Annotated in this window: 36 protein-coding genes; 23 read left to right on the top strand and 13 right to left on the bottom strand. The window is 51.2% G+C overall.

Going from position 1 to position 43,043, the window contains the following annotated elements; genetic code table 11:
* The 5 genes from C7A19_RS13090 to C7A19_RS13110 form a co-directional block, all read left to right on the top strand.
* Window positions 1-1,753 (top strand): type I secretion system permease/ATPase (locus C7A19_RS13090; protein WP_155522566.1); only part of this gene is annotated, 1,753 nt, incomplete at its 5' end.
* Window positions 1,753-3,147, top strand: a complete 1,395-nt coding sequence (locus C7A19_RS13095) for an HlyD family type I secretion periplasmic adaptor subunit (RefSeq protein ID WP_116645085.1) — start codon at window positions 1,753-1,755, stop codon at window positions 3,145-3,147. The genes C7A19_RS13090 and C7A19_RS13095, both read left to right, overlap by 1 nt.
* 25 nt (window positions 3,148-3,172) lie before the next feature.
* The gene (locus tag C7A19_RS13100) at window positions 3,173-4,564 is read left to right on the top strand and encodes a TolC family outer membrane protein (RefSeq protein ID WP_235614310.1); all 1,392 of its coding nucleotides are present in this window, start codon (window positions 3,173-3,175) and stop codon (window positions 4,562-4,564) included.
* Window positions 4,561-5,163, top strand: coding sequence for an OmpA family protein (locus tag C7A19_RS13105; protein WP_116645086.1), 603 nt, complete (start codon window positions 4,561-4,563; stop codon window positions 5,161-5,163). Before C7A19_RS13100 ends, C7A19_RS13105 begins: the two co-directional genes overlap by 4 nt.
* A gap of 37 nt (window positions 5,164-5,200) precedes the next feature.
* Window positions 5,201-7,150: an EAL domain-containing protein gene (locus tag C7A19_RS13110; RefSeq protein ID WP_077600165.1), complete on the top strand. Its 1,950-nt coding sequence runs from the start codon at window positions 5,201-5,203 to the stop codon at window positions 7,148-7,150.
* On the opposite strand, the gene rimI is transcribed toward C7A19_RS13110, so the two are convergent.
* From rimI to C7A19_RS13125, 3 genes are read right to left on the bottom strand one after another with little or no spacing between them, the layout of a single operon-like run.
* Window positions 7,147-7,608 carry a ribosomal protein S18-alanine N-acetyltransferase gene (gene rimI / locus C7A19_RS13115; protein WP_077486515.1) on the bottom strand — a complete coding sequence of 154 codons (462 nt, stop codon included), beginning with the start codon at window positions 7,606-7,608 and terminating at the stop codon, window positions 7,147-7,149. The two genes, C7A19_RS13110 and rimI, sit on opposite strands and share 4 nt — an antisense overlap.
* Complete coding sequence (locus C7A19_RS13120; protein ID WP_077486516.1) at window positions 7,601-7,993, bottom strand: DNA polymerase III subunit psi; 393 nt, start codon at window positions 7,991-7,993, stop codon at window positions 7,601-7,603. The genes rimI and C7A19_RS13120 overlap by 8 nt, the downstream gene beginning before the upstream one ends.
* A 13-nt stretch (window positions 7,994-8,006) precedes the next feature.
* Window positions 8,007-8,411 carry a hypothetical protein gene (locus C7A19_RS13125; protein ID WP_069362763.1) on the bottom strand — a complete coding sequence of 135 codons (405 nt, stop codon included), beginning with the start codon at window positions 8,409-8,411 and terminating at the stop codon, window positions 8,007-8,009.
* A 334-nt stretch (window positions 8,412-8,745) separates the two neighbouring features.
* On the opposite strand from C7A19_RS13125, the gene C7A19_RS13130 reads away from it, so the two are divergent.
* A complete protein-coding gene (locus C7A19_RS13130; protein WP_116645087.1) occupies window positions 8,746-10,854 on the top strand; it encodes a bifunctional diguanylate cyclase/phosphodiesterase in 2,109 nt (702 codons plus the stop codon).
* 87 nt (window positions 10,855-10,941) lie between these two features.
* Here the strand turns inward: C7A19_RS13130 and nlpI are convergent, their stop codons facing one another.
* Both nlpI and pnp read right to left on the bottom strand, forming a co-directional pair.
* Complete coding sequence (gene nlpI, locus C7A19_RS13135; RefSeq protein WP_116645088.1) at window positions 10,942-11,820, bottom strand: lipoprotein NlpI; 879 nt, start codon at window positions 11,818-11,820, stop codon at window positions 10,942-10,944.
* Window positions 11,821-11,888: 68 nt separating this feature from the next.
* Window positions 11,889-14,027, bottom strand: a complete 2,139-nt coding sequence (gene pnp, locus C7A19_RS13140; RefSeq protein WP_116645089.1) for a polyribonucleotide nucleotidyltransferase — start codon at window positions 14,025-14,027, stop codon at window positions 11,889-11,891.
* A 415-nt stretch (window positions 14,028-14,442) separates the two neighbouring features.
* On the opposite strand from pnp, the gene prfC reads away from it, so the two are divergent.
* The 8 genes from prfC (at window position 14,443) to C7A19_RS13175 (ending at window position 22,706) form a co-directional block, all read left to right on the top strand.
* Window positions 14,443-16,032 carry a peptide chain release factor 3 gene (gene prfC / locus C7A19_RS13145; protein ID WP_077486520.1) on the top strand — a complete coding sequence of 530 codons (1,590 nt, stop codon included), beginning with the start codon at window positions 14,443-14,445 and terminating at the stop codon, window positions 16,030-16,032.
* Window positions 16,033-16,176: 144 nt separating this feature from the next.
* On the top strand, window positions 16,177-16,323 hold the full coding sequence (locus C7A19_RS15545) for a hypothetical protein (RefSeq protein WP_155522567.1): 147 nt from the start codon (window positions 16,177-16,179) through the stop codon (window positions 16,321-16,323).
* Entirely contained in the window at window positions 16,316-17,086 is a 771-nt protein-coding gene (locus C7A19_RS13150; protein WP_077486521.1) for a TatD family hydrolase, read from the top strand. The genes C7A19_RS15545 and C7A19_RS13150 overlap by 8 nt, the downstream gene beginning before the upstream one ends.
* A gap of 210 nt (window positions 17,087-17,296) precedes the next feature.
* Window positions 17,297-18,583 (top strand): NupC/NupG family nucleoside CNT transporter, encoded by a 1,287-nt coding sequence (locus C7A19_RS13155; RefSeq protein ID WP_077486522.1) that lies wholly within the window; start codon window positions 17,297-17,299, stop codon window positions 18,581-18,583.
* A 162-nt stretch (window positions 18,584-18,745) separates the two neighbouring features.
* The gene (locus C7A19_RS13160) at window positions 18,746-18,916 is read left to right on the top strand and encodes a XapX domain-containing protein (RefSeq protein ID WP_069362770.1); all 171 of its coding nucleotides are present in this window, start codon (window positions 18,746-18,748) and stop codon (window positions 18,914-18,916) included.
* 366 nt (window positions 18,917-19,282) lie between these two features.
* The gene (deoC, locus tag C7A19_RS13165) at window positions 19,283-20,059 is read left to right on the top strand and encodes a deoxyribose-phosphate aldolase (protein ID WP_077486523.1); all 777 of its coding nucleotides are present in this window, start codon (window positions 19,283-19,285) and stop codon (window positions 20,057-20,059) included.
* A gap of 83 nt (window positions 20,060-20,142) precedes the next feature.
* The gene (deoA, locus tag C7A19_RS13170; RefSeq protein WP_077486524.1) at window positions 20,143-21,474 is read left to right on the top strand and encodes a thymidine phosphorylase; all 1,332 of its coding nucleotides are present in this window, start codon (window positions 20,143-20,145) and stop codon (window positions 21,472-21,474) included.
* A gap of 11 nt (window positions 21,475-21,485) precedes the next feature.
* Window positions 21,486-22,706: a phosphopentomutase gene (locus C7A19_RS13175; RefSeq protein WP_077486525.1), complete on the top strand. Its 1,221-nt coding sequence runs from the start codon at window positions 21,486-21,488 to the stop codon at window positions 22,704-22,706.
* 90 nt (window positions 22,707-22,796) lie between these two features.
* On the opposite strand, the gene C7A19_RS13180 is transcribed toward C7A19_RS13175, so the two are convergent.
* Window positions 22,797-23,381 carry an AhpA/YtjB family protein gene (locus C7A19_RS13180; RefSeq protein WP_077486526.1) on the bottom strand — a complete coding sequence of 195 codons (585 nt, stop codon included), beginning with the start codon at window positions 23,379-23,381 and terminating at the stop codon, window positions 22,797-22,799.
* A gap of 129 nt (window positions 23,382-23,510) precedes the next feature.
* Here C7A19_RS13180 and serB point away from each other — a divergent pair, with 129 nt between their 5' ends.
* The gene (serB, locus tag C7A19_RS13185) at window positions 23,511-24,482 is read left to right on the top strand and encodes a phosphoserine phosphatase (RefSeq protein WP_077486527.1); all 972 of its coding nucleotides are present in this window, start codon (window positions 23,511-23,513) and stop codon (window positions 24,480-24,482) included.
* A gap of 120 nt (window positions 24,483-24,602) precedes the next feature.
* On the opposite strand, the gene C7A19_RS13190 is transcribed toward serB, so the two are convergent.
* A complete protein-coding gene (locus C7A19_RS13190; protein WP_162300277.1) occupies window positions 24,603-26,960 on the bottom strand; it encodes a PilZ domain-containing protein in 2,358 nt (785 codons plus the stop codon).
* Between the two features lie 124 nt (window positions 26,961-27,084).
* On the opposite strand from C7A19_RS13190, the gene radA reads away from it, so the two are divergent.
* Entirely contained in the window at window positions 27,085-28,461 is a 1,377-nt protein-coding gene (radA, locus tag C7A19_RS13195) for a DNA repair protein RadA (RefSeq protein WP_046075145.1), read from the top strand.
* Window positions 28,462-28,599: 138 nt separating this feature from the next.
* Here radA and C7A19_RS13200 read toward each other — a convergent pair whose 3' ends face one another.
* The 3 genes from C7A19_RS13200 to ettA all read right to left on the bottom strand — a co-directional run bounded on the left by C7A19_RS13200 (window position 28,600) and on the right by ettA (window position 31,922).
* The gene (locus C7A19_RS13200; protein WP_077458797.1) at window positions 28,600-29,604 is read right to left on the bottom strand and encodes a peptidoglycan DD-metalloendopeptidase family protein; all 1,005 of its coding nucleotides are present in this window, start codon (window positions 29,602-29,604) and stop codon (window positions 28,600-28,602) included.
* 49 nt (window positions 29,605-29,653) lie between these two features.
* Window positions 29,654-30,034, bottom strand: a complete 381-nt coding sequence (locus C7A19_RS13205) for a PilZ domain-containing protein (RefSeq protein WP_069362779.1) — start codon at window positions 30,032-30,034, stop codon at window positions 29,654-29,656.
* 220 nt (window positions 30,035-30,254) lie between these two features.
* Complete coding sequence (ettA, locus tag C7A19_RS13210; RefSeq protein ID WP_077458796.1) at window positions 30,255-31,922, bottom strand: energy-dependent translational throttle protein EttA; 1,668 nt, start codon at window positions 31,920-31,922, stop codon at window positions 30,255-30,257.
* A 225-nt stretch (window positions 31,923-32,147) separates the two neighbouring features.
* Here ettA and sltY point away from each other — a divergent pair, with 225 nt between their 5' ends.
* Complete coding sequence (sltY, locus tag C7A19_RS13215; protein ID WP_116645091.1) at window positions 32,148-34,163, top strand: murein transglycosylase; 2,016 nt, start codon at window positions 32,148-32,150, stop codon at window positions 34,161-34,163.
* A gap of 41 nt (window positions 34,164-34,204) precedes the next feature.
* Entirely contained in the window at window positions 34,205-34,525 is a 321-nt protein-coding gene (gene trpR, locus C7A19_RS13220; RefSeq protein WP_046075150.1) for a trp operon repressor, read from the top strand.
* 57 nt (window positions 34,526-34,582) lie between these two features.
* On the opposite strand, the gene yjjX is transcribed toward trpR, so the two are convergent.
* Together yjjX and C7A19_RS13230 are read right to left on the bottom strand one after the other, a co-directional pair.
* Complete coding sequence (gene yjjX / locus C7A19_RS13225) at window positions 34,583-35,098, bottom strand: inosine/xanthosine triphosphatase (RefSeq protein ID WP_077458793.1); 516 nt, start codon at window positions 35,096-35,098, stop codon at window positions 34,583-34,585.
* Window positions 35,061-35,942, bottom strand: a complete 882-nt coding sequence (locus tag C7A19_RS13230) for a sterol desaturase family protein (protein ID WP_116645092.1) — start codon at window positions 35,940-35,942, stop codon at window positions 35,061-35,063. Before C7A19_RS13230 ends, yjjX begins: the two co-directional genes overlap by 38 nt.
* A 166-nt stretch (window positions 35,943-36,108) precedes the next feature.
* Between C7A19_RS13230 and eutB the strand changes: the two genes are divergently transcribed.
* The 5 genes from eutB (at window position 36,109) to C7A19_RS13255 (ending at window position 42,164) form a co-directional block, all read left to right on the top strand.
* Window positions 36,109-37,089, top strand: a complete 981-nt coding sequence (gene eutB / locus C7A19_RS13235) for a hydroxyectoine utilization dehydratase EutB (RefSeq protein ID WP_116645093.1) — start codon at window positions 36,109-36,111, stop codon at window positions 37,087-37,089.
* A gap of 37 nt (window positions 37,090-37,126) precedes the next feature.
* Window positions 37,127-38,095, top strand: a complete 969-nt coding sequence (locus tag C7A19_RS13240; protein WP_116645094.1) for a cyclodeaminase — start codon at window positions 37,127-37,129, stop codon at window positions 38,093-38,095.
* A gap of 246 nt (window positions 38,096-38,341) precedes the next feature.
* Complete coding sequence (locus C7A19_RS13245; RefSeq protein ID WP_201264093.1) at window positions 38,342-40,249, top strand: S8 family serine peptidase; 1,908 nt, start codon at window positions 38,342-38,344, stop codon at window positions 40,247-40,249.
* Window positions 40,250-40,262: 13 nt separating this feature from the next.
* Entirely contained in the window at window positions 40,263-40,667 is a 405-nt protein-coding gene (locus C7A19_RS13250) for a hypothetical protein (protein WP_116645095.1), read from the top strand.
* A gap of 252 nt (window positions 40,668-40,919) precedes the next feature.
* Window positions 40,920-42,164, top strand: coding sequence for a dicarboxylate/amino acid:cation symporter (locus tag C7A19_RS13255; protein WP_116645096.1), 1,245 nt, complete (start codon window positions 40,920-40,922; stop codon window positions 42,162-42,164).
* A 61-nt stretch (window positions 42,165-42,225) separates the two neighbouring features.
* Here the strand turns inward: C7A19_RS13255 and C7A19_RS13260 are convergent.
* The coding region (locus C7A19_RS13260) for a hypothetical protein (protein ID WP_235614311.1) at window positions 42,226-43,043 on the bottom strand (818 nt) is incomplete at its 5' end.

A 43,043-nucleotide genomic window follows, 5' to 3' on the forward strand; every position in this document is an offset into this window, starting at 1 on the left:
TTGCTTTTTTATTAAGCGCCAGTACCGCGGTGATCAGTCGGTCGATCTACACCTGCACGACAATAAAATCCACTGGTTTTGGCAAACGGTCAAAGACGCTGCGCCTATTTATCGCGATGCGTTGCTCGCCTCGGTGTTGGTGAACCTCTTTGCTTTAGTGTCGCCGCTGTTCGTAATGAACGTCTATGACAAGATCGTTCCTAATTTGGCGTTTGAATCCTTGTGGGTGTTAGCTAGCGGCGCCACCTTGGCCTACTGCTTTGACTTTATCATGCGCAAGTTGCGCTCCTACATGATTGATATGGCCGGGAAGAAAGTCGATATTATTGTTTCGTCTCGACTGTTTGCACGGCTGATGGGTACGCCGCTGGCCAATCGTGGCGGCAGTGTGGGGGCCACGGCCAAACAGTTGGGGGAGTTCGACTCTGTGCGAGACATGCTCACCTCGGCGACTATCACCACCTTGGTTGATTTGCCGTTTGCGGTTTTCTTTATCACGATTATTTATCTAGTCGCGGGCGATCTGGCCATGGTGCCGGTCGTGGCTGGGTTACTGATCTTGGGCTACACCATCTCGGTCCAGCCTAAATTGCGCGCAGCGATTGAAGAGAGTAATAAATACGCGTCTGAGCGCCATGGCCATCTCATTGAGAGTTTATCGGCGTTAGAGGGCATCAAAGCTAATGGCGCCGAAGGCATCGTGCAGCGCAGTTGGCAGCAAATGACCGCGCACACGGCGAATTGGAACTTTAAAGTCAAACAAATCACCAATAACGTTTCTTACATTGCCACTTTCATCACCCAGATGATGGCGATCGCCGTGGTGATCTTGGGGGTGTATCGGGTGGCGGATGGCGATATATCAATGGGGGGGATCATCGCGGCAGTGATGCTTTCCAGCCGAGCGGTATCACCCATGGCGCAAATGGCGAGTTTGCTCAACCGTTGGAATCAAACTAGCACCTCGCTCCGGCAGCTGAATGCGATGATGGAGCAAGAGGATGAGTTTGCTGATAAAGGGCACCTTGTCAGTCGTAAACGCCTTAAAGGTGAACTCAGTGCCGACAACTTGGCCTTTAATTATCCAGAGACGGAAAAACCGGCGCTTTATCCATTAAATTTTCGCGTTCAGCCGGGTGAAGTGATCGCCATCTTAGGTAAAAATGGCTCGGGTAAAACCACGTTACTCAAACTGTTAGCCGGCCTTTTTCAGCCCAACCAAGGCAGTTTACGGTTTGATGGCGTCGATAGCCGTCAAATCCATCCTTCAGATTTGCGTCGCAACGTGGGCTATTTGGCACAAGATGTGACGCTGTTTCATGGCACTATTCGCGAAAACATCATGTTTGGGACGCGCCAAGTCACTGAGCACCAGCTGATGCGCGCCGTGCAGCTGTCAGGCGTGAGTTTGTTTACCGCGCAAGACCATGAAGGCCTAGATAAACAGGTGGGAGAGCGTGGCGAACGCCTTTCTCGCGGTCAGAGGCAAGCGGTGTCTTTAGCACGGGCGTTGCTTAATGAGCCACCTGTGCTGGTGATGGATGAACCGACGGCGAGTTTAGACGCACACGCTGAAAACCAATTTATTAAAGCGATGGAAGTCGCAGCCAAATCACGAACACTGGTGATGGTGACCCATAACATGTCACTGCTCAACCTCGCGCAGCGGGTGATTGTGATGGACAAAGGACGCATTGTGATGGATGGCCCGCGCGATAAGGTGTTGAGCAAGCTCAACAAGGGAAGTGTGTAATGGGCAAGTCGGTTAAGAAAACGAGTCAATCCACTGATCTCGACATGGTCGATGATGTTTATGGCGCAATGATGACAGACACGCCACTTAAATACCGAGCGGTCGTTTGGGTGGCCTTGCTCCTTATCGTCAGTTTTATTGTTTGGGCCGCCTTTGCTGAGCTTGATCGTGTCACCCGTGGTAATGGCAAAGTTATTCCTCCCTCTCATGTTCAACTTATCCAGAGCCTGGATGGCGGTATTTTACAGGCGATGTATGTCGATGAGGGTCAGCTGGTTGAAAAAGGCATGCCCTTGGCGCGTATTGATGATACGCGGTTTCGCTCCGATCTGGCTCAGCAAGAGCAAGAGATCGATAGCCTGCGCTCGTCGGTGACGCGGATGTACCATGAGCTTGACAGTGTCACACTGCAATCGGCGAGCAAACCTTGGCAGCAGCAAATCGATATTAGCATTCGTCCGATGACGTTCCCGGATACGTTGACAAGCAGAAAACCGAATTTGGTCGCGCGACAAAAATCGGAATACCGCAGCCGGCTAGAGAATCTCAGTAACCAATTAGAAATCCAAGCGCGTCAAATAGTACAAAAAAAACAAGCGCTGGAAGAGGTCGGTTCTAAGATAAAAACCTTGACCAACTCGATGTCAATTATGCAGCGTGAGATCAATATCACACGTCCTTTAGTGAAAAAGAAGATTGTCTCAGAAGTGGAACTTCTCAAACTGGAAAGACAGATCAATGATATGGACGGTGAGCTAACCAACTTGAAGCTTTCACGGCCAAAGATAAAAGCCTCATTGGATGAAGCGATATTGAAACGCCGCGAAGCTGCTCTGCAGTTTATTAGTGAGACACGCGCCAAACTCAGTGAAACGGAAGCGCGGCTATCTCGATTAAAAGAAGCGAAAGTGGGTGCTCAAGACAAGGTGAATAAAGCAGTCATCACCTCTCCGGTTAATGGCACAGTGAAAACAATACATATCAATACCCTCGGTGGCGTTGTTGACCCGGGCGAAGATGTGATTGAAATTGTGCCAACAGAAGATCAGCTGCTCGTCGAAGTGAAAATTTTGCCAAAGGATATTGCGTTCCTGCATCCGGGGTTACCCGCCGTTGTGAAGGTGACAGCCTATGACTTTACCCGTTATGGCGGCCTGGACGGCACCGTCGAGCATATCAGTGCCGATACCACACAGGATGAAGAAGGCAATAGCTTTTATTTAGTAAGGATTAGAACGGAATCATCACACTTAACCAGGGAGGATGGCACACCGATGCCGATTATCCCTGGCATGTTGACGTCGGTGGATATTATAACCGGCAAGCGGACAGTGCTGGAATACATACTTAATCCTATCTTACGAGCAAAAGAAAACGCATTACGTGAGCGCTGAGAAATAGACTAATAGGAGCAATAACGTGCTGAATTTCTCGCATGTGGTCAAAAAAAAGCGTGTTGCGACGCTTATCCTGGCAATGAGCTTAAGCTCGCCGGCAGCCATGTCGCAAACCTTAGAGCAAGCGGTGGCGCGCTCTTTGGAATCTCATCCGCAGATCCGTCAAGCGTTTGCAAGGTATAAAGCCAGAGAACAGGCTATCGAGCAAGCCGAAGCCGGCTATTATCCCACACTGGATGCAACGGCAGGCGTGGGCTGGGAGCGCACCGACACCCCTTCGACACGTCGTGACACGACCACCGACGATGAGGTTGACTTGACGCGCCGTGAGCTGGGCGTGTCGTTGCGTCAGGTACTTTTCGATGGTTTCCGTACGCAAAACGAGGTCTCTCGCACCGAGAATGAGGCGACGGCTGAACAGTGGGCACTGATCGCGACGGCTGAAGACAAGGCGTTAGAGGTGGCAAAAGTATACCTAGATGTGCTTGTCGCCGATGAGGTGGTCACACTGGCGGAGAAAAACTTGGAGAACCACCAAGAGATTTATGATGCCATCAAAGAAAGTAACGAAGGTGGGTTTGCCAAAGCCAGTGACTTATCACAGGTCACAGGGCGCTTAGCGCGTGCGAACGCTAATTTAATGTCTGCACGTAATAATTTAGCGGACGCGCGTAGTACGTTTACCAAAATGGTGGGGGCGACGCCGGAGAATCTTCACCTACCAAGGCCTGATGAGGCGATGCTACCATCATCATTGGATACATTGATGGCGCGAGCCCTAGAAAAACATCCAAGGTTGCGCTCTGCACAAGCGGATATTGCGGCGGCGAATGCGGCCCGTGATGGCTCGCGTGCGGCTTACTTACCTGAGTTCAACTTAGAAGTAGACGCCAACTGGAACGACAATGTCGGGGGGGAAGACGGTGCCGGCCCGCCAGATGTTGGCGGTGAGAATAACAATATCCAAGCGATGGTGCGCATGCGCTATAACTTATTTAATGGTGGCGCTGACCGAGCACGTGAACGACAAACGGCTTACCAGACTATCGAAGCGCGTGAAATTAATGAAATGGCGCATCGTGATGTGATTGAAGGCGCGAAACTGGCTTGGAATGCCCGCACCTATCTTGAGCAGCAACGCGATTTTATGCGTCAACATGTCGAGGCGGCGACCGATACGCGTGATGCCTATCGCGAAGAATTTCGCTTGAATGCCCGTACTTTGTTGGATGTGCTTGACTCGCAAAATGAGCTGTTTGAAACACGCCGCGAGTACCTGAGTAAAGAAGCGGACGAACGTTATGCGCAGTATCGTATTTTGAACGCAACAGGGGAGCTTTTAGCCTCCTTACGGGTCGATATGCCTGCAAGTTGGGATACAGAGTCTTTGACGGGCCAGGAGCGTGAACAATGAAACAGCTAGTCATCGTTTTAATCACTGGGCTATTGCTTGGTGGCTGTGCCCCACAAGCTGTTCAACCCATGGAAGACACTGTGACGCAAGGTCGTGATTTAACGGATAGCGATAAAGACGGTGTGATTGCCGCGCGAGATCAATGTGGTGATAGTGTTGAACAAGCCAAGGTGAACAATGAGGGGTGCCCAAGTGAGCGTATCGAACAAGAGGCGTTTGAACTCAACGTTCAGTTTGCCACTGCGTCTGCCCAGGTTCGTGAAGAGCAGTATGCGGATATTCGCCGCCTTGCGGACTTTATGCGCCGTTACCCCAAAGCCAGGGTGACGATAGAGGGTCATGCGAGTAAAGTGGGCAATGCAGAATACAACATGGCGCTGTCTCAGCGACGGGCGGAAGCCATTGCCAATGTGCTAGTGACACAGTTTTATATTGACAAAAATCGTGTGGATGCCCAAGGGTTTGGGGAAACCCAACCGCTGATTGATGACGAGAGTGACCGAGCGAAGGAACAGAATCGCCGTGTGATAGCGTCTGTGTCAGGCGAACATGGGGTAACGGAGAAACGATGGACGATATACTCGTCAGAAGAGCAATAGTTCAGCGCGATAACCTAGACATGAAAAGAGGCGTGGAATGACGCTCCATCAACGTGTGCTCTCGTTTGTCATAACCGCTGCCGTGGTCATCCTTTTGGTGACCACGGCAGTGGTCTTTCATTTTGGCGTACAACAGATAGACCGAGAGCAGCAGCAACACTCACGCTTATTAAGCCAGTCACTCGCAGAGGCGTTACCTGTGGTACTTGAACAGGGCGACACGCAAAGGCTCAATAAACTGGTTTCTCACTTTATCACCATGCCTCAGGTGGAGAGGATTGTTGTCAAGCCGATGCTCTCGGGAGATCGTCAAGTGTGGGAGTCCGACTCTCCGGTTCTGGATGCACCGGGGTGGTTTATACAACTGACGGGGCTCACAACCCGTACCCGATCTGTCTCGGTAACCAATGGCTGGACTCAGTTAGCACAATTGACCATCGCCATCGCGCCGCAGCGTCACATTGAAGCCCTATGGAGTCGACTTTTACAGCTCGTATTGGGGTTAATGGCAGTGAGTGTACTGATAAGCTTGGGGGCCTCGGTCATGTTCCTTCGCGTGACGGCTCCACTGGGTGAGCTACGAAAACGGTTGAAAGCATTAGGTCATGGTGATTTCCACCCTGCGCGAGCCAAGACGCGTGTCAATGATTTGGTGGCTTTACAAAGTGCGTTTAACCTTGCCGGTCAGCAAGTTGCCAAAGTGCAGCAATCACAACAAGACGAGTTGGCACGCTTGCGCGATAAATTGATGGTTGATCCTGTCTCAAGATTACCTAACCGAGGCTACTTCCAGCATCAGTTGCAAAGTTACATAAAAGACGGCGTGGGTTGTACGCTCGTGCTCATCGAAGTCTCTTGGTTATCGCGACTGCGCGCACGTTATGGTTACCAATATCGTGATCAGTGTTGGCGCTTGCTAGGAGAAGCGTTAACACAAGGGGAGCTGGCGCAAAGCCATCAATTAGTGGCGCGTCTAAGTCATAACGAGATCGCGATACTGCTGACAATTGATGAAGAGCACTTAGTGCGTCGCTACTTGAGGCAACTGTTGCGCGCGATAAACCAAGAGCTGGAGCATATTGCCTTGCCCGTCAACCAAGGGTTTCATCTTGGTTTAGCGAAAACATGTACAGATGATACGGCCAGCCTCATGGCCAAAGCGGATAATGCCTTACAACAGGCTAAGCGCCAAGGTGACGTCTATTTCTGGCCTTCTGACGAGCAAGCTGACAGTCGTACTCGAGAGCAATGGCGGCAGATATTACTGGATGCGCTGAATAAAAATCCGCTCGCGCTTTATGCCCAGCCGGTTCGCCATCGCGATAATCAACATAATTGGCACCAAGAAGTGTATGCCCACCTTTGGGTGGATGAGAGTTGGCTGGCTGCGGGTCAATTGTTGAACCGTATTTCAATGTACGCATTGGGTGAAGAGTTTGATAAGTATGTGCTGACCAGGATTGATGAATACGCAAAAGCTAACCCTATTACGGATAAGTTAGCGGTCAACCTGACGTTAGAAAGTGTTAAAAGCCAAGCCTTCCATGATTGGTTACAAAACTTTTTGTTAAAAACCTACTTGGCCAATAAGTTGACGTTTGAAGTGAGCGAAATGGCAGTGCACCAAGAGCCTCAGGCATGCCGAGCGTTGTTTGAGATTATTCGAGAGCAAGACTTTGAGGTCGGCGTCGATCACTTTGGGCGTGATATGGATAATGTCGATTATATTAAAAATATAGACCCAGACTACGTGAAGCTCGATATTGGCTTTGGCCAGCCCTCGAGCGATGTTGACGATGTGTTCATTCGCATGTTGGTGAATATTGCCGCGTCTCGAGAGATTAAGGTGATTGCTACGGGCATTGAGCAATCAGAGCAGCATCAGTATTTTCATCAGTTGGGCTGCCACGGGTACCAGGGATATATTCTCCCTCCCATTCGGCTTGATAGTGACCACGCGCACGGTGGTCACGAGCGTCGCGACTAAGGTAGTCGTTTTTCCATTATCCACGCATCTTCACGACAGCCGTCGGCACAGCGGTAATACTGTTGCCGGCGGTGAACTACTTGGAAACCATGCTTTTGATAAAGTGCTTTGGCAGGCATGTTACTCTCTCTTACCTCTAGCCAAATACTGTCCGCCCCAGCATGACGTAGTGTCGTTATCATCCCGTTTAAAAGTATCCATCCCCACCCTTGTCCCTGATAATCCGGATCGATAGCAATATTCAACAGCTCGGCTTCACCCGCGATACAGCGTGCATAAAAATAACCGATGATACATGAGGGAGCGGTGGTCAAGCGCAGTACGTAGTGATGGTCAAACTGATGAGACGAAACCGCCAGTTGTGAGGCTGACCATGGAAAGAGGTGGGCGCGCTGCTCAATGGCGGCGATCGCCGCAACATCGTCGTGATCAAGTGGGGTAATCTGATAATCACTCATACTGACAAATTTGACGCCAAAGATCGCGCTTAGCCGCAGGGTTATCGTGCATCTGCGCTAAAGGCTGTGAATACAAGCTTTTCACACCATCGACAATCACCTCAACAGAGCCAATATACCAACACCAGCTAAGGTGATGTTCGCCAAGGGCTGGCAACGCAGTATGGGGAAGTTGGCGAGCCTGTTCGGCATTTAATTTCATGCTTTTTAGGATGTTGCCAAATAGCCAAGCATCTTGCTCACTGAGAGTGTGATCACAAACCAGCAAGAGTTGGCAGTGGTCAGGCAATTGGATCACTTCTTGCTCACGGCCGTAGATTTCTGGGTGTCGCAATTGCCACACATCGAGATCCATGGCTTGCAAACGCTGGATATCCGTTAACATAGTTGGCTGACTCTCACGTTGACGTCGCGGCGGTGAGCTGTTTATACCACCAAATATCGTCCGGGTATAAGGGGGCAAACTCGGCCTGTTCGGCGGCGTCACTGGGGGCAATTTTTAACAGACTATAGCCCAGTTCAAACAAGGTAGACTCAGCCTCGTCTAACAGAGGCATCACCAAGTTTGCATCTGGGCTATGCCATAACGTAATTTCTTGGGTGTTATTGGCGGTTTGAGCGTCGGTGACGGCAATGTGCCCTAATATCTCTCCCATATCATCGGTCGCCAGGAGAGAAAGCGAGATCTGCCCCGTTTCGCGCAGCTGTTGGAGCTGATCGGCTTGCACGGGACGCATGAGCGTCTCTCGCCACCAACCGTCTAACCGAACCAGGTCGGCGGGCGCTTCTGTACGAATCATCATCACAGAGGTCGTGGTTATTAAATGGTGTAGCCAGAATAACGGATTCCCGATCCCGTGCAAGAGGTGACTGTCGTATGTGTTTGATGCTTACGCAGCTAAATGCATAAATAGTCAGCAAATTGTGTAATATGGCGACACAGTCTCTCCTGTTTACTGATTTTGAGTCCTTTATCTATTTTTACAGTAAAATATGCGGTATATAGTGAGAAAAGCTTGAACCCATGACGCGTGCCTCATAAAGTGCTACTGACAACAAAGTTAAAAGTGTCTAATATATGAGACGTTTGTCTTGCCAATGAGATGGTCGAGAGTGATTTCCAGATGTGAGCTTTTCATGCCAATATCGTCGTTAAATGATTGGTTCTACTGCTTAACCGATAATAGTCCGTTCCTTTTTGCCATTCTCGACAGCAATGATTGCTACCTTTACGCCAACCAACGCTATAGCGAGCTGTCTGGCTTGGCCTTGCCGTCGTTAAAGGGGTTATCCGATATCGATACCCTAGGCGAGGCGTTTTATCAGTCGGTCAAACCACATTATGACAAAGCCCGACGGGGTGAATGCGCCGAGGGAGAGGTGCTTCTTACTGATAACTACCATAGCACTAGCTTTCACTTCAGTGTTGCCCCCTTGCCGAATGTCGCTGATGAAAGTGGCAAGCCCTGCGTGATTTTTCATGCCGCAGATACCTCCGAACGCCAAGTATTAGCCAGTGCGCTCGAAGAGGCGGAGGAAAAATACCACCGTCTTAGTCAACTTATCGATGATGGCTGCTGCGTGGTTGAAGATGGCTGTATATTATCAGCGAACCCTGCAGCCGCTGGGTTATTGGGCGTCGGAAGTATCGATGCCTTGATGGGTGAGCCTTTATCAGACTATCTCGTGTCGACAGAGAAAGCATCTAGCACCATTGACAGCCTATCGCGTACGCCGCTTGGGCAAGGTGTGTCGGTAGTGAGTGCAAAAAACAGCGCGCCGCTGACGGTGAGCCAATCACCTATCCATCTTTTGGGCAAAAAAGCGCATATGCTGCGTCTACAACCTACAATGACTGACTCGTCGGTTAAGCGCTTAAAACCCACCGAAAAAGAGGATGCCAGCAAAATCGGTGAGCAACAATCCGCTTATACGGATGCCTTAACCGGTCTGTATAATCGCTATGGCTTCAGCCGAGAGTTGGATAGATTGATCAAAGCACAAACGCCGTTGGCCATGTTGTACCTTGATGTCGATAATTTTAAAAATATCAATGACTCTCTCGGACACCATGTTGGCGATCGTGTGCTTCAGGATATTGCTCAGCGTTTACGCGCCTTGCTCTCGGCGGATACCATTGTTGGCCACTTAGGCGGTGACGAATTTGCGGTGCTGCTGCCTAAGCCCGCAACGGACGACGCGCCTGATCAACTGGCCGACAAAGTCGTCGGTGCGATCAGCCAGCCTTTTGAGCTGCATTATTTTAGCAAGTATCTGGCGTGTTCAGTGGGAATGGTGCGTTATCCCGATGATGGTAAAGACGCGCGGCAGCTGCTGCAAAATGCCGATACCGCGATGTATGAGGCCAAAGAGCAAGGCCGAAACCGAGTGGTCGCCTATCATGACAGCATGAGTAAAGAAGCACGGATGCGGCTTTGGTTGGAAATCGAGCTACAAAAGGCCTTACAAAACAACGGCCTGGAAGTCTGGTATCAACCTAAGGTCAGTGCCAGTGATTATCGTATCAACGGTGCTGAAGCTTTGGTGCGTTGGAAACATCCGGTAGAGGGTTATATCAGTCCTGGGCGTTTTATTCCGGTCGCAGAGCGCTGTGGACTTATTGAAGCGCTTGGACGCCATGTGATGCGCGAGGTCTTTCAAAACGTGCGGCGCTGGCGTCAACAAGGCATGCTGCCGGGACGAGTGGCGATTAACTTATCGCCAGAGCAATTTAGCAGCCCCAAGCTGACCGAGCATATGGAAAAGCTGATTAAAGCCACGGGCGCGAACCCAGAAGATATTACTTTTGAGTTAACGGAAAGCGCGGTGATGAAAAACGATGAGCATGCCCTGAATATGCTCAATGCGATTAAGTCACTGGGCTTTGCCCTCTCGATTGATGACTTTGGCACCGGCTACTCATCCTTGTCTTACCTTGCTCGTTTTCCGCTTGATGAGCTTAAAATTGACCGCGCGTTTATTCACGATATGGATGCTTTGAGTAAACAGGTGACGCTGGTGGAAAGCATTATTCATCTCGGCCGAGCCATGGAAATGACCGTGGTGGCAGAGGGGGTCGAAACCCGTCAGCAGGCTTCAGTGCTCACTAACCTGCACTGTGACACCATTCAAGGTTATTATTTTCACTCGCCCATGCCCAAGCATGAGTTTGAAAAGCTATTGCTGAAAAGTAAGCCCAACAAGCAACCACCACAGGCACTGGCACCCAGTGCGCAGACAAGCTAACCGGATACCTGTTGGTATTACTCAGGATCAAAAATAGAGCAGTGGGCCTGCTCTATTTTTATTTTTGAGGTGCTCAGGAATGAAATACTAGGGCCGACGATAGGCGAGCCGATTGAGCTCAAGTAACGCATAGCGGTGTTCGACAAACTCATACACGTTGCCCGACATGGCAAGCTTATACAATGCCACGGCGCGATCCTTGTCGCCTTGGAATTGATAGCGTTTAGCAAGGTAAAAGTAGGCTTCACATAAGCGTTCTGCGAGCCGTTCATTGTCTTCACCTTGCGAGGCAAGTTGCTCTAGCAGCTCACGTTCGCTGAGCTCACCGAGGTACATATCGACAAGCTGCCAGCCCCAACCCGCGGTCTCCGCATTCGCTTTTCGCGTTGCTAGCGCTTGTTGCGCCTTGGTTTCCCCTTTCCAATCGCGCTCCACTAAATAAAGCCAAATGAGGCGATAAGGATCGTCGCTATCTTCTTGGTAGTGATGGAGTAAGTCTTGATGGGCCAGGCGATAGCGCCCCCCGTAATAAAGGGCAATGCCTCTGTTGCGCGCGGCATAGCTGTGGCTATTATCCAGCTCTAACGTCGAGTCAAAGGCCTCGTAGGCAGCATCATAGTGGCCATTTTGGGTAAAATAGACGCCGAGAATATTAAACACATCAGGTTGATCAGGCTTGAGTGACAGCGATTGATTAAAATCCAATCGCGCCAAGTCGCGCATCCCTAAGCTATCATGCATGAGTCCACGCTCATAATGCAGCTGGGCGCGTGCATCGTCACTCAAATCATCGCGGGCAAGCAGCTGGTCTATACGTGCCAGATGCACTTCCTGTTGCAGCGTGGGCTGTAAGGGGACGGCCATAGGAGGAAAGGTCCACTGGCTGGTACAGCCGGTCAATAATAACAGCGCCAGAATAGCCAGAGACTTATAAAATCCCGCCCGTGGCTGAGTAAAAATGGTCATGAAGGCGCATCTCCGTGTAAAAAAAAGGGGGCCTCAGCCCCCTTTATACCATGAATGACGATATGACTTTAAGCGTCAGTGCTTGGTGCTTCTTCTGCTGGCGCAGCATCAGCAGCGGGGGCTTTTTCTGCCGCCGCTTCTTTCATGCTCAAGCGGATACGACCTTGACGGTCAACTTCCAGCACTTTCACGTCCACTTCTTGGCCGATCTCGAGATAATCAGACACCTTCTCAACGCGTTGATCAGCGATTTGAGAAATGTGAACCAGACCATCTTTGCCGCCAATCACTGAGACGAAGGCACCGAAGTCAACGATACGCTGAACCTTACCGGTATAGATACGGCCCACTTCGACTTCTGCCGTGAGCGCTTCGATGCGTGAAATGGCATCTTTAGCAGCTTCACCGTCGGTGGCCGCAATTTTCACGGTACCATTGTCGTCGATTTCAATTGTGGTGCCCGTTTCTTCGGTCAGCTGACGGATCACCGCGCCACCTTTACCAATCACATCACGGATCTTATCTGGGTTGATGCTCATGGTATGGATACGCGGGGCGAACTCAGAGATGTCGTCGCGTGCTGAGCCGATGGCTTGGTCCATCACATCGAGGATGTGTAAACGTGCGCCTTTGGCTTGGTTCAATGCGATTTGCATGATCTCTTTAGTGATCCCTTCGATTTTGATGTCCATCTGCAAAGCAGTGACACCGTCATCCGTACCGGCCACTTTAAAGTCCATATCACCGAGATGATCTTCATCACCTAAGATGTCGGAAAGCACAACGAAATCGTCGCCTTCTTTCACCAGACCCATGGCGATACCGGCCACGGATTTTTTCACCGGTACACCAGCATCCATCAGCGCAAGCGATGTGCCGCAGACAGATGCCATTGAGGAAGAGCCGTTGGATTCGGTGATCTCAGAGACTACACGCAGTGTGTACGGGAAGTCGTCCTGGCTTGGCATCACAGCAGCAATACCGCGTTTGGCTAGGCGACCATGGCCGATTTCGCGGCGCTTTGGTGAGCCAACAAAACCGGTTTCACCCACACAATAAGGAGGGAAGTTGTAGTGCAGCATGAAGCCTTCTTGGCGCTCACCCATGATTGAGTCAATGGTTTGCGCGTCACGCTGAGTGCCCAATGTCGCCGTTACTAGCGCTTGCGTTTCACCACGGGTAAACAAGGCGCTGCCGTGTGTACGTGGTAATACGCCTGTACGCACGTCGAGGGCGCGAACCATGTCTTTCTCACGGCCATCAATACGTGGTTCACCGGCAATGATGCGGCTGCGTACGACTTTCTTTTCCAAGTCGCCGAGCATGCCTAGGATTTCACGCTCATCCAAGGTCTCGTCTTCGCCGAGTAGTGCAGCCACTACTTCCTGTTTCACCTGACCAATCTGCTCGTAACGGGCCATTTTTTCAGTGATTTGGTATGCCTGAGCCAATGGGCCTTGTGCCATTTCAGTCACACGGGTTTGTAGCGCCGCGTTCACTTCTGGCGCTTGCCAATCCCAAGTAGGCGTTCCCACTTCGGCGGCAAATTCTTTGATTGCGTTGATCGCGGTTTGCTGTTGCTCATGACCAAACATCACCGCTTGTAGCATTTGCTCTTCGCTTAGGCGATCCGCTTCAGACTCTACCATCAGCACCGCACCTTCAGTACCGGCGACCACAAGGTCAAGCTTGCTGTCGTCTAGCTCTGCTGGGCTTGGGTTAAGCACGAGTTCATCGTTGATGTAACCGACGCGCGCCGAGCCGATAGGGCCGTTGAATGGGATGCCTGAGATAGCGAGTGCTGCCGAGGTACCCAGCATGGCAACAATGTCAGGGCTCACCGCTGGGTTAACAGATACGACAGTTGCAATCACTTGGACTTCGTTTTTGAACGAGTCCGGGAATAGCGGACGGATAGGGCGGTCAATCAGACGTGCGGTCAGGGTTTCTGACTCAGAAGGGCGACCTTCGCGCTTGAAAAAACCACCTGGGATTTTACCTGCCGCGTAGGTACGCTCTTGGTAGTTAACCGTCAATGGGAAGAAGCTTTGGCCTTCAGCCGCTTCTTTTTTACCGACCACAGAAACGAATACCGAGGTATCGTCCATGCTAACCATGACAGCACCATTGGCTTGACGTGCCATCACGCCCGTTTCCAATGTCACTGTATGATTGCCGTACTGGAATGTTTTTACGATTGGATTCACAGATTATTTCCTTGTTGCTGAGGGATAAACCCGTTGGTTTATCTCACTAATTGTCGGCTTTCAGCTGCTCACCATCGCGACTAATGACAGCAGGCTGCGCGGGTGTTTGGCCTGCTTGGGCAGTGTGCTGTCAATAGTCGCGACCTTATGGTCGACGTTGTTGACTGTGTGACAGCTGAAAGTGGCGATAATTATACACGTGCTTGGCCGATAACGACACCACGAGGCGGTCAAATGGCAACATTTGTGATGGGTTTGGCAAGCAATATTGACCCTAACGGATGCAGATAACACGGCGAAGTCAGATTTGTGAATTGAAGCTGACTACAAGATCAGCGAAAATACGCCACCTTTGTGAATGACCCTCTCAGCTGGCGCCTGATTGCCGCCTGAAGCCAACAAGAAGATAACCTCTATGTCAAATACACTGCTGCAACAGGAAGTTGATAAACGCCGCACGTTTGCGATTATCTCGCACCCAGATGCGGGTAAAACCACCATCACCGAGAAGGTGCTGTTATTCGGACGTGCCATTCAAACGGCGGGAACCGTGAAAGGGCGTGGCTCTAACCAACATGCCAAGTCTGATTGGATGGACATGGAAAAAGAGCGTGGTATCTCGGTGACCACCTCGGTGATGCAATTTCCTTACAACGACTGCTTAGTGAACCTGCTCGACACACCAGGGCACGAGGATTTCTCGGAAGATACGTACCGGACACTGACCGCGGTCGATTCGTGCTTAATGGTGATTGATGCGGCGAAAGGTGTCGAGGATCGTACCCGTAAGCTGATGGAAGTCACCCGTTTACGTGATACTCCGATCATTACCTTTATGAACAAACTGGACCGTGATATTCGCGACCCAATGGAGCTGCTTGATGAAGTAGAAAGTGAGCTCAATATTGCCTGTGCGCCGGTATCGTGGCCGATTGGTTGCGGGAAAGGCTTCCAAGGTGTGTACCATATTCATCGTGACGAAAGCATTCTGTATCAATCAGGCCAAGGCCATACTATTCAGGATGCGCGTATCATTAAAGGCTTGAATAATCCTGAGTTGGATGAGGCGATTGGTGCAGACATTGCGCAAGATTTGCGTGACGAGTTGGAACTGGTGATGGGCGCGTCTCATGCGTTTGACCATGAACTGTTTTTAAGCGGTGAACTCACGCCTGTTTTCTTCGGTACCGCACTGGGTAACTTTGGTGTGGACCATATGTTGGATGGTCTGACCGAGTGGGCACCCAAGCCCATGGCTCGCCCAACCCATGATCGTGACGTCAAGGCTGACGAAGAGAAGTTCTCCGGCTTTGTATTTAAAATTCAAGCCAACATGGATCCACGCCACCGTGACCGGATTGCCTTTATGCGTATTGTCTCTGGGAAATACCAGCAAGGGATGAAACTGCGTCATGTGCGCCTCGGTAAACAAATCAATATTTCCGATGCGGTGACCTTTATGGCAGGAGATCGGTCACGGGCTGAAGATGCGTTTGCGGGTGATATTATTGGCTTGCACAACCATGGCACCATTCAAATTGGCGATACCTTTACTCAAGGAGAAGATCTGAAATTTGCGGGGATCCCGAATTTTGCCCCAGAGCTTTTCCGTCGGATCCGTCTCAAAGATCCATTGCGCCAAAAGCAGCTGCTTAAAGGTTTGATTCAGCTGTCTGAGGAAGGAGCCGTACAGGTGTTCCGTCCTTTGCAATCAAACGATTTAATTGTCGGTGCGGTCGGTGTCCTCCAGTTTGATATGGTAGTGGCACGCTTGAAAGCCGAATACAACGTGGATGCCTTGTATGAGCCGATTAATGTGGCCACCGCGCGTTGGGTAGAGTGTGGTGACGAGAAGAAGCTGGATGAATTTCAGCGTAAAAACCAAGCGAACTTGGCTTTGGATGGTGGCGACAACTTGACGTACATTGCGCCGACCATGGTGAATCTAAACCTCACGCAAGAGCGCTTCCCGGATATTGATCTCAGAGCGACCCGCGAACACTAAGCGGGGGAGAGGGTGGGATCGCCCGGTGTGATTACAAACGTGCACCGGATAGCGATGACGCTCTCCTCTTTCACGCCATGCTATACTGCCGTCTGTAACTAGACGGCTTTTTAATGGCATAAAGTTGACAAAGCAAGGATGCCGATGATGATAGCGAGGATTAAACGTTGGGTGGCACATTACGATGCCTGGTGTCAGCGAATGGGGCTTGGCGAGGATAACCGTCGCAGCTGTGTGCCTATCAAGCGTTCAGAAAAAACATCATCGACACCAACGTCTCAGCATGATTGATACGCATTGCCATTTTGATTTTTCTCCGTTTCGTGAGTCACCAGAGTCGTACTGGCAGGCGGCGCGCGAAAAGGGCGTGACGCGGATGGTGGTCCCTAGTGTTAGCGAGGATAACTGGTCGGCGGTGCTGTCACTGACTGAACGCCTGCATGGTGTATATGCAGGATTGGGACTACACCCATGTTTTCTCGATGCTCACACGGACACCAGCCTGGATAAACTGGAACGGGCATTGAGCGCGCGTCCTGGGCGCTGTGTTGCCGTCGGGGAAGCCGGGCTCGACTTTGTTGTCGCGAACCAAAATACCGCTCAGCAGCGCCAGCACGCGCTATTGGAGGGGCAGCTTTGGCTCGCACGTCACTATGATCTCCCCATCATTCTACACAGCCGCAAAGCGCATAACCCATTATTACGCGCGGTTAAAGCCTATCCAGGGATACGCGGGGTGTTACATGCGTTCAGTGGCAGTGAACAGCAGGGTAAACAGTTTATTGATGCGGGCCTGATGCTCGGGGTAGGCGGCACCGTCACCTATTCTCGCGCGCAAAAGACCCGCCGCGCCATTGCTCAGCTACCTTTGGATCACCTCGTCCTTGAAACCGATGCCCCCGACATGCCTTTGGCCGGATTTCAAGGAAAACCGAACACCCCCTCTCAGGTATTAAGGGTTGCTGATGTGGTTGCAGAGTTAAAAGGCTGTGATAAAGATCATCTCATGACCGAAACATCAGACAACGCTGAAAGATTGTTTGGCTTTGATTGAGCGGGAATGGGCAAAAGACAAACGTTTGCGGTTGCATAAGCTCACAAAACTAGATCAAAGTCATACTTATTGATGCATTACAAAATAGTTTTACAGCGAACTGTGATTGGAATATTACTTTAATGTGACTGCGATGCGTATAATCCCTCCCCGGAAGCCAAATTCCACTTTGTCGAGACGCCAACTTTTTACTTTGAGGATGCCAATATTATGAGCCTGCTGATGAGCGTGATTGGGATGGTTGTGCTGCTAGGGATAGCAGTTCTTCTTTCCGATAACCGCAAAGCCATTAACCTCCGTACCGTGGGTGGCGCATTTGCTATCCAACTCTTTTTCGGTGCTTTCGTACTCTATGTCGATGTCGGACGCGACATTCTGTACGGCGCATCACAATACGTTGCTAACGTCATCGCATACGGTGACGAAGGGATCAGCTTCATCTTCGGTGGGCTGGTTTCTGACAAAATGTTTGAACTGTTCGGCGGTGGCGGTTTCGTCTTCGCACTGAAAGTTCTTCCTGTCATTGTCTTCTTCTCCTCACTGATCAGCGTGCTTTACTACCTGGGTATTATGCAGGTTGTGATCAACGTGCTCGGTGGTGGTCTGCAAAAAGCACTGGGTACCTCACGTGCCGAGTCTATGTCAGCAACGGCTAACATCTTTGTTGGACAAACTGAAGCGCCCTTGGTGATCCGTCCATTCGTACCTCGTATGACGCAGTCAGAGCTGTTCGCGGTCATGTGTGGTGGTTTGGCCTCGGTTGCCGGTGGCGTACTGGCCGGTTATGCCTCTATGGGGGTTCCGCTTGAGTACTTGATTGCGGCATCATTCATGGCCGCACCAGGTGGTCTACTGTTTGCGAAAATTATCAAACCTGAAACCGACGAGCCGGTTGAGCAGATGGCTGACGCGACCGCTGAAGGTGCAGAGAAGCCAGCGAACGTGATTGATGCAGCCGCAGGCGGCGCTTCATCAGGTATGCAACTGGCGCTTAACGTTGGTGCGATGCTACTTGCGTTCATTGGTTTGATTGCCCTGATTAACGGCATGCTAGGCGGTATCGGCGGCTGGTTCGGTTACCCAGATATCACGCTGGAGCTGATCTTGGGTTACCTGTTCGCCCCGTTTGCATTCCTTATCGGTGTACCATGGGAAGAAGCAGTGGTCGCAGGCTCTTTCATCGGTCAGAAGATCGTGGTTAACGAATTCGTGGCTTACCTGAACTTCACGCAATACCTTGGTGACGGTGCGCAAGTTGTTGCAGCAACAGGCATGGAAATGACAGAGAAAACCAAAGCGATTATCTCGTTTGCTCTGTGTGGTTTTGCGAACTTGTCATCGGTGGCCATTTTGCTTGGCGGCCTCGGTGGTCTGGCGCCTAGCCGTCGTCCAGAGATTGCACGCTTTGGTGTCAAAGCGGTGATCGCTGGTACCTTGTCTAACTTGATGGCGGCGACCATTGCGGGCCTATTTGTCACCTTGACGCTGGCGGGCTAATCGTCTCATCGCGATAGCACACCGTGTTAAGCAAAACGCCACACAGACTGCCTGTGTGGCGTTTTTTTATTGGGCTTACGTTATGAGTATGCTTCAACCACCCGTCCTTGCTGAGGGGTGTATACTCATCAATAGAGGCTTGTGACAACATAAGGTAAAACCATGCAGGAAATTCTTCTCGCCCTCGTGGCCGGCTTTTTAGTGGGCGTATTGTTTAGTGCGATCAAACTCCCCATCCCCGCACCGCCTGTCTTATCCGGGGTGATGGGCATTGTCGGGGTGTATTTGGGCGGCGTCGGCTATCAGTGGATTGTGGCGCGTTTTTTCAGTTAGAAAGATTGGTTCCACCGCGCAACAGTGTATTTTTCAACATAAACGGTAAAATCTAGTTTTGCTGAAACGGCGTTGGTAAAATAAGTGAACGCCGTCAAAGTTTGCTGGCGCCACAATCCTTATTTTCCTCTCATGGTTAGCAACAAGGTGTGGCTAGCCCTATCAGAAACGTCCAACGGCGAAACCGCAAATACCCAGGTATTTGCACGCGGCAACAAGGATGGTTGGTTGAAGGCGGCGCGATGTCCAGCCTCAAACTTCATGGAGCCAAGTCCGCTGAGCAATGACCGGAAAACAAAACCGGTTGTTAATACAGTGGCCAACCCGATACCTGTTTGGCAAAAGAATGAGGACTGGAGATAACTAATGAACGAATTACAAACCGCGGCCCTACGCGCACTAAAACTGATGGATCTGACCACACTGAACGATGATGATACCGATGAAAAGGTGATCAGCCTGTGTCAGAACGCGAAAACCGCCGTTGGCAACACAGCAGCAGTTTGTATCTATCCGCGCTTTATCCCTATCGCCAAGAAAACACTGCGCGAACAAGGCACGCCAGAGGTGCGTATCGCTACCGTGACCAATTTCCCACACGGCAATGATGATATTGATATTGCGGTGGCAGAAACCAAAGCCGCGGTGGCATATGGCGCCGATGAAGTCGATGTGGTGTTCCCGTATCGCGCGCTGATTGCGGGTGACGAACAAGTGGGTGCTGAGCTGGTCAAACAGTGTAAAGCCGCATGTGGCAGCGACGTATTACTTAAAGTGATCATTGAAACCGGTGAGCTGAAAAGCGAGGCACTGATCAAGCGCGCGTCTGAGATTGCTATTGATGCAGGTGCTGACTTTATTAAAACCTCTACGGGGAAAGTGGCGGTGAATGCCACCCCTGAAGCGGCGGAGATCATGCTCAACGTGATCAACGATAAAGGCGTTGCAGAACGTGTTGGCTTTAAGCCAGCCGGTGGCGTGCGCACCGCAGAAGACGCGCAACAATACCTGGCGATGGCCGATCGCATTCTCGGCGACCAATGGGCCGATAACCGCCACTATCGTTTTGGCGCATCTAGCTTGTTGGCGAACTTACTCCACACCTTGGGTGAAGGCGAAAAAGCGGCTGAAGGTGGCTATTAATCAAGTTGCCACTCACCCAAACAGTGGGGCGATCGAGGGTCGTGTACTCGGTCGCTCACGTATTGAGCTAGTAAGGAGGATGCATGATCTTACCTCAGGAAATTATTCGTAAGAAGCGCGACAACATCGCGTTAAGCAAAGAAGAAATTTATTCTTTCATCCAGGGTGTGGCGAACGATTCGGTGTCGGAAAGTCAAATTGCTGCGTTTGCGATGGCGATTTACTTCAATGATATGACCATGGATGAGCGTGTGGCATTGACCTGTGCGATGCGCGATTCCGGTATGACCATCGATTGGTCACACATGCATTTTGATGGCCCCGTCGTGGATAAGCACTCGACAGGGGGCGTTGGTGATGTAACCTCGTTAATGCTGGGCCCTATGGTGGCGGCATGCGGCGGTTATGTGCCGATGATTTCAGGTCGTGGCTTGGGCCACACTGGGGGCACGCTGGATAAGCTGGAGTCGATTCCTGGCTATAACATCATGCCAAGCAACCAAGTGTTTGGGGAGGTGACCCGTGACGCCGGTGTCGCCATCATAGGGCAAACCGGCTCGTTAGCGCCTGCGGATAAACGCGTGTATGCCACCCGTGACGTCACGGCCACGGTAGATAATATTTCTTTGATCACCGCGTCGATTTTGTCGAAAAAACTGGCCGCAGGCCTGGATGCCTTGGTCATGGACGTCAAGGTGGGATCGGGCGCGTTCATGCCAACGTATAAAGATTCAGAGGCGTTGGCCAAATCGATTGTGGGAGTGGCCAACGGTGCTGGTACTAAAACCAGTGCCTTGCTGACGGACATGAACCAAGTGTTAGCCTCGTCGGCAGGCAACGCTTTAGAAGTGAAAGAAGCCGTTGATTTTCTCACCGGGCGCTACCGTAATCCACGTTTGTACAATGTGACCATGGCGCTATGCGCCGACATGTTGGTGGTCAGTGGGCTGGCAACCGATGTGAATCAAGCAAAACAAAAATTGGATCAGGCACTGGACAGCGGTCGCGCTGCCGAGTGTTTTGCCAAAATGATTGCAGGGCTAGGTGGGCCGGCTGACTTTGTTGAGTCGCCGGATCAATATCTGGCGACTGCATCCGTGATCAAACCTGTCTATGCCGAGCAATCAGGCATTGCCAATGCCATGGATACACGGGCATTGGGCATGGCTATTATAGAAATAGGTGGTGGCCGTCGGGTTGCCAGCGATAAAATTGATTATGCCGTTGGGTTGAACGAAATGATTCGTCTGGGGCAACAAGTGGATGAGCACACCCCGCTCGCCATGCTCCACGCTCAGACTGAAGAGCAATGGCAACAAGCGGCGAATGCGGTGCGAGCCGCAGTGAAAGTCGCTGATGAGGCGCCGAGTGCAACACCAGACGTTTATCGTCGCATCAGCTTACAAGACGTCTAATGGAGGCGATCATGAAACGCGCAATTGTATTAGTTTTAGACTCATTTGGTATTGGCGCCACTGAAGACGCCGTCAAATTCGGTGACCAAGGTGCAAACACCTTGGGCCACATTGCTCAAGCGTGTGCGAAGGGCGAAGCGGATAATGCGGATCGTCAAGGCCCCTTGTCTTTGCCTAACATGACCAAGTTGGGCTTGGGTAAAGCGTGTGAAGAGTCGTCAGGTTACTTCCCAGAAGGCTTAGACTCACATGCAGAGATTATCGGTGCCTATGCGCACGCCAAAGAGCTATCTTCTGGTAAAGACACCCCATCTGGCCACTGGGAAATTGCTGGTGTGCCTGTGTTGTTTGACTGGGGCTACTTCTCAGACTTAACCAACAGCTTCCCGCAAGATCTGCTTGATCGCATTGTTGAGCGAGCGGGTGTACCTGGCTATCTTGGTAACTGCCATGCGTCGGGCACTCAAGTGCTGGACGATCTGGGCGAAGAGCATATGAAAACTGGGAAGCCGATTTTCTACACCTCAGCGGACTCGGTGTTCCAAATTGCGTGCCATGAGGAAACCTACGGGCTCGATAACCTGTATGAGTTGTGCCAGATCGTGCGCGAAGAGCTGGAAGACTATAACATTGGTCGCGTGATCGCCCGGCCTTTCATCGGGCCAGCGAAAGGCCAGTTTGAGCGCACCGGTAACCGCCGTGACTTGTCTGTCGAGCCACCTTCTCCTACCGTGCTCCAAAAGCTGGTGGACGAAAAAGGAGGTGATGTGATCTCGATTGGTAAGATTGCGGACATTTACGCGCACTGCGGTATCACCAAGAAAATCAAAGCCACAGGCTTAGAAGCGCTGTTTGATGCAACCAAAGACGCCATCAAAGAAGCAGGCAATAACAGCTTGGTATTCACCAACTTTGTCGACTTTGACTCGGCGTACGGCCACCGCCGCAACGTAGCTGGCTATGCCGCGGCGTTGGAATACTTTGACCGTCGCCTACCGGAAATCATGGACATGCTTGAAGAAGACGATGTGTTATTGCTAACGGCTGACCATGGTTGCGATCCAACCTGGCCTGGCACCGATCACACCCGTGAGCATATCCCTGCATTGGTTTACGGCAAAAAAGTGCCTGCGGGTTCACTCGGTCGCCGCGAAACGTTCGCCGATATTGGCCAGTCCTTGGCGGAATACTTTGATGTGTCGCCAATGGATTACGGCAAGTCGTTCCTATAACGCGTTGACCCCCTAGATAAAAAGAGATGGCGAACAGCCATCTCTTTTTTTATCTCGGTTTCTCGTACTGGTCGCCGTATTGTTGTCGCTTTACCAAGATACACGCGCAGAACGACGAGTGAGCATGAGCGTTAATAGCACCCCCAACAAGAGAGCAAGGCCAATGAGGAGCCGGAATTCGGTCATATTCGATTGCAGCTGTTTTTTGGCTTCATTGATAACCGAGTGATGCTCAACGGTGAGACGGAGAAACCCGACAATATCGCCACCACGGCTTATCGGCGTCATCAGCTGCTGTCGTCCTTGGCTTTCTAGCCCCAGTGGGGTGGTTAATCCGACGGCGGTTTCCAGTGGTAAAGCATTCGTTGAGCGCACCACAGGACTGCCGTTGAGCTGATAGAAGCTGGCATCACGGATCAGCGGCTCGGTTGCCAGTTCATTGGCCATGGTTTGCAGAGGCTGATAGTTCTTATCAACCAAGGCATCATAGGCTTGTACCCCCACCTGGCGGGTCATCAGCTGGGCTAATTGATCGGTTTGCTGATACAGCGCTTGATACTGGCGCTGGCTGAGTGTGGTGCTGTAAAGCATTAAGGCGGCAATAGCACCGATCGTGGTGAGCAACATTCCCCACCAGGTCACCCGCCGTAGCGTTTTGCGCGAAATTGAAAACATACCTTCCTCAAGCCAGATAAACAGAGTCAATTAGCACTGGAGCTTACTACGGTTTTTATGGTATCACAGCCTCATTGTGATTGATTCATTGACCAAGCTTGCTTGGAAATCGAAAGGAAAATATTGACCATGGATAAGGCCAACCCCTTGGCAATTCACCGTTCACCGCAACTTTACCGCCGTTTCCCAACGATGACGACGTCTGCTTTCTCGCGCCGCCGGCAAGGGGGATGGATTGTGTTTGGTGAGGTCATCGACCCCCGTCAGCTCGACGATATCCGTTTTTTTACCGGTGATGACGTTGAGGTCGTCGACGGCTGGCGTGTTGGGCCGTATGAGGTGTTATTGATCCGTGGTGAACTGACGGATGAGCATCGCACCGTGATTGAGGCGCTCGAGCTCGACTGCGCGGACTTACAGGCCCTGCCGGATTTAAGCAGACCTGGTTTGGCGGTGTTTGACATGGACTCCACCGCGATAGAAATAGAATGTATTGATGAGATTGCGGCACTCGCTGAAGTTGGAGAGGCGGTGTCTGCGGTTACCGAGCGTGCCATGTTGGGCGAACTTGATTTTGAGGCGAGCTTACGTCAACGCGTGGCGGCCTTGAAAGGCTCTGACGCGGCGATACTTGAGACAGTGAAAGCGCAGTTGCCGTTGATGCCAGAAATGGCGGATCTCGTGGCCAGTCTAAAAGCCTGCGGCTGGTATGTGGCGATTGCCTCTGGCGGTTTCACCCATTTTTCTGATCACCTACAGCGGCAATTAGGCTTGGACTATGCGGCGTCAAACCAGCTTGGGGTCAGAAATGGTCAATTGACCGGCGAAGTAGAAGGGAACGTCGTGGATGCACAACGAAAAGCGGATGTGTTGACCATGTTGGCGCAAAAGTACGATATTGCGCCGGAGAACACCTTAGCCGTTGGCGATGGCGCCAATGATCTGGCGATGATGGAGGCCGCTGGCCTTGGTATTGCCTATCATGCGAAGCCCAAAGTCAATGCGAAAGCGCAAGCGGCGGTCAAACATGCGTGGTTGGGCGGTGTGTTGTGTGTGCTCTCTGCCAGTATTCGTGATCGGATTAGCTGGCAGCCACGCTAATAAGCGCAACCTTGTGGCACCCACTTGGTGTGGCACCCTCTCGGTGCGGCACCTACTGGATGCCGCTCTCTCTTGCTATTGCCGCGGTCGATATCGTGCTGACGAGTGCGTCGCCTGCGGCTATCGCCCCAGGCGCATTAGCACTTCATCGGTCACATCGACCAACTCACCGTAGGCACACAAGGCAACAAATTCGTCTTCCAGTTGGCGTGCTTTGTGGGTATCGCGTTTGAGCAAGCTGGATAACTGGGTGGCATCAATATCTTGTTCTGCATGGGCCAGCGGTGTCATCCGATTGCGTAGCACGGCAAACGCCCCGCCTTTTTGCGCCAACTGGATGAACTTACGTCTCGCGTCGTCAGATTCAAACTCACTATCGGCAAAGGTATGCACCGCACGCACCTTGTCATCTTGCATGTCTATCCAGACGAAGTACTCGCGTACCAGCTCTTTCAGAGGCTGCGAGGGGCGTGTGACTTCATGGGTACGGGTGAGAATCTTATCCCCGAACACCGGGTAAAAAGACAGTTGGCGACCGCCGCCTGCGCGCTCGAGAAAGCGGTGCAAACGACTGGGAGGCAGGTTGATACCCACTGCAGGCACCGACAGTACACCGTTATCACGTCGAACAAAATAAGGCTGCACGGTTAGGCGCGTGAGCAGCAACTGGTGCATGGCCCAAATCAAGGGAGGATCGGGCAAACGTTCATCCAGCACGGTCAATTTGTCGAGGTTGTGCTCAATCAAGCGGCGAAGATACTGGCGACGACGGGTGTTGGGCGCTTCAGTGGTGAGCTTGAGTTGAATATTATCGCGTTTGGGGCTCACTCGAATCACCTGATACGGCATGTCGACTAACGGTGCGCGCGGGTCAATATTGACAAACGCATCGAGTGATACAGACACCAAGTCATCTTTCGCCCCTTGAAAAGGCTGCGCCAGTTTCAGGTTCAAGCCCCCCGAGGAAAAATCGACCAGCCTTCCCTTCAGCGCCCCCTGTTCTGGATGCACCAATGAGACCTCAGAGCGATAGGCATAACGTGGTTCACGACGTTGAGGTTGACGGTCAGAAGAGATGAGCTGGGCAAGACAAACTGGATTACGTTGGTGTAAAAAGCGTCGCAAGGCTTGGCTGGATAACGACGGTTTGGGGTGGGATAAATAACTATCCTTGCTTTCGGTATGAGTCACATCTTGCACCAACGCGACGTGTGTGAGGGTTTTTAATGTGTTAAGCCAGTCCGGAGATACATCTTGCAAACGCTCAATGTCACCCGCATTAATGGCTGACATGGTCACCTTCAACACCCGCCATGAAGGACGCTTGGCACCCAGTTGCCAGAACAGGTGGCGCTCATCTTCGCTCATTTCGCTGGGCGAGGCAGAATAGAAGAAACGCTGCTTGTCTTTCTCTACATAAAAGCAATATAACAATAGCTGGCTGGTTGACGCTCCTTCCACTTGCAGTAACGCCAAACGCTTTGCATCAAAAATATGATTAATGACGGGTTGATTGCGGCTGTCGTGCCAGTAATCCCATAGCTCCCGATTTTGCCGCGTTTGTAATACGTACTCTAATTTGTCTTGCGCAAAGTAAAGCGGTAGCACACTGGTATGGTGCAAAAAGGACTGTTCATAGCTTTGCAGCTTGAGTGTGAGTAGCTTGTCCTCACCATCTTGTTTGCCACGAAAGTCGGGCGAGGCCATTTCTGTGTCGAGCGCTTGCTTAATCGCGTCACTGCTGGTGTCAAGCCGCAGCCGTAACCACACACTACTGGTGGACTCTTTGTTTTGATCGACGCCAATAATGCGATAACTCAACCCTTGCTCAAGATCGGGATCTTGATACTTTTGCCCCAGCGCGGTGAACTGCACTAATACTTCAGCGCTAGGCGGATAATCGAATGCTGCAGGGACACGCACTCGGCACCCTGAATTAGACAAGTCGCTGGTGACCCCATGTACCTCATACCCAGTATTCAGTGTTATTAATACTTGGGTAGCAAAATGGATGCGGCTTTCACTACGCGCTAAATAACGGCCAAAGGTGAGTTTCTCGGGTAACAATGCCGCTTGGGCCGTATCACTGACTGGGCCTTTTCCTTGTTGCTGAGTGTGTTTCTCTTGTTCGTGTTTGACGCGAAAGTTATTAGGGGTGTTGTGCAAATCTTCCCACAAGCCTTGGGTCATTTGCCCGTTGTATAAAGGCAAGCGCTCGTAATAGTGGTTAATTGCCACATCATCCAGCCAATGTGTTTGGCCGTTTAACTCGTATTGATGACATTCACCATCGACTTTGCCACGCAGATCGATGGCACGATTGCATGGCGTCATTAAACGTCTGATCTCCATTTTGATCAGCAGTTTGGCAGAGCTTGGCTCGTTAGCGGTGAGCTTATCGAGCAGCACCTCAAATTTGGGGGTTTGGGACATCGGAAGCAGCTGCTCAATCAGTCCCTGGTAATCATCCTGCTTCATGGCAAAGTCTGGTAAAGTATTGTCCTTAATATAATAACGGCACCGATTCGAAAAAGTGTCGGAATAATTAATAAGATAGCAATCATTTTGTGAATTAGCTGACATCATACGTCTTGGAGAGCGAATGGCAAAAACAAAACGAGCCTACGTATGTAACGACTGTGGCGCGGATTTTCCCCGTTGGCAAGGGCAGTGCTCAGCCTGTGGCGCGTGGAACACCATTACAGAGGTGAGGCTAGCGGCGTCGCCTCAGGTCGCGCGCAATGAAAAGTATGCCGGGTATGCAGGCAGCGCCGAGGGGCAAGTCCAAACCCTGCAGGATATCGACCTACAAGAAGTGCCACGCCTGAGCAGTGGTTTTAAAGAGCTGGATCGTGTGCTCGGCGGGGGGATCGTCCCAGGGGCCGCTATTTTGATTGGTGGTAACCCGGGCGCAGGGAAAAGTACCTTGCTGTTGCAAACCATGGTGGGGCTCGCACACCATTTGCCGACCTTGTACATCACAGGGGAAGAGTCATTACAGCAAGTGGCGATGCGCGCCGATAGACTCGGGCTTGCCAAAGACCGCTTGAAGCTGTTGTCAGAAACGGGTGTGGAAACCATCTGTCAGGTGGCCAAAAAAGAACAACCGAAAATCATGGTGATTGACTCGATACAGGTGATGCATGTCGCGGATGTACAATCCGCGCCCGGCAGCGTGTCGCAGGTGCGAGAGTCTGCCGCGGCACTGACGCGCTATGCCAAACAACACAATGTGGCGATTTTTATGGTGGGGCATGTGACCAAAGATGGCACGCTGGCCGGCCCTAAAGTCCTGGAGCACTGTATTGATTGCTCTATTTTGCTTGATGGCTCCAGCGATAGCCGTTTTCGCACGCTACGCAGTCATAAAAACCGCTTTGGGGCGGTCAACGAGCTTGGTGTGTTTGCGATGACAGGGCAGGGGTTAAAAGAGGTGAGTAATCCCTCCGCTATTTTCCTTTCACGTGGTGAGGAGCAAACCTCCGGTAGCTCGGTGATGGTGGTGTGGGAAGGAACTCGCCCTTTGCTGGTAGAGTTACAAGCCTTGGTCGATTATTCACAATTGGCCAATCCACGCCGGGTGGCGGTGGGGCTAGAGCAAAACCGTCTAGCCTTACTTCTGGCCGTTTTACACAAACACGGTGGGCTGCAAATGTCTGACCAAGATGTGTTTGTTAATGTGGTTGGTGGGGTTAAAGTCACCGAAACCAGTGCCGATCTTGCCCTGCTGTTAGCGCTGATATCAAGCTTTAGGGATCGCCCGCTGCCGAGAGAGCTGGTGGTCTTTGGCGAAGTCGGCTTGGCGGGAGAAATTCGCCCAGTGCCAAGTGGGCAAGAGCGCTTGATGGAAGCGGCAAAACATGGCTTTAAAAAAGCAGTCGTGCCCAAAGCCAACTTGCCGAAACAGCGTATTGAAGGGATGACGGTTTATGGCGTTAGCAAACTCTCCGATGCCCTGGATGTGCTAGAAGATTTGTAGTCGTGCGCAAGTACCAATAGCGAAGTGGTGGGCGATGATACGGCCCGTTGATCGAATAAAGGCGCTCGGTTTTATCATCGCTCTACTACCTCTACTACCTCTACTACCTCTACTACCTCTACGGCTCTATTACCTCTACTACATTGAGGCTTTTGTCGGTGTGGTTTGCACATCGGATTCGCGCTGCTGGGCGGTGCTCAGTGGCGGCTCAGCGTCGGGCATATTGGCGACTTGTACCTGAGTTTCGACCAAGTTTTCCACTACCGCGACTAAATGTCCCCAACTGACGCGCTTCTCGTTTTCGAGCAAGGTATCAAACTGCTCAGCACTCCACTTAATAAACCGGCGCGGATTCAGCGCTCGTCCTAAAAAGCGGACTTCGTAGTGCAAATGAGGGCCAGTGGATAAACCCGTGTTACCCGACCAGGCAATCAAGTCGCCTTTCTTTACAAACTGCCCACTTCGCACATTAAACTTATCAAGGTGGGCGTAGAGGGTCATAAAGCCAAACGCGTGATCAATTTTTACAAAATTACCATAGCCTTTGCGGCGACTGGGTCTGACATACTCCACCACGCCATCGGCCGGGGCATACACCGGGGTGCCGATGTCTGCGGTTAAGTCTAACCCCATGTGGAATTTTTCTTTGCCCGTTACTGGGTGCGTGCGTGAACCATACCCAGATGAACGGCGATAACTTTGAATCGGTTTACCATTAGGAATGAGCTGAAGCATGGTGTAGCGCACAGCGGAGTTAATCGCCGCCACATCAAGCCGATGGGTCAGTGAGGCGTCTTTGGCCACCGATTGCAGCCCCAGCATATCTTCCACTGTCACCACGCGCTGCGTCAGTGCAGTCAGCTCGACATCTTTGTTCTCGATGGTTTGTGACAGCTCATCGCGTTTTTGTTGCAACATGGCCACTTCGTTATTCAATGCAGCACGCTCTTCACGTAACCGGTTAACCGCAGCTTCGGCTTCAGTGGAACGCTCGGAGAGTAAATAGAGGCTGGCAAAGGTCACGGTGAGAACGGCCAGCACGACTAACGCCAAAGTTTGCACTACCTTTTTACGGGTAGGGCAAAGCGTATAATGCTTCACACCATTTGGGTGTGAGATGGCGATATGAATATGATCTGTCATGACTGGTTACTGCTGGCCTGCGTTTGATACCGCCCATGACGATGTGGCGTTACGATTCTGACTCTGCCATTGGGTCGGTCAACTGCGCTAGCTCACGGTGAAGGAGTTCATCGTTGCCAACGTTGAGTTCAACGAGCCTTTTTAAATGACTGGCACTATCAATGTCAATGTGATCAATATAAAGATGGAGATAATTCTCGCAGTTATTGACCAGAATGCAGTCCATGTCTAATTCTACGTCAGAGTCATGCAGGTAAAAGACCAACGAGAATGCTGTGTGTTGCGGGTCTGCTTGCCAGTTCTCAGGACGGCTGAGCAACACACCCTTGAGAGACAAGTCGAGAACCTGCGCGTGCCACGCCTGTTCATCTTGCTTGAGTATCGCGGGGGCACGATACATCACGCGGGAAAACTTTCTACGCTCTGGCATGATCGCATCTCCTCAATCCTTTGAACTAAGTGTAGGCGATGCATGGCGGGCGACCTAATAATCTGCGCGGACGTATCGATTCTGAAACATTTTTTGGTGTTCTTGCGTAAGAAAGCGGATGGAGTGCGGTTTGTTGCGAGCCGCTTTACCTGCTGGGAGACAATTTACCTGCTGGGAGACCATAAAAAGGGCAGCGTTGGCTGCCCTCATTAGTGCGGCGTTACTTGGCAACGCGCTTGTATTTGATGCGGTGCGGCTCAGCCGCTTGTGCGCCCAGCGTTTTCTTCAACCAATCGGTGTATTCAGCAAAGTTACCTTCAAAGAAATTCACTTGGCCTTCATCACGATAGTCAAGGATGTGGGTGGCGATACGGTCAAGGAACCAGCGGTCGTGTGAAATCACCATGGCGCAGCCTGGGAACTCGAGCAGGGCTTCTTCCAAGGCGCGTAGGGTTTCAACGTCCAGATCGTTGGTTGGCTCATCAAGCAGCAGGACGTTGCCGCCTGCTTTCAATAGCTTGGCCAGGTGGACGCGGTTGCGTTCACCGCCGGACAAATCGCCGATACGTTTCTGTTGATCGCTCCCTTTGAAGTTAAAGCGAGAGACATAAGCACGCGCAGGTAACTCAAAGTTATTGATGCGAATAATATCGGCACCTTCCGAGATCTCATCGTAAACGGTTTTGTTGTCGTCCATGCTATCACGGAACTGATCCACCGAAGCCAGTTGTACGGTGTCACCGACCTCTACGGTGCCTGCATCCGGTGTTTCGGTACCACTGAGCATTTTGAACAGTGTGGATTTACCGGCACCATTGGGACCAACGATACCGACGATAGCGCCTTTCGGGACGCTAAAAGACAGATCGTCAATCAATACGCGATCACCAAATGACTTAGTGAGGTTGTTAACTTCAATGACTTTATCACCCAGGCGTGGGCCGGGTGGGATAAACAGCTCATTGGTCTCGTTACGGCGTTGGTAATCGGAGGTGTTAAGCTCTTCAAAGCGTGCCATACGCGCTTTTGATTTGGCTTGACGGCCTTTCGGGTTTTGACGTACCCACTCAAGCTCTTTCTCAATGGTTTTCTGGCGCGCTTTTTCCTGGGAGGCTTCTTGCTTCAAGCGCACGTCTTTTTGCTCAAGCCACGATGAATAGTTGCCTTCCCAAGGGATGCCTTCACCACGGTCTAGTTCAAGGATCCAACCAGCGGCGTTATCAAGGAAGTAGCGATCGTGCGTAATCGCCACAACCGTGCCGGTATAGTCGACCAAGAAGCGTTCTAGCCATGCCACTGATTCGGCGTCCAAGTGGTTGGTTGGCTCGTCGAGTAGCAGCATATCAGGCTTCTCGAGTAGCAAACGGCAAATCGCCACACGGCGGCGCTCACCCCCAGACAGGTTTTTGATTTGCGCATCCCACTCCGGCAGACGCAGGGCGTCGGCGGCACGCTCTAGGGCGTTATCAAGATTATGACCATCTTTGGCTTGGATCAGTGCTTCCAGTTCACCTTGCTCTTGCGCCAAGGCATCGAAGTCGGCGTCAGGATCGGCATAGGCCGCGTAGACAGCGTCGAGACGCGTCAATGCATCTTTCACATCCGAGACCGCCTCTTCAACGGTTTCACGCACGGTTTTGTCTTCGTCTAGCGCTGGCTCTTGCGGAAGGTAGCCAATTTTAATGCCTGGTTGCACACGGGCTTCACCCTCAATTTCGGTATCGATACCGGCCATGATGCGCAATAGGCTCGATTTACCGGCCCCGTTGAGGCCTAGCACCCCAATTTTGGCGCCTGGGAAGAAACACAAAGAAATATCTTTAAGAATTTGGCGCTTAGGTGGCACGATCTTGCTCACCCGCGACATGGTATATACGTACTCAGCCATTTCTGCTCACGCTACTCGTTGTGGTGTAAAAGACACTATTCTAACGTTAACTTTGCCAAGTTTAACAGTGATTGTCATATTCGGTGGGTAATATAGCCCATGGGCAGCAAACCATTTGCCAAAGCGCGAGGGAATTTGCTGATGCGATTGTTGTCTATTCGTTGTCACACATCCTGAATGTGACACATTCGTCACGGTGTTAATTGATTAGGAGCGACCTTTGACATGGAACGATTCATCGCTTTGTCCGGGCCTTTACGCAATGCATCTCACGCGGTGCGTCGTGGTGTCCGTGCCTTCTCCCGTTCACTGCGACCTGGACTTATTTTATGGGTTCTAGGGGCCGCTTTTTCTCCTTCTCTTGCTCTGGCGTCGGCGAGCCCAGACAGTGGGCAAATGACGCCTGCGCAGCGTCAATATGAGGCTGCCATTGATGCGATTGAGCGTGGTGAATTACGCCAATTTCGCCGCCTCAAAGCCAAGTTGCGTGATTATCCCCTTTATCCCTATTTAGATTACCGTGATTTTACTCGCAACCTTTCAGAAAAGTCGCCCACCTCGGTCACCAACTTTATTCAGCGTTACACCACCATGCCGTTTGCCAATAGTCTGCGTGCTGACTACCTGACACTACTGGCGAATCGAAAAGATTGGGCAACCTTGGTCGCTTTCCAGCCCGATGTACCAAGAGGGGAGCGTTATCAATGCCAGTATTATTATGCTCACAGCCAGGCTGGCAATCGTGCATTAGCGCGCAGTGGCGCGAAATCACTCTACTTGTCTGGCCAATCAGTCGACAGTGCATGCGATCCCTTATTTGATTACCTCTCCGAGCAAAAGCAACTCACTGGTGATTTAATCTTGCGGCGGATGTTGCTGACCTTTGAAGGGCGCAATCGCAGCTTAATGCATTACCTACAAGATCAACTCCCCAACACTCACCAAGCGGTGGGAAAGCAAGTTATTGATCTTTATGACAAGCCTGAACAAGTTGCTGACTTTTCCAAGCGAAGCAAAGTGACACCCTTTAACCAAAAGCTGACTCGTCTTGCGTTTGAGAGACTGGCGCGTAAAGACGAAGCGCAAGCCATTCGCCATTTTCGTCGCACCGTAGAAGGGCAGCATTACGACAAAGGTGAACGACAAGCCATTGCTGATTATCTTATTGGCCAACTGATGAATGACGATGAGCCGGCGCTTGCGGGGTGGCGTGATCGTATGCTGAGACAAAGCGACGATGATGGTCTGCTCGAGCGACGGTTTCGCTTGGCGTTGGTGGAAGGTGATTGGCACGTATTGAATCAATGGCTTTCACTGCTCAGTGATGAGGCGAAACAATCACTAAAATGGCGATATTGGCAAGCGCGGATTCAGTTAGAGCTTGGCGACAGTCACGCGGCGAATCAGGCATTTGAAACCCTGTTGGGTGAGCGCAATTTTTACAGTGTGGCTGCCGCTCAGCACCTAGAAAAGCCGATCCATATCCCTTCGCGTACTGCGGTGTTGAAAGAGGCGGGTCTGATGCCTGTCAATGATGTGCTGGCGCGAGTCGATGAGCTGATTGCGCTTGATAAAATCTACGCGGCGAAGCGCGAGTGGTATTATGTGTTACAGCGCGCCAGTGATGAGCAAATTGCGCTCCTAGCCGCTTATGCCAATAAACAGCACTGGTATCATCTCGCAGTACAAGCCACCATTGCCGGAAAAATGTGGGACCACTTATCGTTGCGTTTTCCGCTGGCTCATCAGTGGTGGTTTGAGTTTTTCAGTCGCGAACGTGGGGTAGATAAAACCACATTGATGGCGCTGTCACGCCAAGAAAGTGCTTTCTTTACCCGTGCGGTCTCTCACGTAGGCGCGAGAGGCTTGATGCAATTGATGCCGCGTACGGCACGTGAAACCTCGCGTCGGTTAGGGTTTGATTATCAAGGGCCGGCCAGTCTTAGCGATCCGGGCGTGAATATCCGCTTGGGCAGTGGTTATTTGAAAATGATGCTCGATCGCTTCGATAGCAACCGCGTTCTCGCTTTTGCGGCATACAATGCTGGACCACATCGAGTAAGCCGCTGGCTGGCACGTTCGAAAGGGCACATGGATGCGATTGCTTTCATCGAGTCGATCCCGTTTTATGAAACGCGCCATTATGTGCAGAACGTGTTGATGTTCGATATCTATTATCGCCAACTTTTAGGTGAGCCCGTGCAGTTTTTAAGAGCACACGAGTTGGCACAGCGTTATTAATGTTACAATCGCGACCATCACGTAAAGAGCGAGAGGAATCCATGTCGCAATCGCCTGCATTTTCTGGTTGGCAAGATGTTATCGCGCTAGTGCGCCGTGCTGGACAAGATGATAATGATGATGCCTTGTTGACGGCCTTACTGACCCCCGACGAGCGAGACACCTTGGTGGCTCGGATTAATATTTTGCATGAGTTGTTAGAAGGGAGAATGAGTCAGCGCCAGTTGAGTCAATTATTGGGCGTGGGGATCGCGACCGTCACACGCGGCTCGAATGAGTTAAAGCGGATGGATGACGAGACCAAAAATTGGCTGGCTGATTTATTGAAACGAGAAGCTGAACAGTCCACCTCATCGACCTAATCAATAAAGCCTTAAATAGACAAACAACGGCGCCACAGGGCGCCGTTGTTTATGGCGTTAACGGTATAAGTGCGGGTGCATAAACGGAATCAGCGCCATGATTAGCGCTTGATGGTATACACTTGAGCGCGTTAATCGATGCCCGGTGAGCATGCCAATGGCGCCCCCTTTTTGTTTTACATTTTCAGTGGCAAACATTCTGTCCATCACATCGCCAAGCTCTTCGCCTTGGTGCAGAGCGTCCAACGCCTCTGGAGGGAGAGGCAGTGAGGCTGAGCGTGCCTCGCCTTGCGTTGTCCCATCATCTATCATCATCCATGCAAAGGTATGTTGACCATCTAAGCCTGCTTCTACCCCGACGTAAAAGTCTCCTTCGTATTCCGCTTTGGCGTGGCGAACGCGGTTACACGCGCCGGCATAGGTCTCTTGCTCTGTCATTGGTTGCTCTGCCACGCCACTGGCGACGGAAACGCCCGTAAAGGTGAAAAGTGTGTCGGGAAAAGCGTCATAAAACGCGGCCTCAACCGCAGCGATTTTAGCGGGGTTTTTGGACGTGACGATCACCTGTTTCATGCGCCCAGCTCTCCTTTTTGTGTTGGTAGGCGCGTTGCAGTATACGCCAACGGAGGGGTAAACGCAGCATTCCAAAAACATGACTGGCATCAGTCGGTTGGCCGACTTCGCTTAAGCCAATTCGCATTTTTTGGTGCCCTTTGCGTGGCTGTGGTACATAGGTATTAAACCAGCGATCCCAGCATGAAAGGTTGAACCCGTAATTGGCGTTGCATTCATGAAAACGGGTGGAGTGATGCACCCGGTGCATATCTGGTGTGACGATAAAGCGGCGCAGCCAAGCGTCTAGGTGCTTGGGGAGACGAACATTGCTGTGATTAAACATTGCCATCCCGCTGAGTAGCGTTTCAAACACGATCACGGCGACAATAGGTGCGCCAAGTAGCGCGACTAACACGCACTTAATGGCCATCGACAGCCAAATTTCCACCGTGTGAAAACGCGCGCCTGTGGTGACATCAATGTCCATATCGGCATGATGCACTAGATGCAGCCGCCACAGCCATGGTACCTGGTGGAAGAGTTTGTGTTGGTACCAAATCGCCATATCCATCACAACTAATGTGGCCAGAACCGCGACCCATTCAGGAAGCGAAAGCTGATTAAAAAAACCAAAACCCGAGGCGGCGGCAAAACTGGCCGCACCCACTGCAGAAATCGGTGCCAGTACTCGCAACGTGAGGGTATTAAATACAGTCAATAAGATATTCCCTGACCAACGCTCTCGCCGCGTGCGAGTGAGCTTGCGCTTCGGCCACCGCCATTCGGCGACGAGCATTACCAACAGTACCAAGGCAAACAGGCTGAGCCTAAACCCGGCTTCGTGCGCTTCAATCCAATTCATAACCACTCCTCATTTATAGAGAGTTTACGCGATAAACCCTGCCAACGTTTAGCGCAAATGGTGAAAATAGAAGGTTGGATCCTGGGTGTCAGGCAACTAATCTGTTTACTAACAGTGCTGTATTTCTCCGTGCTGACTGACCACGTAACGTGAAGGGGGAGGGAGCGTGTCAACGAGCTTGCATGATGTATACCTGGCCCGCCAAGCGATAAAGCCAGTGGCGGCGCGCACACCGCTTGTTTATTCACCGACGCTTTCTAAGCGTTACCAAGCACAAATTTGGTTGAAGCTCGAAACGAGCCAGCCGACGGGCGCGTTTAAATTACGCGGTGCCACCTACGCATTGAGTCGGTTGCCCAAGGCGCTGCGTGAGCGTGGTGTGATCACCTGCTCGACAGGCAACCATGGCCGTGCGCTTGCTTACGCGGCCAAGCAGCTTGGGATCCCGGCGACCGTATGTCTCTCTTCGTTAGTACCTGACAACAAAGTGAACGCTGTTAAAGCAATGGGCGCGCAAGTGTGGGTCGTGGGGCGTTCGCAGGATGAAGCTGAACAAGCCGCGCTTGAGGCCGTTTCGCGTGATGGGTTGTGTTATATCCCTCCCTTTGATCATCCTGATATTATTGCCGGACAAGGGACCATTGGGCTTGAGATCCTTGAAGATGCGCCAGATGTTGATGTGATTGCAGCCGGCTTATCGGGAGGCGGCTTGGTGGGAGGACTTGGCTTAGCGGCGCGTACCATCGCCCCACATATCGACCTAATTGGCGTCTCAATTCGCGATGGGGCTGCGATGTATGAAAGCATCATAGCGGGTAAGCCAGTGGCTGTGCCTGAATCTGAATCGTTGGCAGATAGCCTGGGTGGAGGCATTGGCCTTAATAATCAATACACCTTTTCTTTGGTGCCTAAAGTGATGACGCAACATTATCAAGTGGATGAAGCGTTTATCGCCCGTGCGATGATCGATATGTGGCAGTGCGAAAATAGGTGGGTAGAAGGTGCCGCCGTGGTGGGATTGGCCGCGGCATGTCAGCACCAGTTAGAGTGGCAGGACAAGAAAGTGGTGATTGTGGTCAGTGGAAATAATGTATCAACCGATACCCTGACAGCGGTCATGGCATTAAGTGAGCAGGCTCGCTCTTAGCTTGTGGTTGAATTTGGTGAGTGTCAAAGGAGCCCGTATGCAGCTATATCATCGTCAGCAAATCGAATCTGTTGCGACGTTTAACCCGCACAGTCTCAGTGTGATTGAAAATGCGTTCAGTGCCTTGGGGCGTGGCGAGGTAACCATGCCTCCTGTGTTAAGCATGGCCATTCACGAGCACAACGGCGAAGTCGATGTCAAAACCGCTCACATCAAAGGCGCTGAGCGATTTGCGATTAAAGTCAGTCCTGGCTTTTTTGATAATCCGTCGATAGGTCTACCGAGTCTTAATGGTTTGATGGTGGTTTTCTCTGCATCAACCGGTTTGGTGGAGGCCGTGCTGTTTGATGAAGGATACCTGACTGATTTGCGTACGGCTCTAGCCGGCGCGTTAAGTGCCAAGTATTGCGCGCGTGATGATGCCAACATTGTCACTGTGTTGGGGGCGGGCACGCAAGCAAGGTTACAAGTGTCTGCGCTCAAACTGGTTAGAGAAATAGACACGGTGCATGTTTGGGCACGAGACATTGCACAAGCAAGGCAGTACAAAGTAGAGGTTGAGGCCGAACTGGGAGTGCGAGTGATCCCTCACCAAGATGTGGCACAGGCTTGTCAACAGGCCGATATTATTGTCACCACGACACCGGCTAAGCAGCCGATTTTGCATTGGCAAGACATTCCCAAGGGCGCCCATGTCACGGCGATGGGCTCGGATAGTGCAGAGAAGCGCGAGCTTGATCCTCATATTTTGCACAATGCCGACTGGGTGCTGGTGGATAGACGTGCTCAGTCTGAGGTGTTGGGTGAGCTAAAAGGGCTGGCATTGTCACGATGTGTGGAAGAGTTAGGCAAAACGGTGGCGTCGGAGCGTCCCATCGCGCGAAGTGATGAGGCGGTCACCGTGTGTGATTTAACGGGAACAGGCGTGCAAGACACTGCCATAGCAAACTACGTGGTCAGTGCATTGCACCATACTCATGGCTCGGGCGATGCTGGGGCATTATAATAAAAACCAAAAAGCATAACTTATTACATTATAAGTGTTTTTTAACGTCACAGTTATTGCACAGGCATGTAACACAAAAGTTAAAACTTGCAGGTTTTGTTCAATTAATTATATCTTGTGCTTTGATAATTAGGCATAAGATCACGTTTCTTTTAATAGCTTGTTTCTATTGAAGTTATTTCTTTTTACTAATGATGGGTCTCTCAGAATTGAGACACGTCTAGTTAGTGTAAAAAGGAATGATAAATGCACAAACACAGCTCTCTTGCGCTGATTATCGGCGCACTTTTTCACAGCTCCGGGGTGTGGGCGATGGCCCAAGTGCCAGATCCTGTCGACCCTCCCACCGATCCAGAGCCACAAGCGTGTGTATCACTGGTTGGAGCGAGCGGCATGGATGGCAGTCGTACCAGCGATGAGCGTTGCTTGCCCGGTGATGATCCCTTTACGGCCGAACAGTGGCATTTGCTCAACCGTGGTCAAAATGCCTTTGCCCGAGAGGGTGGCCAACCAGGCAATGATCTCAACGTATGGTTAGCCCATCGCCAAGATGTGCTGGGACAAAACGTTAACGTTGCCGTCGTCGACGATGGGTTAGAAATTGCCCATCCCGATCTGGCCGCTAACGTCCGTGCTGGAAAGTCCTATGACTTTGTGGAACGTGATGATGACCCGACACCGGAGGGCTGGAGCAGTCGTAATACCGCCCATGGTACCTCGGTCGCGGGGATCATCGCGGCGGTTCGTGATAATGGTATTGGTGGGATGGGGGTAGCACCGCTTGCCAACTTGCAAGGCTATAACTATCTCGAATACCAAAGCCAAAATGCGTGGGAGATCAGCCATGGCCGCGAAGGCTACTCGGATGATGTCCGCATATTCAACCAAAGCTATGGTGGCTCAGGCATCCGCAGTTATCCCTATAGCGATGACCCGATGAGCTATGCTGGTCGCCAGAACGCCCAATACAAAAAAATGAGCACGGATGCCTTTGGCGGGCTTGGCGCAGTCTTTATCAAATCAGCGGGTAATGGCTATAAGCGTACCTCGTTTAACCGTCAGCGCTTCGGTCCTGTAGATGAGAACCATGGTCTACCGTGGCAAAACAGTAACCAATCATCCAGTAATGCCAATTACTGGAACGTGACGGTGAGTGCGTTGAATGCGGATGGTGAGCGCTCATCTTATTCCTCCGTGGGTAGCAGCGTCTTCTTGACCGCGCCAGGTGGCGAGTATGGCACCAATAAACCGGCACATATCACCACAGATTTGACAGGCTGTACGATGGGTTACAACCGCGACGATCGTATTCCTTATGATTCACACGATCTACACGGTGGGACAGAGATAGACAACACCTGTGATTTCAACAGCGTGATGAACGGGACGTCTTCGGCCGCGCCAAATACTTCAGGGGCATTTGCGTTGATGATGTCAGCTTATCCAAATCTGTCTCAGCGCGATATTCGCCACCTATTAGCGACGACGGCGACACGCGTGGATGCAGACGATGCCGATGTGCTTTTAACCTATCAAACGGCATTTGGTGGTGAGCGTACGGTGACTGGCCTAGAAGGTTGGAAGCAAAATGCCGCGGGGCGCTGGTATAGTCCAACTTATGGCTTTGGTTTGATTGATGTTAATGCAGCACTCGAAGCCGCGAAGACCTATCAGTCTCTCCCTGCACAAGTATTCACGGATTGGACGTGGTCTTATCACAACCAAGAGGGTGAAACTGGGTTAACGATTGCGGATGCCGGGTCGGTTGCGACAGCAGACAGTGTGCAAGTAGCTGACAACCTCACCATCGAGGCGGTACAAGTGCGGACGTCGATCGAGCATAGCCGTATGTCAGATCTGCTGATTGAACTCGAGTCCCCTTCTGGTACCCGTAGCGTGCTGATGTCTCCACGCAATAGCATGCTATCGAACACCCTAGATAGCACCTACCCAGAAGGCTTTACTGACCACCTGATGCTTAGCCATAAGTTCAATGGTGAAGCATCGCAAGGCCAATGGACACTCTACGTCACAGATACAGACGGCAAGACGCGTCAATACAGCCTAGGGGGTGAGGTGAAGTCGATGGCGAATAACAGCGTCGATGGTAAATTGACGCAATGGTCACTGCGTGTCATTGGTCACCGCGGTTAATAGGAGACGAAGTATGAAAAAATTAATGATAGCCCTGGCAGTCATGGGTATCAGCCTTGGTGTCAGCGCAGGCACGGTGCAGCTAAATGGCAAAGACTATGTCGTCGTCGAAACCGACAGCAATGCGCGTAATATGAGTGGCGAGCAAATGGGCGTGATGGTTGGCGATAAAGTCGCCGTCTCGGCACAAAGCGCGCCATTAAAGGTCACAGGCTCGATTTTGGTCAAAGCCAGTGAGGCGAACGCCAGCCAGCTAGCTCAAAAATATGGTCTCGACCTAGTCAGCTATCTCGATGGCGTGGCGTTGCTGGAAGCGACACCCGGTACCAATGTTGCTGAGCTAGAAAAGGCGTTAAATCAAGAGTTGGATACGCCTGTCAATCTTGAGCTGAATCCACAAAATCAGCGTCCACAATAAGCAAAATGAGCGCTTATTAATAAGAGCCCGTCTTTTTAGGCGGGCTTTTTTGTCATTCTCTCCCCCCATTCTTGTAGAGAAAACTGTGGCCCAATTTACTCACCAACCATTTTGTTACTAGTTATTCCAGATTGTTCATAACTTTTACATGAGCCCCGTCTAACACCTTGGTATGCTTTATCGCTTCTTAGCGCCAAAAAAATAGACAAATCATCATTATGCAGCTGTGACGCTGTGATTAGGGAAAAGACAATGTGGAAAACCATTAGACATTCTTTGCCATTGCAAATTGCAGTGGCGGCCGCACTAGCTTGGCTGGTAGGCACGGTATTTGGCCCCATTGAGAACGCGGAACAGACCACTTGGTATCCGTTGCTTATGCTCGCCAAGGTCAGTTATATCGGTCTACTCAAAGCCGTGGTCGGTGTGATGGTATTGCTCTCGCTACTGGAAGGGATCAGTAATATTGGCAATGTGGTTCGCCTTAAGCGCCTGGGTGGTGCAACACTTTTGTTTTACGGTTTTACCACCACCATCGCGATCACCATTGGTCTTGGCGCAGCGCTTATGATGCCCGAGTGGCAACCGCTCACCAATGCACCGCCTGTGGATGAGAGCATTAGCTTTATCAACCAAGATGCTGCGGGAGCCGGAGCCATTGCCACCAAACTTATCAATATGGCGTTGGTGAATCCATTTGCCGCGGTGACTCAGGGTAACCTTTTGGCGATTGTGGTGTTCACCATTTTGTTCGGCATTTCGCTGATTGTCGCACTGCCAGAGTCGCACCCATTATTCGAGACCATTCGTGGGCTGAATAAAGGCATTAACACCATGGTGGCAGGGATTATCAAGCTGGCGCCGTTTGCGGTGTTTGCGATTGTTTTCCAGTTCTCCCATCAAGGCGATAACGATCTATTTGGCCAGCTATTTAGCTTCGCCGCCTTGGTGTTTGGACTCACGATGGTCCACGCAGTGATTGTATTGCCACTTATTGCACGCGTCGCTGGTGGTATTGGCTTTGTGAGCCTATTTCGTGCCATTTCCGCGCCACTGGCGATGGCCTTTGCCACTTCTTCCAGTGCTGCGACACTGCCCGTCTCGATGCAGGCCGCCAAAGAAGAGCTCAAGGTCACCCCGTCGACCGCAAGCATGGTCTTGCCGTTGGGCGCGGTGATGAATATGGATGGCACCGCATTATTTGAAGGGATTGCGGCGGTGTTCTTGGCACAACTGTTCGGGATTGATCTGTCGACGACTGGCATTGTGATGATCTTCATTATGGCGATGGTTTCGTCGGTAGGCGCGCCGGGCATGCCGTCAGGTTCGATGTCGGGTATGCAGTTGGTGTTGCTGGCTGCGGGGATCCCCCTGGAAGCCATTGCTATTTTGCTGATCATTGAGCGCCCGCTCGACACCTTCCGTACCGCTGTCAATGTGCAAGGCGATTTGATTGGTGCTACGGTAATAGATAAGTGGCAAAAGCGTGTGGGTTAATCTTGCTGTTGTTTAAACACTGCAGGCAAAAGGCAGTGAATTTGCCTGCAGTGTATCGCGCTTACTTGATGGTGAAGCCTAAATAAGCTTGGAATTCGTTATTATCGAAGATATCTTTGTCTTTTTCATTTCCTTTGGCATCTTTGAATTCCCAGTTAAATGCTTCATAGGAAACACCTGCATGCCACGAGAAATGTTCATTCACCGCTTTTTTAAATTCTAATTCAGGTTGGATATGAGCATAAGCCAATGTCGTATCTGAGTCTGGCGTATGATAAGCTTCAACATAATTCTCAATGTTGAATTTGAAGCCAGCAGGAAGTGGTAGCGAGTAAGTCAGATAGTTTTCGGTACCAATCTGATAGTCGTACTCCTCTTCGTCTGTGTCGTAATAATCGAAGTTATACCAAGCAAGCTCGAGGTTCCAGTGTTCAGAAAGATCGCCAGATAGGTAAAAGTTGGTTTCTGCGCCACTTATATTTTTCAAACTCTCATCATTGGCGTTACCAAGCTGTGCCCACAATTCGATGCCGAATGAAAAATCTTTTCCACCCAAGGTAATATCTTTACTGAAATAAGGCGCAAGAATATATTGTTTAGTATCTGAAGAGTCGGACTCATCACTCGCTTTCCATGAGGCATCATAGCGGAATAAATAATACATGGTTGCATCAAAATCCCCGATGCTGCCTGCACCTTGCGCTAGACCAAATTGGGTATCCCAGCCTTCTTTTCTTGCGTCACCTTCGTTTTTAATGAAGTCTTTGTCCACATCAAAAAGAAAGTTGTAATCATCACTGAGTTTATAAGACCCTTTACCGATGGTAGCTTCAGTGTAAGCGGTTAATAAACCCCACATATCCATAAGACACGGGCTTT

This window comes from Salinivibrio sp. HTSP, assembly GCF_003390965.1.
GTDB lineage: Bacteria > Pseudomonadota > Gammaproteobacteria > Enterobacterales > Vibrionaceae > Salinivibrio > Salinivibrio kushneri.

What these genes read in the sequence shown, in the direction of transcription:
- C7A19_RS13095 (WP_116645085.1), top strand. Translation starts at nt 1,753, where the DNA reads ATGGGCAAGTCGGTTAAGAAAACGAGTCAATCCACTGATCTCGACATG.
- C7A19_RS13105 (WP_116645086.1), top strand. Translation starts at nt 4,561, where the DNA reads ATGAAACAGCTAGTCATCGTTTTAATCACTGGGCTATTGCTTGGTGGC.
- C7A19_RS13110 (WP_077600165.1), top strand. Translation starts at nt 5,201, where the DNA reads ATGACGCTCCATCAACGTGTGCTCTCGTTTGTCATAACCGCTGCCGTG.
- rimI (WP_077486515.1), bottom strand. Translation starts at nt 7,608, where the DNA reads ATGAGTGATTATCAGATTACCCCACTTGATCACGACGATGTTGCGGCG.
- C7A19_RS13120 (WP_077486516.1), bottom strand. Translation starts at nt 7,993, where the DNA reads ATGTTAACGGATATCCAGCGTTTGCAAGCCATGGATCTCGATGTGTGG.
- C7A19_RS13125 (WP_069362763.1), bottom strand. Translation starts at nt 8,411, where the DNA reads ATGATGATTCGTACAGAAGCGCCCGCCGACCTGGTTCGGTTAGACGGT.
- C7A19_RS13130 (WP_116645087.1), top strand. Translation starts at nt 8,746, where the DNA reads ATGCCAATATCGTCGTTAAATGATTGGTTCTACTGCTTAACCGATAAT.
- nlpI (WP_116645088.1), bottom strand. Translation starts at nt 11,820, where the DNA reads ATGACCATTTTTACTCAGCCACGGGCGGGATTTTATAAGTCTCTGGCT.
- prfC (WP_077486520.1), top strand. Translation starts at nt 14,443, where the DNA reads ATGTCAAATACACTGCTGCAACAGGAAGTTGATAAACGCCGCACGTTT.
- C7A19_RS15545 (WP_155522567.1), top strand. Translation starts at nt 16,177, where the DNA reads ATGATGATAGCGAGGATTAAACGTTGGGTGGCACATTACGATGCCTGG.
- C7A19_RS13150 (WP_077486521.1), top strand. Translation starts at nt 16,316, where the DNA reads ATGATTGATACGCATTGCCATTTTGATTTTTCTCCGTTTCGTGAGTCA.
- C7A19_RS13155 (WP_077486522.1), top strand. Translation starts at nt 17,297, where the DNA reads ATGAGCCTGCTGATGAGCGTGATTGGGATGGTTGTGCTGCTAGGGATA.
- C7A19_RS13160 (WP_069362770.1), top strand. Translation starts at nt 18,746, where the DNA reads ATGCAGGAAATTCTTCTCGCCCTCGTGGCCGGCTTTTTAGTGGGCGTA.
- deoC (WP_077486523.1), top strand. Translation starts at nt 19,283, where the DNA reads ATGAACGAATTACAAACCGCGGCCCTACGCGCACTAAAACTGATGGAT.
- deoA (WP_077486524.1), top strand. Translation starts at nt 20,143, where the DNA reads ATGATCTTACCTCAGGAAATTATTCGTAAGAAGCGCGACAACATCGCG.
- C7A19_RS13175 (WP_077486525.1), top strand. Translation starts at nt 21,486, where the DNA reads ATGAAACGCGCAATTGTATTAGTTTTAGACTCATTTGGTATTGGCGCC.
- C7A19_RS13180 (WP_077486526.1), bottom strand. Translation starts at nt 23,381, where the DNA reads ATGTTTTCAATTTCGCGCAAAACGCTACGGCGGGTGACCTGGTGGGGA.
- serB (WP_077486527.1), top strand. Translation starts at nt 23,511, where the DNA reads ATGGATAAGGCCAACCCCTTGGCAATTCACCGTTCACCGCAACTTTAC.
- C7A19_RS13190 (WP_162300277.1), bottom strand. Translation starts at nt 26,960, where the DNA reads ATGAAGCAGGATGATTACCAGGGACTGATTGAGCAGCTGCTTCCGATG.
- radA (WP_046075145.1), top strand. Translation starts at nt 27,085, where the DNA reads ATGGCAAAAACAAAACGAGCCTACGTATGTAACGACTGTGGCGCGGAT.
- C7A19_RS13200 (WP_077458797.1), bottom strand. Translation starts at nt 29,604, where the DNA reads ATGACAGATCATATTCATATCGCCATCTCACACCCAAATGGTGTGAAG.
- C7A19_RS13205 (WP_069362779.1), bottom strand. Translation starts at nt 30,034, where the DNA reads ATGCCAGAGCGTAGAAAGTTTTCCCGCGTGATGTATCGTGCCCCCGCG.
- ettA (WP_077458796.1), bottom strand. Translation starts at nt 31,922, where the DNA reads ATGGCTGAGTACGTATATACCATGTCGCGGGTGAGCAAGATCGTGCCA.
- sltY (WP_116645091.1), top strand. Translation starts at nt 32,148, where the DNA reads ATGGAACGATTCATCGCTTTGTCCGGGCCTTTACGCAATGCATCTCAC.
- trpR (WP_046075150.1), top strand. Translation starts at nt 34,205, where the DNA reads ATGTCGCAATCGCCTGCATTTTCTGGTTGGCAAGATGTTATCGCGCTA.
- yjjX (WP_077458793.1), bottom strand. Translation starts at nt 35,098, where the DNA reads ATGAAACAGGTGATCGTCACGTCCAAAAACCCCGCTAAAATCGCTGCG.
- C7A19_RS13230 (WP_116645092.1), bottom strand. Translation starts at nt 35,942, where the DNA reads ATGAATTGGATTGAAGCGCACGAAGCCGGGTTTAGGCTCAGCCTGTTT.
- C7A19_RS13240 (WP_116645094.1), top strand. Translation starts at nt 37,127, where the DNA reads ATGCAGCTATATCATCGTCAGCAAATCGAATCTGTTGCGACGTTTAAC.
- C7A19_RS13245 (WP_201264093.1), top strand. Translation starts at nt 38,342, where the DNA reads ATGCACAAACACAGCTCTCTTGCGCTGATTATCGGCGCACTTTTTCAC.
- C7A19_RS13250 (WP_116645095.1), top strand. Translation starts at nt 40,263, where the DNA reads ATGAAAAAATTAATGATAGCCCTGGCAGTCATGGGTATCAGCCTTGGT.
- C7A19_RS13255 (WP_116645096.1), top strand. Translation starts at nt 40,920, where the DNA reads ATGTGGAAAACCATTAGACATTCTTTGCCATTGCAAATTGCAGTGGCG.